Raw genomic sequence first — 57671 nt, 5'->3', positions numbered from 1 at the left:
GGAGCTCGCCGAGGTCGTCGGCGGCGACCCCGACGAGTTCGAACGCGACGTCGATGCCGCAGCCGAGGCCGCCCAGCGACTCCGCGACAAGAACGTCGGCACGGTCCTCCTGACCCTCGGCAGTGCCGGCGCGGTCCTCGTGACGGAGCACGGGAGCCACGCCGCAGCAGCACCCCGGATCGTCGCGCGCTCGACCGTCGGCGCGGGGGACTCCTCGCTCGCCGGGTACCTGCTCGCCGAGGTCGCCGGGCAGTCGCCCGAGCGGTGCCTCGCCCAGGCCGTCGCCACCGGGGCCGCCGCAGCGGCGCTCCCCGGCAGCGACGTGCCCGCCCTCGACCACACCGACCCCGCGGCCATCACCGTCCGGGCGCTGCAGCAGCACGCGGCGACCGAACTGGCCTGACCCCCACCCCGAACACTGCACGTCCTGCGCCGCGCGGCGCCTTTGCAAAGGAGCAACCCATGTCCGTCAACACGAGTCCACGCCTCATCAGCGTCCAGCTCGTCGGTCTCGACGAGGACCTCGGCGCCACCTCGAGCGACGTCATCCGCGTCCTCGCCGACCGCGTCGCCGCGACCGGTCGCGCGGCGGACGGTGCCGTGCTCGCCGAGGACGCCATCAAGCGCGAGGCGAGCGTCGGCACCGGCGTCCCCGGTGGCATCGCGATCCCGCACGCCCGGTCCGCGTCGGTGTCCGAGCCCACCCTCGCGATGAGCCGCCTCGCCCGCACGGTGTCGTTCGGCGCGCCGGACGGCGACGCCGACATCGTCTTCATGATCGCCGTGCCCGAGGGTGCGGACAAGGACCACCTCACGGTCCTCTCGACCCTCGCCCGTGCACTGATCCGCGACGACTTCACCGCCGCCCTCCGCGCCGCCTCGACCCCGCAGGAGATCGTCGACCTCGTCGATCGCGAGGTGAGCGGCGAGGTTGCCGAAGCCGGCGTCGGGAAGGCGAGCAGCGCCTCCAGTCCGACGACCGCGACCACCGCGACGGGTGCGACGGACGCGACCGACGGAGCGGGCGCGACCGCGCACCGCAAGGTCATCGTCGGCGTCACCGCCTGCCCGACCGGCATCGCGCACACCTACATGGCCGCCGACGCCCTCGTCGCCGCGGCCCAGCGGGCGGGTGCCGAGATGCACGTCGAGACCCAGGGCTCCTCGCAGGTCGAGCCCCTCGACCCCGCGCTGATCGCCCGCGCCGACGCCGTCGTGTTCGCGGTCGACGTGGACGTCCGCGACCGCGGCCGCTTCGCCGGCAAGCCCCTCGTCTCCGGCCCGGTCAAGCGCGGTGTCGACGAGCCCGACAAGATGATCGCGGAGGCGCTCCGCGCGGCCGACGACCCGAACGCCGCACGGGTCCAGGGTGGTGCCGCCGCACCCGAGACGACCACGAAGAACGAGCACTTCGGGCAGGCGCTCAAGCGCTGGCTGCTCACGGGCGTCAGCTACATGATCCCGTTCGTCGCCGGCGGCGGTCTGCTCATCGCGCTCGGCTTCCTGCTCTCCGGCTACGGCATCGCGCTCGCGCACGGTGACTCGGGTCAGAACAACGCCGTCTACACGCTGACGAACTACACGCTGCTGAACCTGCCGCCGGAGGGCCTGGCCTACTACCTCGGTGCCGCTGCGTTCCAGATCGGTGGGATCTCCCTCGGCTTCCTGGTCGCAGCACTCGCCGGGTACATCGCGTACGCCATGGCCGACCGACCCGGCATCGCTCCGGGGTTCGTCGCCGGATCCGTCGCCGTCTTCATGAACGCCGGGTTCCTCGGCGGCCTGATCGGTGGCCTCATCGCCGGCGCCGCCGCGTACTGGATCGGGCGCATCCCGACCTGGCGCTGGCTGCGTGGCCTGATGCCCGTCGTGATCATCCCGCTCTTCGCGTCGATCATCGCCTCCGGGCTCATGCTGCTCGTGCTCGGTGGACCGATCGCCTGGCTGATGACCCAGCTGACCGAGTTCCTCAACTCGCTGTCCGGCGCGTCCGCGATCCTGCTCGGCATCATCCTCGGCCTCATGATGGCGTTCGACCTCGGCGGTCCGGTCAACAAGGTGGCGTACGCGTTCGCCGTCGCCGGCCTCGGCGCCGGGTCCGCCTCGAACGTCGTGCCGTTCGAGATCATGGCCGCCGTGATGGCCGCCGGCATGGTCCCGCCGCTCGCCCTGGCGCTCGCCTCGACCGTCCTGTACCGCAAGGGGTTCACGAAGCCCGAGCGGGAGAACGGCAAGGCCGCGTGGCTGCTCGGTGCCTCGTTCATCTCGGAGGGAGCGATCCCGTTCGCGGCCGCCGACCCGCTGCGTGTCATCCCGGCGTCGATGGTCGGTGCCGCGGTCACGGGTGCGATCTCGATGGCTGCCGGTGTGACCTCGCGGGCGCCGCACGGCGGGATCTTCGTGTTCTTCGCCATCGGGGACGTCGCGATGTTCATCGTGGCGATCCTGGCGGGCACAGTCGTCTCGGCGCTCGTGCTGGTGGGGCTGAAGAAGTGGGTCCGGAAGGCACCGGCGGCGGACGCCGTCGTGTCGGAGACCGCGGGCGACCGCGTGGCCGTCGCCGTGTAGTCGACGTCACCACCTGACGGACGGGAGGCACGGTGCCAGCTGGCACCGTGCCTCCCGTCCGTTGGTGATCGCGACCACCCCGTCGAGTGAGCAGAAATCGTCGGGTCGCCCGCCTCGACGCGACGATTTCTGCTCCCTCGACGGAGGCGCGGGCGCGGCGCGGGCGCGGCGCGGCCGCTACTCCGCGATGTTCGCCGTCACCGCGTCGATGTAGGCCGCACGCTCCTCGCGCGAGTGCGGACGCCCGGGCACACCCGGACGCTGCTCCCACGGGAACGGCCCGGCCTCGTGCCGGTACTCGATCCCCATCGCCTCGAGCCGTGCCACGTGCTCGGCGAGCCGCCCGCGGAACTCGGTGACGTCGCGGGGACCCGTGACGTCGGCCGACCAGAGCGCCTCGGCGAGGGCGGCGACGCGCGGGAACAGCTGGTAGTCGAGCTTCCGGGCGGTGTCGACGTGCTCGGTCCACATGTTGCCCTGGCCGCCGATCACGTGGGCACGTTCGGCGTCCGTGAGGTCCGACGGTACCGGGTCGAACGCGAAGACGTCGTCGATGGTGAGCACGATCGACACCGGGATCGGCTCGGTCTCGAGGTCGCTCTGCCGGTAGTCGAGGTACACCTGGTCGTCCGGGGCGGAGATGACGTCGTGTCCGCGCTTGGCTGCGGTCCGGGCACCGGTCAGGCCGCGCCAGGACACCACGGTCGCGGACGGCGCGAGCGTGCCGCCCTCGAGGATCTCGTCCCAGCCGAACGCGCGCCGGCCGTGCGACTCGACGTGCGATGCGAGCTGCCCGATGATCCAGGCCTGGAGCTGCTCTTCGTCCTCGAGCCCGAGTTCGCGGATGCGCTCCTGCGTGCGGGGGTCGTGCTCCCACTGCACCTTGGGGCACTCGTCGCCGCCGACGCCGATGTACTCGGACGGGAACAGGGCGATGACCTCGTCGAGGACGTCCTTGAAGAAGTCGACGGTGCTGTCCTCGGCGTTGAGGACGTCCTCCGCGATGCCCCACTCGGTCCAGACGTCGATCGGCTTCCCGGAGACCCCGAGCTCCGGGTACGCGGCGAGGGCGGCACGGACGTGTCCGGGCGTCTCGATCTCGGGCACGACGGTGACGAACCGGTCGGCGGCGTAGGCCACGATCTCGCGGATGTCGTCCTGCGTGTAGTAGCCGCCGTGCGGCCGGCCGTCCTTGCCCGCCACCGCCAGCGAACCGTCGGGGCCGGGCACGTGCGCGCCGACCTGCGACTCCGTCCGCCACGAACCGATCTCGGTCAGGCGCGGGTACTTCCGGATCTCGATGCGCCAGCCCTGGTCCTCGGTGAGGTGGAAGTGCAGGCGGTTGAGGCGGTGGGCGGCGAGCTGGTCGATGACCCGCATGACCTCGTGCTTGGTGCGGAAGTGCCGGGCGACGTCGAGCATGACGCCGCGCCAGGCGAAGGCGGGGGCGTCCTCCACCGTGACCGCGGGGATCGTCCACGGGCCGGTGCCGACACGGCCCTTCCGGTAGACGTCGGCGGGCAGGGACTGCAGGAGCGCCTGGACGCCGTAGAAGACGCCGGCCGGGCTGCCGCCGGTGATCTCGACGCCGTCGGCGGTGACCACGAGTCGGAAGGACTCGGATCGGTCGCCGGCCGGACCGGCGGGGAGGGTGTCGTCCTCGGCCACCCGCAGTGCGATGACGTCGGCCGCCGCTCCGGTGCCGTCCGCGGCGTCGCGCACCGGCAGCCCGGTCGACCCCCGGAGCGTCTGCTGCAGGTACAGTCGGACCGACTCGGTCGCTGCGTCCGCGGCGATGCGGGTCGACGGGGTGATCGCGAAGGCGCCGGTACCGGACTCGGTGCGGCGCGGTCGTGGGATGAGCATGTCGGAGTCCACCATTCCTCAATGATCTTTCGTAATATGGAGGCTATGGCCGTGGACGAGACCGTGTCAACGCTTCCGAACAGTGTCGTCGGCAGCACTCCGGGGATGCTCAGGCTCATCAACTCGCGGGCCATCCTCGCCGAGCTCTTCCGCGACGACGGCTCGCACACCGTGACGGAGCTCAGCCGGACCGTCGGCCTCTCGCGCCCAACGGTCGAGGCCGCCCTCGCCGACCTGGTGGAGGAGGGCTGGGTCACCGAGGCCGAGGCGATCGCGACGCCGAACAAGGCCGGGCGTCGGGCGAAGCGCTTCCGTGCCGACGCGGCAGCGGGGTCGGTGCTCGGCGTCGACCTCGGCCTGCACGGCATCGTCGGGCTCCGCTCGGACCTGCGCGGCCAGCAGCTCGCCCGGGTCGAGGAGGTCTACACCGACCTCGCCTCGGCCGAGCAGGCCTGGGACAGCGTGCAGGACGTGGTCCGCCGGCTCGTCGAGGGCACGGACCCGTCCAGGCTCCTCGCCGCCACGTTCGGCGTGCCGGCCGTCGTCGACCGCTCTGGCGAGATCGACTACACGGTCGCCGTCCCGCAGTGGGTGGAGCGCCGCGTGCCCGGCCGGATCGGTGACCTGTTCCCCGACTCCGCCACGTTCTTCGACAACGACGCGAAGCTCGCGGCCACCGCCGAGGCCATGTGGGGTCGGTTCCGCGGTGTGCAGGACGGCCTGTACCTCGTGATGGGCCGCCAGATCGGTGCGGCGTTCCTGGTCGACGGGGCCCTCGCGCGCGGTGCGCGCGGTGCGGCCGGCGAGACGGGTGGCCTGGCAGTGACCGGTTGGCCCGGCGCACCGGCCCGACTGGAGGCACGGATCGCCCCCGGCAGTGACCTCGAGTCCGTCATGGTGTCGGCCGGGCGCGGGGACGCGGACGCGGTGGCCGTCGTGCGCGCGCTCGCCGAGGACGTCGCCCCCGGTGTCGTGCAGCTGATCGCGACGATCGACCCCGAGGTGGTGGTGGTCGGCGGCGAGGTCCTGCCCGCGGCAGCGGTGTTCTGCGACGCCCTCACCGAGGTCGTGACGCCGCAGCTCCGGCACCCGGTCGAGATCGTCCCCTCGACGGTCGGTCGCGACGCGGTGGCCCGTGGTGCCCTCGCGCGGTCGCTCACCCACGTCCGGACGTCGCACATGGGACTCGGCTGACGCTCAGCCCCCGCGCCGGGTCCTGACAGGGCGTTCAGGGACGATGGGTGCATGACGACTGCCCTGGCCGCGCCGGCCACGACCGTGACAGCCGCCGGCGACCCCTCCACCGACATGGGTGGACTCTCGGGGCTCGTGCTCCAGCTCATCGACGCCCTGGGGGAGTGGGGCGTCGCGCTCATGCTCTTCGTCGAGACCGTGTTCCCGCCGATCCCGTCCGAGGTGATCCTGCCCCTGGCGGGCTTCCTCGCCGGTGCCGGGCGGATGAACCTCGTGCTCGTCCTGGTCCTCGCGACCCTGGGCTCCTACCTCGGCGCCCTCGTGCTGTACTGGCTCGGTGCCGTGATCGGCTTCGAACGGACGACACGGTGGCTCGGCAGGCTGCCCCTGGTCGACGAGGACGACTTCCGCAAGGCGGCGGACTGGTTCCACCGGCACGGCAAGAGCGCGGTGTTCTTCGGCCGGTTCGTGCCGATCGTCCGCAGTCTCATCTCGCTGCCCGCCGGCGCCGACCGGATGCACCTCGGCACCTTCTCGGTCTTCACGATCATCGCCAGCGGGATCTGGAACAGCGCACTCGTGTTCCTCGGTGCGGCCTTCGGGACGCAGTACGGCAAGGTCGAGCAGTACACCGAGTGGATCGACCGGGTGCTCTACGTCGCGATCGCCGCAGTGATCGTCACGTTCGTGGTGCGTCGGATCCGTCGGGCGCGTGCGGATCGCGCCGACCGCGCGGCAGCGCCCGCTCGCGGCCGTCGTCGCGCCGAGCCCGCCGAGGACTGAGCCTCACGCCTTCGTCAACGCCGACTCCTTGTGGGCGGCGCGGTTGCCCGACTTCTCCGACTCGACGATCCAGTACGGGTCGTCGTCCGTCGGTTTGAACGTCTGGCCGTCGAACTCGAAGTCGGACACCCGCTTCTGCACGAGCTTCCCGGTGGTCTTGCCCTGCGACGTGTTCCAGTGCACGGTGTCGCCCTTCGACAGCGCCATGGTGTCCTCCTTGCGTGATCGCTCACCTTCGTGGACGTCGGACTGTACCCCGATGCATCCGCATGAACACAGGGAAGCAGGCCGATCACGATGTCATAACGTCCGCGCAGAAAGGAGGGTGGCCGCGTACCGTACTGGGTGAGTCACCTTGCTGGCAACTGCCACGGATCACCGGGCTCTCGAACGGAACGACATCAACCATGACGCTGCTGAACGGCACACGCGCGGAAACGGTCCTGTCGGGCCGCTACCGCCTCGTGAAGCTGATCGGCACCGGCGGCATGGGATCGGTCTACGAAGCGCGTGACGAGCACACCTACCGTGCCGTCGCCGTGAAGCTCTTCGCGACGCCCGAGTCGATGACCACGGCCGACCGGGTCCGCCAGGAACGCGAGATCAGGCTGCTCAGCATGCTGTCGCACCCGGGGCTCATCCCGCTCTACGACGCCGGCACCCACGACTTCGAGGACGGCCCGCACCGCTTCATCGTGATGGAGCTCATCGCCGACACGACGCTCCTGCGCCGGCTCGCCGAGGGCGCCCTGCACAACTACGAGGTGGCCGACCTCGGCGCGCAGCTCGCCGACGCGCTGGCGTACGTGCACTCGCGCGGCATCGTGCACCGTGACGTCAAGCCGGCGAACATCCTCATCAGCGACGAGGGGTCGTCCGGGTTCGCCCGCACCGTCAAGCTGACCGACTTCGGCGTCGCCCACTTCGTCGACGGTTCGCGCCTGACGAACGACGGCACGATCATCGGCACCGCCGCGTACCTCAGTCCCGAGCAGGTCGCCGGGGAGCCGATCGGCTTCGCGACGGACGTGTACTCGCTCGGCCTGGTGCTGCTCGAGGCGCTGACGGGCAAGCAGGAGTACTCCGGCACGCTCATCGAGGCCGCGCTCGCACGGCTCCGGAACGACCCCGAGATCCCCGAGGGCATCGCCCCCGAGTGGCGGGACCTGCTCGCCAAGATGACCGCGCGCGACCCCGACCGGCGCCCGACCGCGGTGGCGATCGCGAACGCGCTGCGTGGGGGATCGACGCAGATCACCGGCCCGGTGCCGCTCGGCCCGCAGCGGGTGAAGCACAAGCGGGACCACCGCCTGCACCGTGCCGCGCACCGGCACGCCAAGCGCGGGACGTTCGTCGTGGTGCGGCGTTGGCGTCGGCGGAACGTGCTCGTCGGGTCCTTCGCGGCGTTCGGTGTCCTGCTCGCGTGTGGTGCCTCCTACTTCGCGGGCATGCTGCACTGAGGTTCCGACGCCCCCCGGGTCGGCGGTCCCTGGCAGGATGGACAGCATGACCGACCAGCGCTGGATCAAGATCTGCGGCCTGTCGACGCCCGAGACCGTGGACGCCGCCATCGACGCGGGTGCCGACGCGGTCGGGTTCGTCTTCGCCGCCGGGAGCCCCCGGACCGTGACCGCCGACCTCGCGAAGCAGCTCGTCGAGCGCGTGCCGGACGGCATCGACGCCGTCGGGGTCTTCCGCGACCAGGAGATCGACGAGATCGTCGGGATCGCGTCCGAGGTCGGACTGACCACGCTCCAGCTGCACGGTGGCGAGTCCGCGACCGACTTCGCGCGCGCACGAGACGCCGGCTTCTTCACGATCCGTGCCGTCGCGGCCGAGGACTACCTGCGCGAGTCCACCGAGCAGCGCGCCTCGTACGACCACGACCTCCTGCTCCTCGACGCCGCGGTGCCGGGCAGCGGGCGGCTCATCGATGCCGCGTCGATCGACGGCAAGGTGGACGAAGCGTGGATCCTCGCCGGCGGTCTCACGCCCGCGAACGTCGTGGCGGCGATCGAGTCGCTCGACCCGGACGGCGTGGACGTGTCGAGCGGGGTGGAGTCCGAGCGCGGCGTCAAGGACGCCGCGAAGATCCGAGCGTTCGTCGAGGCGGTCCGCAGCATCCCCTGAGTGGTTCGCCGCGCCTCCAGGCCGTCGGCGCGTCAGCGCCTGTCCGTCAGCGCCTGTCCGTCAGCGCAGCGTGGGGATCAGGTCTGTGAGGAAGGCGTCGGTGTCCTCCCAGCCCTCCACCGCGTGGCAGGGCACGCCGAGCGCCTTCACCGGGTAGTCGTTGCCCTCGGGGTCGAGGCGGTCCCCGACGAACAGCATGTCGTCGAGCGTGATGCCGGTGATCTCGGCGAGCCGCTGCATGCCGTACGCCTTGTCGATGCCCTTGCGGGTGATGTCGACGCTGGTGGAGCCGCCTGAGCGGACCTCGAGGTCGGGGAGCTCGGCCTGGACGAGTCGGCGGAGGTCGTCCTTCTTCGCGCCCGTCGGGTCCCACTGCTTCTTGGCGTCCACCGGAGCGGCCTGCCCGAGTGCGGAGAACGTGATCTGGGAGCCGCGGTCCTCGAGGATGGGACCCCAGGTCTCGGACTCCCAGTAGCCGGCTGCCTTCGCCTGGGCCTCGACCGCGGCGAGGGCACGGGCCTTCTGGTCGTCGGTGAGGTCCTCGGCGTACTGCAGCGCCCAGTCGTCGCCGGCCCAGCGGTAGTACCGCGTGCCGCACGTGGGCAGGAGGTGCAGGTCGTCGAGGGTCAGCCCGTCGCGGTGGCGCAGGGGCGTGACGAGCTGCTGCTCGAACTGCTCGAAGTTGCCGCCGGAGATGACCGCGACGGGCACGACCTCGAGCAGGGAGGCGAAGGTCTCCAGCATGCGCGGGTCGAGCGCGGACTTCGAGGGGGCGAGGGTGTCGTCCAGGTCGAACGCGACGAGGCGGGGCGTGGTCATGCCCCGATCCTGCCAGAGGCCACCGGATGACATGCCGGGTGTCACACCCGGTGCGCAGCGGGGACCCGGTCGCGCGCGTAGGTGATGTCGGTGTAGCCGTGCGGGGACGGGTTGCCGTCGGCGTCGAGGTTGACGAACACGACCTCGTCGATGGTGAGGATGCTGCGGTGCGTGAAGAGGTTCCGGGCCTCGGCACGCATGGTCAGCGAGGTGCGGCCGAACCGGGTGGCGACGAGGCCGATCTCGACGATGTCGCCCTCGCTCGCGGAGGACACGAACACGATCTCGGACATGTACTTCGTCACGACCTTGCCGTTGCCGAGCTGGATGATCGCGTACACCGCGGCCTCCTCGTCGATCCAACGGAGGAGGCTGCCACCGAAGAGGGTGCCGTTCGCGTTGAGGTCCTCCGGGCGGACCCACTTGCGCGTGTAGAAGTTCATCTCGGGTGCTGCTGCGGCTGCGGGTTCCATGTCAGCACATGCTACGCGGCCGGGCTCCCGATCGGGAACCCGGCCGCGTGCACGGTGCTGCGCCGTTACTCCTTGACGAGGACGACCTCGTCGAGGGCGATCCGGGTACGCGGGGCGACCTCGCGCTCAGCGGCCTTCTCGTCGAGCTGCGACGGGTCCGCGACGGTGCCGATCGCCGTGACGGTGTACGGCAGGAAGCGCTCGGGCAGGTCGAAGGCGGCGCGGAGGCCCTCGGCGTCGATGCCCGCCATCTGGTGCACGTGCAGCCCCTCGGCGTGCGCCTGCACGGTGAGGGCCGCGAGCGACTGGCCGAGGTCGTACTGCGCGAAGGTGCGCTCGTCGCCCTCCTCCGTCACGGTCTCGAGCACGCCGACCACCAGGGCGCTGGCGCGGAACGCCCACGCGGCGTTGAAGCCGAGCAGGTTCTCGTTGATCTTCCGGAACGTCTCGGTGCCCCGGCGTCCGGCGATGAAGCGGCGCGGCTGGAAGTTCATGGCCGACGGCGCCCAGCGAGCGGCTTCGAGCACGGCGTCGAACTGCGCGTCCGAGATCGTGGCCGTCTCGTCGTAGGAGCGGGGGCTCCAGCGCTCCTCGAGGAGCGGCACGAGGGGCTGGCTGGAGTCGGTGGAACGCGTGAGCGTGCTGATGTTCGTCGAGGTCATGGTGCGTGCAACGGTATTCGATGCGCACGCATTTCCCGCCTGAACGACGTCACATGTCGTCCGGCGTGCGGCACGACCACGCGCGCGGACCGACCGGGTGCGAGGATGGGGGCGATGGGTGGCGTGTTGACCGGGTTCGCGATCATCGGCGCGATCATCGCAGCCGGGTACGTCGTCGGGCGCATCGGCCTGCTCGGACAGCACGCGCAGTTCGTGATGAGCCGGCTCGTGTTCTTCGTGCTCATGCCGTGCCTGCTGTTCCACACCATCGCGACGGCGGACATCGAGTCGTTGCTCTCCCCGATGCTCTGGGTGTCCCTCGTCAGTGCGCTCGTCGTCGCGCTCGGTGCGGCGCTCGTGTTCCGCCTGGTGCTCCGTCGGCCGCTGACGACCACCACGGTCGGCGCGCTGGCGTCGAGCTACGTCAACGCGAACAACATCGGGCTGCCGGTCGCCGTGTACGTGCTCGGCCAGGCGACCGCGGTCGTCCCGGTGATCCTGCTGCAGCTCATCGTGCTCGCCCCGATCGCGCTCACCGTGCTCGACACCGCGACCTCGTCCGGCGGCAGCTGGGGCCGGCGGATCTCCGGGCCGTTCCGGAACCCGATCATCATCGCGTCGGTCATCGGCCTCGTGTTCTCGGCGACCGGGATCGACCTGCCGACGCCCGTGCTCGAGCCGTTCTCGCTCGTCGGCGCCGCTGCGGTGCCCGTCGTGCTGCTGTCGTTCGGCATGAGCCTGCACGGTGCGACCCCGCTGCGGGACCCCGCGATCCGGACGGACGTCATCGTGGCGTCGGCGATCAAGCTCGTGGTGATGCCGGCCGTGGCGTTCGTGTTCGCCCGGTTCGTCTTCGGGCTCGGCGACCAGGACGTCTTCGTGCTCACGACCCTCGGGGCGTTGCCGGCGGCGCAGAACGTGTTCAACTACGCGCAGCGCTACGGTGCGGCGGTCCCGGTGGCCCGCGACGTCGTGCTCATCTCGACGATCGGGTCCGTGCCGGTCCTGGTGGCCGTCGCCGCGCTCCTGCACCCGTAGACGGGCGGTGGAGGCGACCCGCCGACGGCCTGGAGGCGCGTGGCGGGCCCGCACCGTGCCTCCCGTCTGCCCTTCGGTCGCGACCACCGCACATGGTGAGCAGAAGACGTCGAGTCCCGTTCGGCGACCCGACGATTCCTGCTCACGAAGCGCATCGCAGGGGCGCGTACGGTGGGCGCCACCGAACGGAAGAGGAGGTCCCCGATGGACACGATGGCGATGATGAAGAGCATGTCGATGACCGAGATGCCGATGTCGATGGACGCGGACATGATGCAGGACACGATGATGGCGATGAACGCCGCGTCGATGGCCGCGACGATGTGCTCCGCGAGCGACATGCAGATGGGCACGGACATGGCGAAGTGCGCCGCGATGTGCTCGAACACGGCGATGATGGCCGACACGGGCATGCGCATGATGATGCGTCCGATGGGCATGGACGCCGACAGCATGCGCGCGATGCTCACGGCCTGCGTCGCGATGGGCACGGCGTGCGCCGCCGAGTGCCGCAGCCACGCGGACATGGACGACTCGTGCCGCTACTGCGCGATGGCGTGCGACGAGATGGTCGCGAAGTGCGAGGCCATGATGGCCTCGATGACCGCCTGAGCCGTCAGGCGACGCGCGCGGTGGTCCTCCGACCGCCCGCGCTCAGGATCTCTGCGGCCGGGTGGTGGGCGATCGGGTCCCCGATCGACACGAGCGTGTCGGCGTCCGCCACCCGCAGCTGCGTCACGCCGCCGTCGAGGAACAGGACCACGACGTCGGCCGGGCGGACCTCGACGACGATGCCGTCGCGCCATGCCCTCGGGGTGGCGTCGGCCATGACGCGCTGGATCGGAAGGATCGTCGACGGGGTCGTGCGGGACATGGCTTCACCTGCTCTCGAAGGGGTTCGGTGCAGGAAACCTACGTCCGGGCTTCCGCCCGCTCAACGCGGGCGGACCCGGGACGTAACAGAAGCGGTTCGGCTCAGAAGATCATCGGGCGGTCGTCGTCGAGCGAGGTCTCGAGGTCCAGGTCGACCGTCACCGGCACGTGGTCGCTCGGGGCGTCGCCCTTCCGCTCGTCGCGGTGGATGCGGGCGTCCGTGACGACGTCGGAGAACGCCTGTGACCCCATCACGAAGTCGATGCGCATGCCCTCGTTGCGGGGGAAGCGCAGCTGCTTGTAGTCCCAGTACGTGTAGCCGTCCGGCACGATCGGGCGCACCACGTCCTGCAGCCCGCGCTCCTCGAACGCCCGGAAGGCGGCACGCTCCGGCTCGGTCACGTGGGTGTGTCCCTCGAAGACGCTGACGTCCCAGACGTCGGAGTCGAGCGGTGCTACGTTCCAGTCGCCCATCAGCGCCAGTGGCTGCTCCGGGTGCGCGGTGAGCCACTCGGACGTCCGGTCGGCCAGCTGCGCGAGCCAGTCGAGCTTGTACGTGTAGTGCGGGTCGCCGACCTCGCGCCCGTTCGGCACGTAGAGGCTCCACAGCCGGACACCGTCGACCGTGACGCCGAGCGCGCGGGCCTCCACCGGGAGGTCCGGTCCCTCGTGCCCCTTGAGGAACCCGGGCTGGCCGGGGAAGTCGCGGGTGACGTCCTCGAGCGGCAGGCGGCTGGCGAACGCCACCCCGTTCCACTGGTTCAGGCCGTGCGCCTCGACCTGGTACCCGGCGGCCTCGAACGCCTCGACGGGGAACTGCTCGGGCTTGCACTTGATCTCCTGCATGCCGAGGACGTCGACGTCCTCGCGCACCAGCCAGTCGACGATCCGGCCCACTCGGGTCCGGACGGAGTTCACGTTCCAGGTCGCCACGCGCATGGGATCGAACCTACCGGGGACGGCCGACCGCAGCGTGCAGCGGGGCCCGTCGGAGGGCTGCCGGGGCCCGCCGGCGGCTGCCGCGTGCCGCGTTCCGCTCTCGGGCGCGGCACGGCACGATGGTGTTCGCTGGGAATCCAGCACGCGAGCGCAGGAGGCACTGATGGCATCGACGACGAACCGCGTCGACGGGACCGCGACGACCGGCAGCACGACGACCGGCACCACGACGACGCAGGTGACCACCAAGGGCAAGACGATCATCGACGACACCGTGGTGGCGAAGGTCGCTGGCATCGCCGCACGCGACGTCCCCGGGGTCTTCGCGCTCGGCGGCAACGCGGCGCGGGCGTTCGGTGCGATCCGCGACGCCATCGGTTCCAGCGCGCTCGGCCAGGGCGTCCGCGTCGAGGTCGGCGAGACCCAGGTCGCCGTCGACCTGACGATCGTCGTCGACTACCCGACGCCGATGATGGACGTCGCGACCGCCGTGCGCGCCGCCGTCACCAGCGCGGTGACCGAGCTCGTCGGGCTCGAGGTCACCGAGGTCAACATCGCCATCAACGACGTCAACATCCCGGCCCTGAACGGGGTCGTGGACGAGACCGACGGTCGCGTCCGGTGACCGCCACCGTCGTCGGCATGGGCGTCGGCGCACTGCTCGCGATCGTCGCCGTGACGCTCGGGTTCTGGGCGTTCGTCGTCGTGGCCGTCTTCATGCTCGTCGGTGGGCTCGTGGCCCGCATCGCGACGGGCGACATCGACTTCCGTCGTCTGCTCGACGTGCTCCGCGGACGGCGGAGCTCGTCGTGAGTCCGGCCGCGGTCGCCGGGTACGACCGCATCGGGTCGGCGGCGCTCGTGCACACCGCGCAGGCGGTCGCCGCCGAGGCGCTGCGCGTGCCGTTCCGGGAGGCCCGTGCCCGGGTCGCCGACGACGGTCACGGTGCGCTCGCGGTCGAGATCACCGCCCCGCTCACCGTGCCCGTGCTGGGGAGCCACGCGACCCCTGACGAACCCGTCACCACCTCGGCGCACCGCGCCCGTGCGACGATCGCCGAGCGACTCCGGACCATCACCGGCCGACAGGTCGAACGGGTGACCGTGACGTTCTCGTCGTCGATCGTGGACACCCCCAGGAGGGTCCGATGACCCACGACCGGACGTACCGCCGCATCCTCCGCCGCGAGTCGACCGCGTCGCGTTCCGGCACCGTCGTCATCGCCGTGCTCGTGGTGCTCGTGATCGCCGCGGCCGCCGTGTTCGCCGCCGCCCTGGTGTTCCTCGGGCAGCGCGCCCTCGGCATCGACCCGCGCGACCTCGTCGACGCCGCCGCTCGTGCCCCGCGTGGCCTCGACACGACGATCGTCGTCGGTGTCGCCGCCATCGTCGCCGTCGTCGGCCTGGTCTTCCTCGCGCAGGGACTCCTGCCGCAACGTCGTCCGCGGCACACGATGTCCTCCGACCGGCTCGCCGTGGTCGTCGACGACGAGGTCCTCGCGTCTGCGGCGGCCCGCGCCGCACGGTCCGCGACCCGTCTCGGCCCGGACGCCGCCGTCGGCACCGTCGGCCGGCGCACGGTCGACGTGGTCCTGCGCCCCGCGGCCGGGGTCGACGTCCCGGCGGTCGCCGCGACGGACGCCGTGACCGAGGAGTTCCGCGCGATCGACGTCGTCCCGTCCGTGACCGCCCGGGTCCGGGTGCAGCCGACCGGACGGGTGGACGGATGAACGCCACGAACCGCGGTGTCGGCCGCACCACGCTCGTCCTGGTCGGCCTGGCGCTGCTCGCGCTCGGTGTCGGGACGATCCTGGTGCAGACGGTGCCCTGGGCTGCGTCGACCTGGCACGACTGGGCCCACGTGCTCGGCGACCTCGGTCGCGACGCCCCGCGCGAGGCCTCGGTCACCGCGTGGACGTGGGTCCTCGGCGGTGCGGTGGTCCTCGGCGTGCTCGCGCTCGTCGTGCTGACGACGCTCGGCGGCGGTCGCACCGGCACCGTGGTCGAGGACGACGGTTCCGCGGACGGGGTCGCCGGCGCCGTCCGGATCGACGCCGCCGCGGTGCAGCACGCGCTGTCCTCGGCGATCGGTGACCTGCCCGAGGTCGGCTCCCTCGCCGTCGACGTCTACCGTGTCCGCGGGCAGCGGGCGATCCGCATCCGGGTCCGCCCGCGCCGTGGAGCCTCGCCGCGCGCCATCACGACCGGGGTGGAGGGCATCGTCGAGGACCTCGACGCCCTGCTCGGCGACCGTCTGCCCGTCCTGCTCGAGATCGCTCGGGGCGGCGCGGGCTCCGGACGCACCGACCGGGTGCACTGAGGCCGCCGTGCCCCGCTCGATCGACGGACTCTCCCGCGCGCGGGGCGACGTCGCGGTGCCGCACCTGGTCACCGAGGCGGCCCGCGGTCGTCCGGTGCAGTCCGTGTGGGTCAACGAGATCGGTGGACGCACGTTCCGGATCGGGGACGACGGGCACGCCGAGGAGTACGTCAAGGTGCTCCCGCACGCGTACGCGCCGTGGATCGTCGGCGAGGCCGCCCGGCTGACCTGGGCGTCCCGCTACGCGCGGGTGCCCGAGCTGATCGACCACGGCTCCGACGACGAGGGCGCGTGGCTGCGGACCCGGGCGCTCCCGGGCTGGAGTGCGGTCGACGAGCGGTGGCACGCCGAGCCCCGGACGGCCGTGATCGCCGCCGGGGAGGGCCTCCGCGCCTTGCACGACACCCTGCCGGTCCTCGACTGCCCGTTCGAGTGGTCGACGGCGCAGCGAACCGGACGGGCCCGTGCCGCCGGCGCCGATCCCGACCTGCTCGGCCCGGAGCCGCCGACCGATCGCGTGGTGGTCTGCCACGGGGACCCGTGCACGCCGAACACCCTCATCGGCGCCGACGGGAGGTGGGCCGGCCACGTCGACCTCGACGCGCTCGGCATCGCGGACCGCTGGGCGGACCTGGGCGTCGCGACGATGGCGCTCGGGTGGAACTACGGCCCCGGGTGGGACGGGTTGTTCCACGAGGCGTACGGGCTGCCCGTCGACGAGGAGCGCACCGCCTGGTACCGGGCGCTCTGGAACCTCGACGACGACGGGGTCGAGACCGCGGGGCCTTCCGCCTAGAAGGCCACGCCCCGCGCCTGCATGAACGGGATCGGGTCGGTCGTCGCTCCGCCGAGGTGGACCTCGAAGTGCGTGTGGCACCCGGTCGAAGCGCCGGTGGAGCCGACGAGCGCGATGAGCTGTCCCGCGGAGACCCGCTGGCCCTGGGCCACCCGGTACCCGCCGTTCACGATGTGCCCGTACGCGGTCTGCACGCCACCGCCGTGGCTGATCCGGACGTAGTTGCCGTAGCCGCCGTACCAGCCGGCGTAGTCGACCGTGCCCGCCGCTGCGGCGACGATCGGCGTGTAGCAGCCGCTCGCGAGGTCCGCGCCGTCGTGCTTCGTGACGACGCCGGTGATGGGGTGCACCCGGTAGCCGTAGGGGCTGATGACGTACCCGCTCGCGGGACGGACCCAGCCGGTGCCCGAGCCGGAGCCGGGGGAGCCGCCGGCTCCGGAGCCGCTGCTGCCGGATCCGCCACCGCCGCCGCTGTTGGCTGCGGCCGCTGCTGCCGCCGCCCGTGCTGCGGCCTCGCGCGCCGCCTTCGCCTCGGCGGCCTTCCGCACCTTCTCGCCCTGTGCGAACTCGGCCTCGGTCCGGAGTCGGCCGGACGTCAGGGTGGCGAGCTGGGCGTCGAGCCGGGCCTTGTTGCTCTGCTGTTCGTCGTAGGCGCTCTGCACCTTGTCCGCCGCGGCCTGGGCAGCCTGCATGCGCCGCTCGGCCTCGGCCGCGAGTTCGTCGAGCGCCGCGGACGCACGGTCCGCCTGCGCGGTGAGGGAGCGGGCGACGGCGGCGTCGGCGGTGGCGGCGGCCTCGACCCGTTCGGCCTGCTCGGAGAGCTTGCTGAGGGCACCGAGGTTGTAGAGGAGGTCGGACGCGTCCTGTCCGCCGGTGATGACGGACGCCGTGACGTCCGCGCCGCCGGAGCGGGCCATCTGCGCGGCGAACTGGCCGGCCTGGGCAGCGCTCTGCTCGGCGATCTCGGCGTGCTCGTCCGCATCGGCGCGGAGCCGCTGTTCCTTCTCGGCGGCGTCCTGCGCGTCGCTCTGGGCCTCGAAGAACTCGGTGCCGAGCCGCTTCGCCTCGGCCTCGGCCGCCTGCACCTTGTCGGCGAGGCCGGAGATGATCCCCTTGATCGCGGTGATCTGGCTCTGCTTGGCGGATTCCTGCCCGCGGGCCGCCATCACCTCGTCCCACGAGGGGTACGTCGCCGCGCTCGCAGCCGGCGCGTCGAGCACCACCGTGCCGAGCAGACCCGCGAGTGCGAGTCCGGTGGCGGCGAGGCGGAGGCGCACGGTTGCACGCGGGGAGCGGTGGCTGGTGGGGCGAGTCACGGGCACGAGCCTATACATCCGTACAGGCGGGAACGGGTGCCGCCGCGCGGCTGTGGACAACTTCCGGGGTGATCGCTCAGAAGCCGCGCTCGCGCCGGACGGCATCGGCGCTGCCCACGACGTCGCGCTGCAGGACCGCGGCGCCCGACGTCCCGGCGTAGTCGTACACGTCGAACCCGGTGCAGTGCGTGATCGTGGCCGGGGTGCCGAGCGAGTCCTCCACCGCGGTCGTCCAGAGGTCGCGCGTGCCGATCACGACGAAGGTCGGCGCCGCGTCCCGGTAGGCCCCGAGGTCGACGAGCCACGGGTACACCTGGAACGTGTCGCGCACCTGCAGCAGCTGCACGTTCGTCGAGGCGTAGGCGGCGAGCGGCCGGACCGTCCAGAACTGCCCGACCCCGACGACGTCCCGGCCGCCGGCCCAGCGATCGAGGCAGGCGGCAGCGTCGTACCGTGCCGTCGCGACCGTGCGGGCGGTGCTCGGCGCCGTCGCGACCCCCGCGAGCAGCACCCCGGCGGCCGCCACCGCCAGGACCACCCGGACCCCGCGGCGGGGGCGGTGCACCCGGGTCGAACGGACGGCGGTGCGGGTGAGCTCGGCGACCGCGACGAGCGCCAGCAGCGGGGCCGTCACGATCGGCTCGAGGTACCGCGGCGTGTCCGAACCCGCGACGACGACCCCGACCGACACCGCCACGACCGTGACCAGGGGCAGTGCCGCCGCGACGAGCACCGTCCGCGAGGTCCGCACCCGCCAGGCCCACACCGTTCCGCCGACGGACAGCAGCACCCCCACGAAGAGCAGGAGCAGCCCGGCGTCCCCGGCGGCGGTCCCGGCTCGGTCGTCGGTGAGTGCGGCGAAGAAGCCGAGGGTCTCGCCCGCGCGCGACGGCTGCACGTACGTGGACGGGTCGAGCGACACGAACGGTCGCAGCGGGATCCGGACCAGGTAGCCGACCACCGCCCCGGCGGTCACGGTCCCGACGAGCAGCAGGACGGGGCGCCACGGCAGGCGACGGGCGAGCGCCAGCAGCACGAGCGTCACCACCACCGGCGCACCCGACCACGGCACGTACAGCGGGTTCGACGCGGTGGTGCACGCGGCGACGAGCCCGAGCACGACGAGCACCGTGACGGACGCCCGTCCCGTCCGGACCGCCCGGAGCACGAGGACCGCGGTGCCCAGCATCGCCAGCACCGCGCCGTAGTAGTAGGTCGTCGTGAGCAGCAGCGACGCGAGCTCGAGGGACGTCGCGGTCGCCGAGGACTCCGTCAGCACCAGGAGCGTCACGAACCCGAGGGCCACCGCCGACACCGCGATCCGGGCCGACCGCCGGGCAGCGGGCATGAGCTCGTTCGCGGCCGCACGCACCAGGGCGTAGACGGCGAGCAGCACGAGCAGACCGTTCAGCGCCAGGGCCTGCTGCGGGGTGGCGGTGACCACCGAGCAGAGCAGGTAGACCGGCAGCTCCGGGAAGAAGAACAGCGCGGGGGACATCGCCCACTCGAACGGCTGCCCGAGCTCCATCGAGCGCCGGACGAGCGGCAGCAGCACCGAGTCGCCGTCGTACCAGAGCAGCTCGACCCGGGCGGTGGCGATGACGTGGCGCAGGGCGATGACGGACAGGGCCAGCGCGACCAGGCCGCCCAGCGCCTCCCGGCCGGTCGCGGCGACCAGTCCGCGCCACCGCGGGCCGCTCGTCGGACGCGCCACGACCGTCGTCGTGCGCGTGTCGGGAGCCATGCCCGGAGCGTACCCAGCCGAGGCCCCCGCGGGCTGGGGGAGCGCGTCGAGGGCCCGACCGGCTACCCTTGTGGGCTGTGACCGACGCGCGCGACCAGCTCATCCAGTTCATCACGGACGAAGCGGTGTTCCACGGAGACTTCACCCTCACCAGCGGGAAGAAGGCGACGTACTACATCGACCTCCGCAAGGTGAGCCTCGACCACCGTGTCGCCCCGCTCATCGGACAGGTCATGACGGACCTCGTCGGCCAGGTGCCCGACGTCGCCGCCGTCGGCGGCCTGACCATGGGCGCCGACCCGATCGCCAGTGCCGTGCTGCACCAGGCCGCCGCCCGTGGGCTCGCCTACGACGCGTTCGTCGTCCGCAAGGAGCCGAAGGACCACGGCCGCGGCAAGCAGGTCGAAGGGCCGGACTTGCGTGGCAAGCGCGTCGTCGTGCTCGAGGACACCTCCACGACCGGCGGCTCGCCGCTCAAGGCCGCCGAGGCGCTCGAGCGCGAGGGTGCGATCATCGCCGCCGTGGCCGTCGTCGTCGACCGCGACACCGGCGCGAAGGAGAAGATCGAGGCTGCCGGGTACCCGTACTTCAGTGCGATCGGGCTGGCTGATCTGGGGCTGAGCGCGTGACCGGGGAGCGTCCGGAGGACGCGCACGAGCCTGACCAGACCGCCGGACCCACAGATGGGGACGACGGCCTGGAGGCACGGCGCGGGTCCGCCCCGGACGCTCCGTTCCACGGTCTCCGCAGTGCCGCGGACATCTTCGGCGCTCCCCGCAGCGAGGACGAGTGGCCGTCCCGCCGCGAGCGTCGCGAGGCCGAGAAGACCGCGCGGGAGACCGGTGCGCCGCTCCCCGAGCCCTTCGAGCCGCTGCCGGCGGTGCCGTCCGCCCCGGAGGCGCCGTCCGCGGACGACGACGGTGCGACCCAGGCGATCTCGATGCCGGAGCAGCTCACCGCTCCGTCGGTGAACCCGCAGGCCAGTGCCGAGCACGAGCGCGAGACCCTCGGCGAGCGGATCCCTCCCGCCGCTCCGGTCCCGCCGACCTCGACCGCGCCGCACCCCTCGTCGATCTCGCTCCCGACCGCCCAGTCCCACCGTGACCAGCGTGCCGCCGAGAACCGGGCCATCGAGTCCGAGCGCCGCCGCGTCGACCCGTTCGGTGAGGGCCGCAGCGACGTCGACTGGCTCGGCCGGGCGACCGGTTCGCAGCCGACCCCGACCGGCCCGGTCGCGCAGCAGCCGCTCGGCGTCGAGAACGTGCTGCCCGCCACCGACGAGCCGCCGAGCTTCACGGAGCTCCTCCGCATCGCCGGCACCGACGTCCAGGCGCCCGGCACCGGTGGGATCGAGCGTCCGTTCGACTGGGCGATCCGCGACGACGAGACCGGCGAGGTCCCGACGACGCTGACGACCAACGCGTTCGACACGACGGCGCTCGCGGGGCGCTCGTGGACCCTCGCGGACGAAGCCGACGACGACGTCGTGTCCGGGGAACTCGAGACGCCGGCCACCGGGACACCCGTGGTGCCGGTCGCGGCAGCGGCCGCGACCACCGCGTTCGACGCGACGCCCGTCGGCGAACCGACCGCGGCCTTCGAACCCGCGCCGGCGGACGACGAGACCGACGGGGCGGAGGGCGAGCCGCGCCTCCAGGCCGAGGCTGCCGAGCCCGCCGACGCCGCGACCACCGCGCTGCCCGTCGCCGCGACGCCCTGGTGGGCCGAACCGGAGGCGACCGTGCCCCCGACCGCCGCCCCGCCGCTCGTCGAGCCGGCCGCGGCCGAGCCGGACGCGCAGGCGTACCCGGCGCACCTGCCGCCCGCCGTCGGGCAGGACCTCGACGCCGTGATGGGCATCCGCGCCGACGCTCCGGTGGAGGACGACGAACCCGCGCCGCTGCCCGCCGCGGCACCGGACGACCTCGACCAGTCCGAGTGGGACGGCCGCGAGACCAGCGACACGAGTGCGATCAAGGACCTGTTCGGCACCGAGGCCGTCGGCCAGCTCGGTGGCACCGGGTACGACCCCACCGACAACAGCACGCGGATGATGCCCGCGGTCGGGGGTGCTCCGGCGCACGCCCCTGCTCCGGGTCGGACGCCCGTCGCGCCCGCCGCTCCGGCTGCTGCTGCCGGCGGTGGTGGTGACCGGGACAACTTCATCAACGAGGGCTTCGCGAAGCTCCGGAACGAGGGGCAGCGCGGCAAGCGACTGCTCATCTGGGGCTCGATCGCGCTCATCGTCGTGCTGCTCGTCGCGGTGTTCGCCCTGACGCGCTGGATCCTCGGCAACACCATCGAGGACCACACCCCGGCACCGACGTCGACCGCGTCCGCGGCGGCTTCGGCACCTGCGTCGTCGGCGGCCGCTGCCCCGACGCCTGCGCCCTCGTCGGACACGCTGCAGACGCTGCAGTTCGCGACGACCCCTGCGGCTCCCGGTGAGCACAGCTGGACCGAACTGGCCGGCGGGGAGTGCCTGTCGCCGTTCACGAACGCGTGGGCGCAGACCTTCACGGTCGTGGACTGCTCGTCGGCGCACATCGCCCAACTGACCGCGCGCCTGCCCGTGTCGGCGAACCAGTGGCCGGGGCCGGAGGCGCTCGCGGCGCAGGCTGCGGAGCAGTGCCAGACGTCGGCGGCGCTGGACACCTCGGCCGCTGCTGCCTACGGGGACGTCCAGGTGCAGGGCTCCTACGCGCCGGACCAAGCGACGTGGGACCAGGGGGACACGTTCATCTCGTGCTTCGTGACGCGGTCGTCGGGTGCGGCGCTGACCGGGTCGGTCGCGCCGGGGGCGTAGTCCCGAACCTCGGGCGCCGACTCCGGGTGTGCGCGCGGGTCCGATCCCGAACCTCGGGCGCCGACTCCGAACGACAGATCCGATGTCGTACGACCTCGGATCCGTCGTTCCGAGTCGGGTCGTCGCCCGGACCACCCGAGTCAGGCCGCAGCGGGGACCTTCGACGACACGTCGGACAGGGTGCGCAGCTCCTCGGCGCTGAGCTGCAGTTCCGCGGAGGCGAGCAGCGCCGGGAGCTGCTCGGTGTTCCGTGCGCTCGCGATCGGCGCGACGACGTCCGGCTGCGCCTGCAGCCACGCCAGGGCGACGCTCGCCAGTTCGGTGTCGTGCGCGTCCGCGATCGTCGCGAGGGCGTCCACCACGGCGAGACCCTGGTCGGTGAAGTACCCGGAGACCTGCCCCTCGCGGTCCTTGCCGGCGAAGTCGTCCTTCGTGCGGTACTTCCCGGTGAGGAAGCCGGCGGCGAGCGAGAAGTACGGCACCACGCCGAGGCCCTCGGCAGCGGCGAGCGGAGCGATGTCGGACTCGTAGGGCTCACGGGTGACGAGGTTGTAGTGCGGCTGGATCGCGACCGGCAGCGCGAGGCCGTTGTCCTTCGCGATGCGGATCCACTCCCCGGCGCGGGCGCGGGAGTAGTTCGAGATCGCCGTGTACCGGACGAGGCCCTCCTGCACGAGCTGGTCGAAGGCGCGGACGGTCTCCTCGAGCGGAGTCGACTCGTCGTCGAAGTGCGCGTAGTAGAGGTCGATCCGGTCGGTGCCGAGGCGCTCGAGGCTCGCGCGGGCTGCGGCGGCGACGTTCGCGGCGCCGAGGCCGGAGAACTGCGGGTGCTGCGAGACCTTCGTGGCGATGACGACGTCGTCGCGCTTGCCGGACTTCGCGAACCACGAGCCGATGACCCGCTCGGACTCACCGCCCTCGTTGCCGGGGGCCCAGGCGGAGTAGACGTCCGCGGTGTCGACGAAGTCTCCGCCCGCAGCCGTGTACGCGTCGAGCACCTGGTGGGAGGTCTGCTCGTCGGCGGTCCAGCCGAAGACGTTGCCGCCGAGGGCGAGGGGGAACACGGTGAGGTCGCTGGTTCCGATGCGGGGCATGGGGGTCCTTTCGTGTGGGTTCGAGCGGTCCGTCCACGCTATGCCTCGACCCTTGGCGCGCTGTCTCCGGACGTCACGCAGCACGGTGCGCTTCCATGGACCCATGTCCGTGCTCACCGACGCCCTCGCCGACCCGCGCTCCTCCGTCCGGCTCCGTGCCGTCATGGACGCCGGGACCCACCCGGACCCCGCGGACCTCGACGTGCTCGTCGAGCAGTGCGCGGTGGAGCCGGACTTCTTCGTCCGCGACATGCTCACGTGGGCGCTCATCCGGCAGCCCGCCGACGAGGTGGTCCGCCGGGTGCTCCCCGAGCTCGAGCGACCGGTGTCGCAGGCCCGGAGCCAGGCGCTGCACACCCTGTCGAAGATCGGCGACCCGAGCGTCTGGCCCTCGGTCCGTCCGCTGCTCCGTGACCCGGACGTCGAGGTCCTGCGGGCTGCCTGGCGCACCGCCGCCGCGATCGTGCCGGAGGCCGAGTCCGGTGCGCTCGCACGGACGCTCGCCGCGCACCTCGGCCAGGGGGACCGCGAGACCCGCCTGAGCCTCAGTCGCGCGATCGTCGCGCTGGGCGAGGACACGGTACGCCCCGTCCTCGACGACGCGGGCAGCAGCTCGGACGCCGAGGTCCGTGCGCACGTCGCCGAGATCGACCGCCTGCTCCACGACCCGGACGCCGCGAGCGCGCTCGCGGTCGAGCGTGCCCGCCGCGAGGTCGCGCTCGGCCGCACGCGCTCCGCGAAGGGGTAGGCACCGCACCCTCGACGCCGCCCGCACGGCGTCGCCCCGCGCCGCCCGCGCCTCGTCGAGGGAGCAGGAATCGTCGAGTTGCCGGACGTGACCCGACGATTTCTGCTCACCGGATGCGGTGGGCGCGACCCGACGACTGCCTGGAGGCGCGTGGCGGGCCCGCCCCGCGCCTCCAGGCAGGTACGGGGCGGGTCGGGGAACACCGGGATTCGGGATGCCGAACAGGCCCGATCGGCTTGCACATGCGGATCGGAGCGCGCCAAGGTGGGTGTCGAAGGGGAGTAGCTCCCAACGCGTGCATCGACACACTGGCCATCACGACGATCGGCCCGGTGCACGTGGCCCTCGAGGCGAGCGAGACCTTCGGCCGTTCCGCCATGGCCGAAGCCGCTCGTGTGTGTGCTGCGTCATGGCTCGACCACTCGGACTCGAGGACCACCATGACCAACACCCTTTCCCCTGCGGCCGCACCCGCCGTCGCCCCGCCCCGGATGGGCGCCAGCGCCTGGGGTCGCATCGCGATCTGCATCGCCATCGCCCTGCCCGCCGTCGTCTTCCGCATCGGCGGGTTCGCCCCGAACGCCCTCGTCGACCTGCTCGTCTTCGGCGGGGCCGTCGTCGCCGCGTCGTTCCTGCTCGCCTGGGCCGCCGAGGCCGCGCAGAAGGACATCGCCGGTGCCCTCGCGATCGCGATCCTCGCGCTCATCGCCGTGCTGCCCGAGTACGCCGTCGACCTGTACTACGCGTTCCGCTCCGGGTACGACCCCGCGTACGAGCAGTTCGCCGCCGCCAACATGACCGGCTCGAACCGGCTGCTGCTCGGGTTCGGGTGGCCGCTCGTCGTGATCATCTCGCTGCTCGTGGCGCGGCGGTTCGTGAAGACGGGTTCGCTCCCGGCCTCGGCGACCCGCGTGCTCGAGCTCGAACGCTCGTCGAGGCTCGACATCGGGTTCCTGGCGCTCCTGGCCCTCGTCGCGTTCCTCATCCCGCTGATGGGGTCCATCCCGATGTGGTTCGGGTTCGCGCTGCTCGCGGCGTTCGTCTGGTACCTCTGGCGCGCCTCGAAGGTGACCGACGACGACGACGAGGAAGAGCTCGTCGGCATGGCGGGCAACATCGCCTCGATGCCGCAGCGGGCACGGCGCTGGACGATCGTCGCGCTGTTCGTCGTGGCCGCCGCGGTGATCCTGTCCTCGGCGGAGCCGTTCGCCGACGCCCTCGTGGACTCCGGCAGCGCCCTCGGCATCGACAGCTACTTCCTCGTGCAGTGGCTCGCGCCGCTCGCCACCGAGGCGCCCGAGTTCATCGTCGCCGCACTCTTCGCGCTGCGCGGCATGGGCGGCGCGGCGATCGGGACGCTCATCGCCTCGAAGGTCAACCAGTGGTCGCTGCTCGTCGGGTCGCTGCCGATCGCGCACGTCCTCGGCGGCGGGACCACGGGCGGGCTCCCGCTGGACTCCCGGCAGGTCGAGGAGTTCATGCTGACCGCGTCGCAGACCGTGCTCGGCGTGGCGATCATCATCGCGCTGCGGTTCCACCGGTGGTCGGCGATCGCGCTCGCGGCGTTGTTCGCGGTGCAGTTCTTCGTGACGGACACGAACGGGCGGTGGGTGCTCAGCATCGTGCACCTCGTGGCGGCGCTCGTGGTGTTCTGGATCAACCGCCGCGACATTCTGCCGACGATCACGGCGCCGTTCCGCCGGCCGTCGTCCCCCGCGTTCCGCGACTGACGCGCGCGGCCCGGCTGGGCGGGCCGGCGTCGGCGCGGGGTCGGCCAGGGCGGGGTCGGCCCGGGGCCGGCCTCGAGGTCGCGTTTCCTGCCGGGCCGCCGGGGTTCGGGCGGCACTTCGTGCGACCTCGGCGGACGTGAGCGGTGGGTCGTGCGACCTCGCGGCGGGCGGCCGGGCTGGGTGGGTTCGGCCTGCGGTCGGCCTCGAGGTCGCGTTTTCTGCCGGGTCGCCGGGGTTCGGGCGGCACTTCGTGCGACCTCGGCGGACGTGAGCGGCGGGTCGTGCGACCTCGCGGCGGCGGGCGGGCGCGGACGCCGTGCGGGCGCGGGCGCCGCGGGCGTCAGTCGGCGTCGGGGGCGAGCCAGATCGCGGACGCCGCCGCTGCCGGCAGGTCGACGAGGGACTCCTCGCCCGACGGGCCCCGGCGCGACACCGCGATCACGCCCGCGTAGTCCCGCACCTGCTCCACGCGCAGGTGCGTGCCGAGCCCGACCCCGAGCTCGTCGAAGTACCGCAGCAACGAGGGGTCGTCGTCGGACACCCGGTCGACGGTGCCGCACGCCCCGGGCTCGATCGCGCCGAGCAGTGTGCCGGGGGAGTCCGGCACGGAGCCGTCGGCGCGGGGGATCGGATCGCCGTGCGGGTCGTGCGTCGGGTGCCCGAGGTCGGCGTCCACCCGGTCGAGGAACGTCTCCGACACCGCGTGCTCGAGTGACTCAGCCTCGGTGTGGACCTCGTCCCACGAGTACCCGAGCCGCTGCACGAGGAACGTCTCGATCAGCCGGTGCCGCCGGACCATCGCCACGGCGACCTGCTGCCCGAGCGGGGTGAGCACGACGCCGTAGTAGGGGGTGTGCTCGATGAGGCCGTCACGGTCGAGCTTCCGGAGGTTGCCCGACACCGTCGACGCCGAGACCTTGAGCGTCGCAGCGATGTCCCGCGTCGCGAGGCCGGGGCCGCCGCGCTCGCTCGCCTTCCAGACGAGCTTGACGTAGTCCTCCGCCATCGTGGACAGGGAGGGCAGGCGCATGCCCCAATGGTACAAACAGCGGGTGACCACAGCAGCCCCCGCCCGTCGCCGCCGTTGGCCGGTCCCGCCGTCGTTGCTGGTCGGCCTCGCGCCGCTGGTGGTGTTCGCCGCGATCAGCGCCTGGCGCGCCCGCCCGAGTGACGACTACCCGACGCTCGGACAGACGGTCGACAGCGTCGTCCGGTCGCTCGTGGTCCCGGAGGGCATCGCCGCCGTCGCCCTCTGCCTCGTCGTGACGGGACTCGGCTGGTGGCGGATCGCGACGGTCGACCCGACCCGCACGAGTCTCGGGTGGACCTGGCTCGCTCCCGCCCTCATCGCCGTGGTGTGCCTGGTGCGGTTACCCCTGGTCGAGTGGTCCGCGCTCCCGGGGCACTACTTCCTGCTGCTGGCAGTGGGCGTGCTGTTCGTCGGGGTGTTCGAGGAGCTGATGACCCGCGGCGTGCTGCTCGTGGGGCTGCGCCGTCGGCTGCCCGAGTTCGGCGTGTGGATGCTGTCGTGCGTGCTGTTCGGCCTGCTGCACCTGCTCAACGCCCTCGCCGGTGCCGGCCTCGGTGCGACGCTCGTCCAGGTCGTCTTCGCGGCGTCCTTCGGCTCGACCCTGTACGTCGCCCGGCGGCTGACCGGGAACCTGCTCCTGCCGGTGCTGCTGCACGCGTTCTGGGACTTCGGGTCCATCGGACTGTCGGCGACGACCGACGTGCACGACCCGTCGAAGCTCGCGCTCGTCGGTGTGGTCGGTCTGTTCTCGTTCGCGGTGCTCGCGTTCGGGATCGTCGCCGGCGGGGTGATCGCGTGGCGGGACGACCGGCCGCGCCGCCTGCGGCGCCGGTGGCGGACGGTACCGCCCATGGCGGCGTACGCGGTGCTGGGGGACGAGCCGCGCCTCCAGTCCGTCACATGGTGACCACGGGCGGACTGGAGGCACGGGGCTGCGAGTGCGCACAGGCTGCGGTCCGGTTCACCTCGGCTTGGTGAACCGTTCCCCACTCGGCAACCGCCCGTCCCTAGCGTTCGGCGCATGCACAGATCAGCACTCCGCGGGGTGACCGTCGCCGCTGTCGCGACCGCCCTCGTCGTCGGCTCGCCCCTCGTCGCCACCGCGGCGGGGTACCCGAGCGACACCGCCAAGCCCGACCTCGTCTCCCTGCTGAGCGGGTACGACCAGTACTGGAAGTCGAGCGGGACCAACGACCTGCACGGCACCGTCCTCGACGCCGGGACACTCGCGAAGAACGACGAGCTGACCTCGTGGATCAACCAGCACGCCACGAAGGCGCAGCAGCTGAAGGCGCTGCAGGACTCCGAGTACCAGAACGCCACGAGCACCGCCTACGACCAGTCGATGACCGTGTCGCAGGGCCTCGGTCCGGCGCTCGAGAAGATCTACGTCGAGGGACGGAACTCCGGGAAGCTGCCGCTGACCTCGGCGCTTGTGAACTCGTCGAACGGCACGAGCGGCGCCTACGTCAGCACGGGTGACGCGAAGGCGCACTACAGCTACCCGAGGCCGTACCTGCCGGCGACGACGACCGCCACGCTGCCCGCGACCGACGACCAGACCGGTTGCGCGCCGACGAAGGTGAACGCGTCGTCGCTCACCGCGAACCGCACCGGCAAGGCGTACGCGTCGGCGGACGGGACGCTCGACATCACCCGCGTGCCGGTCGCCACCGACACCACGCACGAGTTCTCCCCGAACGACGTCGTCCTCGACCCCGGCTACGGCACCGTCGGCATCTGCACGGGCGGCTCGTACCCGAGCGGCCACACCACCACGGCGTACCAGGCGGGCATCACCCTCGCGACGCTCGTCCCCGAGCTGGCGCCGGAGCTCCTCGCCCGTGCCTCCGAGGCCGGCAACGACCGCATCGTCCTCGGCGTGCACTACCCGCTCGACATCATGGGCGGGCGCATCGACGGTGAGGCAGCGCTCGCCGCCCGCTGGTCGGACACCCAGTACCGCGCCGACGTCCTCGAGCCCGCGCGGAAGGAACTCGTCTCGTACCTCGAGCAGCAGTGCGGTGACACCCTCGCGAACTGCATCGCCCACGCGAAGGCGTACTCGGACGACCCGTACGGCGGCGCCGCGATCCCCGGCGGCACCGCCCAGGTCGTCACTGACCGTGCGTCCGCGGCAAAGGTGTACCGCGAGCGGATGACCTACGGCTTCGCGGCGACCGGCACCACCGGGCTGGCCCCCTCGGTGCCGACCGGTGCGTCGAACCTGCTCCTCACGGCGTTCCCGACCCTCACCGACGCGCAGCGCACCGCGGTGCTCGCGCAGACCGAGATCGCGTCCGGCTTCCCGCTCGACCAGTCCGGGACGGCCGCGGGCTCGTGGGAGCGCCTCGACCTCGCCGCCGCGACGAGCGCCACGGTCGCGGTCTCCGCCGACGGCACCGCGAAGGTCCTCGCCACCGGCGGCACCGCACGCGTCGTGACCGGTGTGCTGACGGCGCCGAAGGGGACCTCGGTGGCTGCCGGCGGTTCGCTCGCCCTCGCCGGCACCGGCTTCACCGCGGGTGCGTCGCTGCGGGTCGTGCTGCACTCCGACCCGGTCACGGTGGGCACGCTCACCGTCGCCGCGGACGGCACGGTGTCCGGCAGCGTGACGATCCCGGCGGGCACCGCCACGGGAGCGCACACGATCGACGTGGTCGACGCCTCGGGTGCCTCGGCGCTCGTCGCACCGCTCGCGATCACGGTGACCCCGGCCGCTGCCGGAACGGGCACCGGTGGCGGCACCGGGACCGCGGTCGTCGACCCGGGCACTGGTGTCCACCTGCCGGTCGTCTCCGGCTGAACCGGGCTGGCCCGGGTTGGTCCGGGCTGGTCCGGGCTGATCCGGGTTGGTCCGGGCTGATCCACCCCACCCCGACCGGTCGGCGCCCGCGCGCCGACCGGTCTCCCTTCCAGGAGTCCCCATGCGCAAGCGCACCCTCTGGGCCGGCGTGGCCGTCGCCGGCGCGGTCGTCCTCGCCGGAGCCGTCGTGGTCCCGCTGGTCGTCGGTCCACCATCGGCCGTCTCGGCGGCACCCGGCCCGACCGCGCCGCACGCGACGACCTCCGCGTCGCCGGTACCCGCCGTGCCGCACCTCGACGCCGCGGCGCTCGACGCGCTGCCGGAGGCACAGTACTCGGCCGTCATCGGCGGGCTGATGCCCTTCGACCGGACGGTCACCTCGGACACCGTGTTCCGGCTCCGGGCGGACGCGCCCCTGTTCGGCGCCGACCGGGCCACACCCGTCGCCCGGTTCGCCGCCTCGGACTTCCTCCGGCAGCCCACCACGGTCGTCGGTCTCGAGCGCGAGGGGGACTGGGAGCGCGTCCTCACCCCGGCGCGGCAGCAGTTGCCCTCGGCCGCCGGGGGATCAGCCGCGGCGCAGACCTCGGCGTGGGTGCCGGTGGCGTCGCTCCGGAAGGTGTCGACGCCGACCTCCCGCGTCGTCATCTCGACGGAGGACCAGACCGTGTCGATCGTCTCCGCGGACGGTGCGGCCGTGCAGCGGTTCCACGCCGGCGTCGGCACGGCGGACACCCCGACGCCGACCGGGGTCACCGGCTACCTGGAGCAACGGTACGTGGACCCGGCGCAGGGCACCGGCGACCACCCGATCCAGCTGACCTCCCTGCACTCGAGCGCCGCCGACGAACCGTACGGCGGACACGACGGCGGGCTCATCGGCCTGCACTGGAACGCGACGACCTCGGGCGCGGTGTCGCACGGGTGCGTGCGGCTCGACGCCGAGGCGGTGGCGGCGGTGGACGCCCTGCCGCTCGGGACCCTCGTGACGGTCGAGTAGCGGGCCCTGGCCGGTGCCGCCGGCGGGCACGTGGCCGCGACCCGGTCCCACCGGCAGGCTCCGCGCCCCGCTGCGGACATCGCACCCCGGTGTGCGCGGGCGCGATGTCCGGAACGGGGCGCGACGCCGCCGCGGCCCCGACGCCGCAGCGGCCCCGACGCCGCGGACGGAACGGCACCGTCAGCCGGTCGTCCCACCGATGAGCGCCGGGGGCTCGGTCGAGTCCGAGGGGTTGATCTTTGTCACGGCCTGCGCCCGGATCTGGTCGACCCCGGCCGTATCGAAGGTCAGCAGGCCGACCCAGTCCTGTCCGGCGTCGACCCAGCGACCGTCCTGCTGCTCGTCGACGATGACGTGGTCGTCCGGGGTGCCGGCGAAGGCCGTCGCGTCGACGGTGACCCAACGCCGCTCGGTGCACGCGATCCGCCAGACGACCGTCCCCGCGGCGTGGTCGGCGGCGAGTGCTTCCGCCGTGCAGCCAGGAGCCCCGGGATCACGGTGCGAGGTCGAGTCGGCCGCCGCCGCGGTGACCGCGGACGCAGGAGTGTTCGTGAGGCCGACGAGCGCGGCTGCCGCCAGGATGCCGATGGTGGTCCGGATGGTCATCGTTGTCTCCGATCTGTTGGTGGGTGGGATGGTCACTGGTGCCCGAGCGCGGCGTCCACGAACGCTGTCGTGTCCTCGAGCGCGGCCGCGATCGTGTCGGCGTGCGAGACACCGGGCAGCGACCGGAAGCGGACGGGTTCCCCGGCCTCGACGAGGTCTGCTGCCCACGCAGCGGTCACCGCGTAGGGGACGTCGACGTCGGCCGTTCCGTGCGCGAGCAGTACAGGTCGGTCGAAGCCGGATTCCGGCATGGCGAGGTACGACCTGACGGCCGTCACGAGCGAGGGGTCCGAGGCGAGCGGCTGCTCGAAGAACGAACCGAGGGGGACGTCCTCGAGCGACGCGCTGAGTTCGGCGAGGCACTGTTCGCGGCCGAGTCGGAGCGCCTCGCGGCCGGTCTCACCGAGGACGGCGTCGAGCTGTGGCGCGACGAGGCGGATGCCGTTGAGCATGTACGTGACGTAGGCCGTGACGTGCGGGTCGACCGGCTCGGCGGGGTTGCCCGGGCCGAGCGGCAGGATGCTCTCGGCGATCCGCGCGGGTGTGCCGGTGCCGACCGTGCCGCGGAACGCCAGGTCAGGGCCCCCGAACGACGTGGCCCACCGACCGGCCGCGACCGCCGCTCCCGCTCCCTGGGAGTGACCGACCGAGACCCACGCGGAGGCCAGGTCGTCGTCCGGTGTCGGCGTCCGATCGGTGGTGTTGTGCGCGGCCGTCACCATGTCGACGACGTTGTGGGCCACCGAAGCTGCGTCGAGGTACGCGTGCTCTCCGGCGGTGCCCAGGCCGGCGTAGTCGCTCGCGGCGATCGCGTACCCTCGACCGAGCCAGTGCTCGAGGTACGCCACGTCGCGGTCCCGGTCGTAGGGGCCGCTGACCGACGGAGCGCAGGCGTCCGCGATGCCCTGCGTCCCGTGTGCCCAGGAGACCACCGGCCAACCGCCCGGTGGCGGCGAGCCCTCCGGGGTGTACACGAGGCCGCTGCTGAGTGCCGCGCGACCGTGGACGTCGGAGGTCAGGTACTCGATGCGCGTCGACGTCGCGGCGTTCGCCGGCACCCAGTCCGCTGCGAGCGGTACGGCGGACACGACGGCACCGCGCGGAATGCCGTCGTCGGCAGTCGGGGCGGTGGCACCCAGGCCGTGCGCGCTTGCCGGGGCGGCGGTCGCGAGCACGAGGGCTGTGGGGAGCGCGAAGGAGATGAAGGTCTTCGTTGACATGGTTGCAGTGAACCGGTAAAAAACTCAACATGTCAAGCATCACATTGGAGTGGTGCGGAGGAGGGAACGATGCGACAGACGACGAACAGGACCTTCGGGATGACCACGGCGAGCCTCGCAACGGCACTGGTGATCACCGCAACGGTCGGGATCGCGCCGGCGAGCGCCGCAACGGCGGAGGGCGGCCAGTGGGCGGTCCTCGGCGATTCCTACACGGCGGGTTTCTTCGCCGGGGAGCAGCTCGAGCCGGAGGACGGCTGCATGCGGACGAGTGGGTCCTACCCGGTCCTCGCGCACCGAGCGGCACGGCCCGACTTGGAGCTGGTCAACGTGTCGTGCGTCGCCGCCGAGACCAGCAACGTCTGGGACCCGCAGACGCCAGCCGGCGGTGGCGAGGCCGTCGCGCCGCAGATCGAGGCGCTCTCCGACCGGACGGAGGTGGTCACGATCGGCCTCGGCGGCAACTCGATGGGATTCGGCGAACTGCTCGAACGGTGCCTCGTCCTCGGGATCGGAGCCGTCGAGAAGCCCGGTGCGCCGTGCACCAGCGCCTACGGGGCGGACGTCGGCTCCGGGTCCATCGGGTCCGACCTGGAGGCCCGGCTCGCCGCGGTGGGCGAGGAGTACGGACGCATGCTCGCCGACGTCCGGCGGGCTGCTCCGAACGCTCAGGTCGTCGTGGTCGGGTACCCGCAGCTCGCCCCGGCGGACCCGCAGACCTGCACGTGGAAGTCCTCGACGCAGTTCTCGTTCACCACCCGCGCAGACCTGCCGTTCTTCCGGCTCGTCGAGGAACGGCTCAACACCTTGCAGTCAGCGCTCGCCGTGGTGCACGGCGCCGAGTACGTCGACCTCGCGTCCGCCAACGAGGGTGAGGACGTCTGTGCCGACCCGGCGACACGGTGGATCGAGGGCCTCCAGGGGGCTGACGGATCGAACACGCTGGTGCACCCGAACGAGCGTGGACACGCAGCGGCAGCCGAGCTCGTGGCGGCCGCGGTGCGCGACTGAGCCGTGCACCCGCGGGCGCGGTGCCCCCGCTCCCGCGGGTGCGGCCACGTGCGCCGGAACGCGATCGTGCCGACGCGCCTCAGGGCTTGCGGCCGACGGCGAAGACCCGGCGGAACGGGTACACCGTGCCGTGGGTGCTCGCCGGGTACGCCTCGCGCAGGGCGGCGGCGTAGCGAGCCTCGTACGCCGCCGTCAGTTCGCCGGACGGGTCAGCGGCATCGAGCGCCTGCAGCGCCGGACGGAGCCCGGTCCCGCGCACCCAGGCCAAGACCGGGTCCTCGCCGGGCAGGAGCTGCGCGTACGTGGTCTCCCACGCGCGTGCCTCGAACCCGCCGTCGAGCATGATGCCGAGGTAGCCCGCGGGGTCGAGCACCGGGTCCGCGCGGAGCACCCCGTCGAGCGCGGAGGCCCACGGGCCGTCGGCGGCGACGGACCGCATGAGCGCGTGCGACGGCGACCCGAAGTTGCCCGGCACCTGCATCGCGAACCACGACCCTGACGGCATCGCGTCGAGCCACCGGGGCAGCACGGACGCGTGCGACGGCACCCACTGCAGCGCCGCGTTCGTCACGACGACGTCGTCCGTGGGGCCAGGCGTCCAGTCCTCGATCGAGCCCAGCTCGAACGACAACCCCGCGCCGCCCGGTGCCGACGCGAGCATCTCCGCCGAGCTGTCGATCCCGACCACCGACGCGGAGGGCCACCGCGCTGCCAACGTGGCGGTGAGGGTCCCGGGACCGCAGCCGAGGTCGACGACGCGACGTGGAGCCTCCAGGCCGACCTGGGCGACCAGATCGTGGAACGGACGCGACCGCTCGTCGCTGAAGGCCGCGTAGCGGGCCGGGTCCCACTGCACGACTACATCTCGACTTCGATGGGCTCCGTGCGGACGAGTTCGTGCACGCCGGAGATGACCTCGCTCGGGCGGAACGGGTAGCGGTCGATCTCGGCCTGGTCGCTGATGCCGGTCATCACGAGGACGGTGTGGAGCCCGGCCTCGATGCCGGCCTGGACGTCGGTGTCCATCCGGTCGCCGATCATGCCGGTGTTCTCGGAGTGCGCGCCGATCCGGTTCATCGCCGAGCGGAACATCATCGGGTTCGGCTTGCCGACCACGTACGGCTGCTTGCCGGTGGCCTTCTCGATCATCGCGGCGATCGCTCCCGTCGCGGGCAGCACGCCCTCGGCGCTCGGGCCGGTCGCGTCCGGGTTGGTGACGATGAAGCGAGCACCATCGCGGATGAGGCGGACGGCCTTGGTGATCGCCTCGAACGAGTAGTTCCGGGTCTCGCCGACGACGACGTAGTCGGGTGCGGTCTCGGTCATGATGAAGCCGGCCTCGTGCAGCGCCGTGGTCATGCCCGCTTCGCCGATCACGAACGCGGAGCCGCCCGGCATCTGGGACTTGCAGAAGTCCGCCGTGGCGAGTGCGCTCGTCCAGATACGGTCCTCGGGCACGTCGATGCCGGACCACCGGAGGCGGGCGCTGAGGTCGCGCGGGGTGAAGATCGAGTTGTTCGTCAGGACGAGGAACTCCGTGCCCTCGTCGAGCCACTGCTGGATCAGCTCGGGCGCCCCGGGGAGCGCCTGGTTCTCGTGCACGAGCACGCCGTCCATGTCGGTCAGCCAGCACTCGACCTCGTCGCGGGTTGCCATGGTCCTCACCCTACTGGGCGGCGGTGACGGCCCGGCTCGGCGCTGGCCATGAGAAGGCCGGGAGGCACGGATCGGCTCTTGCGCGCCGGTCACGGACCCGAGATGGTCGAGACACCGAACGCCGGTCGGCTTTGCCCTAGGCTTTTCGGGACACGTACTGAAACAAGGAGATCCACCGTGCTCGTCGAACCCGGAACCCCGACCGTCACACCCCGGCCCGCTGCGGCGCCGGAGCAGGCCGAGGTGACCCCGCGACGACGCCGTGGCCGTCCCAACGTGCTCAGCCGCGAGCAGGTGATCGACGCCGCCACCGCCATCGCGAACGAGGACGGCCTCGACCGGCTGTCGTTCCGTGCGCTCGGTGTCCGGCTCGGCGTCGCACCGATGACCGTGCACCGGACCATCGGCGGCCTCGACGACCTGCACGCCGAACTCGTGCGGCGCACCGTCGACGAGTTCACCGCGACGTTCGTGTGGCCGGACGAGTGGCACGCCGTGGTGCGGGTCTTCGCGACGACGTTCCGCGACCTCATGCTGACGCACCCCCTCGTGCTCGAGTCGCACAGCCGCCGGGGCGCCCTGGTGTCGACCGAGTCCGACGCCGTCGTGGCGAAGGTCGTCGGTGCGCTCCGGTCCGCCGGCCTGTCCGACGCCGAGGCGATGTACGCGTTCTTCGTCGTGTACGACTTCGTGGTCGGGCACACCGGTGTGCAGGTGGGCCGGGGCTCGGCCGAGGCCGGGCGTCCGGAGCGGCACGCGCTCGTGGGGGAGCTCCTCGGCGAGCACTCGTACGACGCCCGGTTCGCGCTGGGTCTCGACGTGCTCATCGCGGGGATCGAGTCCCGCGTCCGCTGACGGGTCGTGCCAGCCGGTCGTGCCGACCCTCGCACGGTGCGACGGTGCGCGTGGCGGGCGCGCCGTACGCTGGGGACGTGACCCAGCGCCTCCCGACCGATCCCGGTGACGCGCCGGAGCCGCAGCCCACGCACGAGGCGACCACCCACGGGGTGGGGCCGCACCCCGAGCCGTGGCCGGACGACCCGAGGCTCGACCCGGAGTTGCTGGCGAACGGGGACACCCGCAACGTCGTCGACCGGTTCCGGTACTGGTCGATGGACGCGATCGTCGCCGAGCTCGACACGCACCGGCACGCGTTCGACGTGGCGATCGAGAACTGGCAGCACGACCTCAACATCGGGTCGATCGTCCGGAGTGCCAACGCGTTCCTCGCGGGGACGGTGCACATCATCGGGCGCCGACGGTGGAACAAGCGCGGTGCGATGGTCACCGACCGGTACCAGCACGTGCGGTACCACCCCGACGTGTCGTCGTTCCTCGAGGCGATGCGTGCGGAGGGTCGCCCGGTGATCGCGATCGACAACACCCCCGGGGCGTCACGCATCGAGACGGCGCCGATCCCGGAGCGGTGCGTGTTCCTGTTCGGGCAGGAGGGGCCCGGGCTCACGGACGAGGCCGTCGCCGGAGCGGACGGGCACCTCGAGATCACGCAGTTCGGGTCGACGCGGAGCATCAACGCCTCGGCTGCCGCGGCGATCGTGATGCACAGCTGGGTCGTCCAGCACGCCGAGCTGCCCTGACCCGTCGGCGGCGCGCCCGGGCTGTCCCCCGAACGGGGTGAACCGCAGGGTGAAAAACACTCGTTTGGACAACGCCTGTCCACAACACGACAGATGATCGACAGGACGACCTGTGAGGCGGTCGTCACATCCCTGATCCCACCCGGCAGCGTGGACCCGACCACTCCCAAGGGTCTGTTCGTCGTGCCCGGAAGGTCACTGCTTGCTGCTCGCACCCCGTCCCCGCCACCGCGCGGAGACCATCGCTCGTCCCCGTTGGTTCCGTGGGATCGCGATGGCGCTCGCCGTGCTCATCCCCACCGCCGGCGTCGCGCTCGGCACCGAGGGGGTCGCCCAGGCCGCCGTCGTGCAGTGGGGCACCGGCTCGGACCAGTCGCCGAACTACCAGGCGACCGTCAACGGCGACTTCACGATGACGGGCAACGGCGTGCTCGCCTGCACCGGCTCGGCGCTCACCGCGACGAACACCAGCGGCAGCTGCACGGACCTGCACGCGAACAACCCCGGCACGGGCGTCACCACGTCGTACAACGACTACTTCAAGATGGTGAACTCGAACACCGCCTCCGGCTTCACCACGAACTCGTCGACCGGGGCGCTGACGATCCCGGCCGGCGCCACGGTCGCGAAGGCCTACCTCGACTGGAGCGCCAACACGGGCGTGTTCACCGGCGCGGGCAACGTGACCTGCTCGGGCAACTCGGCGAACGGCTCACAGTGGTACGCCACCCGGCCGGACGCCGCCGCCGGCTACCGGACCCAGGGCGTCCAGTTCAAGGTCGGCTCCGGCGCGATCCAGACCGTCGCCCCGCAGGCCCTGCTCGAGGACCCGTCGTCCCAGGCGAGTGCCCTGTACTACTCGGCCTCCGCCGACGTCACGAGTGCGTTCGCGAACGCCACCACCGGGTCGGCGCTGAACATCAGCGCCGGCAACATCTGGGCCGCGGTCGGCGCCGGCTGCTACGCGGGCTGGTCGCTCACGGTCGTCTACGACTACGGCAAGTACATCCCGGGCAACGCCGCGAGCGCACCGCACCGGGTCATCTACTACCAGGGCCACGTGCGCGAGGCCGCGTCGGACAGCCCGCTCACCGTCAACTTCACCGGGTTCTCGGCACTGCAGGCCGGTGTGAAGTTCGGCTACACGCTGTACGAGGGCGACCGGGGCATCACCGGCGACTACATGCGGTACACCCCGCAGGGCGGCAGTCCCACCGAGGTGCTCAACACGAAGAACGCCTCCGGCAACATCGGCGTCGGGCAGGCGGACGGCTCGGTGCGGTACACGCAGACGAGCGACACGTCGACGTTCACGAACCAGAGCGTCGACGTGCACACCCAGACCCTGAGCGGCGTCGACAAGGGCGACACGTCGATGACGCTCACGGTCGGCACGAGCGGTGACTCCTACCTGCTGCAGAACGCCGTGCTGTCCGTGCCGACGGCGGCGCTCAGCGTGGTGAAGACCCTGGACGGCTCCGCGAACGACCAGTACCGGACCGCGACCGAGAACACGGCGTTCACGATCACCGTGACGAACAACGGTTCGGTGTCGCTGTCGAACATCCAGCTGACGTTCCCGGACACGGAGACCTGCACGCCGTCGACGACGATCGCCGGGCCACTGGCCTCCGGAGCGACCGCCACCGTCCGGTGCACTGGTCCGCCGCCCACCGCGGCGTCCACCACGAGCTCGGTGACCGCGACCGGCCAGGTCACCAGCGACCCGACGATCACCGTCACCGACACCAACGCGACGAACACGTACCTGTCGTCGCTCGCACTGACGAAGACCTCCGCCCTCGCCTCCGGTGCGACCGGCAAGGCGGGCGACACCGTGAACTACACGTTCACCGCCACGAACAACGGCACCTCCCCGCTCACCGGCGTCGCGATCACCGACCCGCTGTCCGGGCTCTCCGCACTCACCTACGGCACCTGGCCGTCCGGCACGAGCGGCACGCTCCAGCCCGGCCAGGCCGTCACGGCCACCGCGACCTACACGCTGACGCAGACCGACGTCGACGCCGGGTCCGTCGCGAACACCGCCACCGTCACCGGCACCGACCCGGACGGCGGCCCGAAGCCCAGCGCGACCGCGTCCCGCACCCAGCCGCTGACGGCCGCGAACGCCCTCACCCTGACGAAGGCCGGCGCCCTGGCCTCCGGCAGCACCGGCCGGGTCGGCGACACCGTGAACTGGACCTTCCGCCTGACGAACTCCGGCGCGCAGACCATCACCGGGGCCGCGATCACCGACCAGCTCGCTGGCGTCTCGGCCATCACCTACGGCACCTGGCCGTCGGGCACCACCGGTCGGCTCGCCCCCGGCCAGACCGTCACCGCGACCGCCACCTCGACGCTCACCCAGGCGCAGGTCGACGCCGGCACGCTGACGAACACCGCCACCGCCGCCGGACGGAGCGCCACCGGCAGCACCGTCACGGCGCCCACCGCCACGGCCACCGTCGCGGTCCCCGCCGCCAACGCGCTCGTCCTGACGAAGAGCGGCGCCGTCGCCGCCGGGTCCACGGGCAAGGCCGGCGACACCGTGAACTGGTCGTTCACCCTGCGCAACACCGGCAACCAGACCGTGACCACCGCGTCGATCACCGACCGGCTCACCGGTGTCTCCGCGCTGACCTACGGCACCTGGCCGTCCGGCACGAGCGGCACGCTCGCGCCGGGGCAGGCCGTGACCGCCACCGCGACCTACGCCCTCACCCAGACCGACGTCGACGCGGGCAGCGTCGTGAACACCGCCGGAGCCGCAGCACGGGGCGCCACCGGCGGCACCGTCACCGCGCCGGACGCGACGGCGACCGTGGCGGTGACCGATGCCTCCAGTCTGACCGTCGTCAAGGAGGGGAGCCTGGCGTCCGGCGCGACCGGGCGGGCCGGGGACACCGTCAACTGGACCTTCACCGTCACGAACGCGGGCAACCGCACCCTCACCGGCGTGACCATCGCCGACCCGCTCGCCGGGATCTCAGCGATCACGTACGGCAGCTGGGCCTCCGGCACGACCGGCAAGCTCGCGCCGGGCCAGTCCGTCACCGCGACCGCCACCTCGACGCTCACGCAGGCGCAGGTGAACGCCGGGTCGATCACGAACACGGCGACCGCGAACGGCACGAACCCGTCCGGTACCGCCGTGACGAGCGGGCAGACCTCGAAGACCGTCAACATCGCGGCCGCGCAGAAGATCGCGCTGACGAAGACCGGCGCGCTCGCGACCGGTGCCACCGGCAAGGTCGGCGACACCGTGAACTGGCAGTTCAGCGCCACGAACACCGGCAACACCACGCTGTACGGCGTCGCGATCGCCGACGGGCTGAGCGGGATCTCCGCGCTGACGTACAGCTGGCCGGGGACCACCGGGCAGCTCGACCCGAACCAGACCGTCACCGCGACGGCGACGTACACCCTCACCCAGGCCGACGTCGACGCCGGCAGCGTGGTGAACACGGCGACCGGTGCGGGCAACACCCGTGCCGACGGCTCCGGCCAGCCCGCGTCGTCGACGGCCTCCGCCACCGTCGCGGTGTCCCGCGCACCCGGCATCGCGATCGCCAAGACCGGCGCGCTGGCGTCCGGGGCGACCGGTGCCGTCGGGGACACCGTGAACTACACGTTCACGGTCCGGAACTCCGGCAACACCACCCTCACCGGCGTGACCGTCGCCGACCCGCTCACCGGGCTGTCGACGATCACGTACGCGTGGCCGGGCACCGCCGGGCGGCTCACCCCCGGCCAGAGCGCCTCGGGGACGGCGACCTACAAGCTGACCCAGAAGGACGTCGACGCCGGGTTCGTCCAGAACACCGCGACGGCGACCGGCACCGCGCCGAACGGCAGCACCGCGACGAACGCCGCCACCGCGCGGACGACCGTGCCCGCGACGCCGGGGATCGCCGTGTCGAAGACCGGCGCACTCGCGTCGGGAGCGACCGGTCGTGCCGGTGACACCGTGAACTACACCTTCACGGCGCGCAACACCGGCAACCAGACCCTCACCGCCGTGAGCATCGGCGACGCGCTCGCCGGCGTCTCCACGCCGGCGTACGGCACGTGGCCGTCCGGCACCGCGGGCACCCTCGCCCCGGGCCAGACCGTCACGGCCACCGCGACCTACACGCTGACCCAGGCCGACGTCGACGCCGGCAGCGTGGTGAACACGGCGCGCGCCACCGCGACGACGCCCGCGCAGGGGTCCGTCTCGGCGACCAGTCCGAACACCCTGCCCGTGCCGTCGTCCGGCGCCCTGACGTTCACGAAGACGGGTGCCGTGGCGGGGTCGGGTTCACCGGCGGCCGGCGGCACCGTGAACTGGACGTTCAGCGCCCGGAACACCGGCAACGTCACGCTCACGGGCGTCGCGATCACCGACCAGCTCGCCGGCCTGTCGGCGATCACGTACTCGTGGCCGGGGACGACGGGCCGCCTGGCACCGGGGCAGACCGTCACGGCCACCGCGACCTCGACGCTGACCCAGGCGCAGGTGGACGCCGGGACCGTCCGGAACACCGCGACCATCGCGGGGACCACGCCGGGCAACACCGTCGTGTCGCAGGCGACCGCGGCGTCGGTGTCCGTGGACCGGACCGTCGCGATCAGCGTCGCGAAGTCCGGTGCACTCGACGCCGGGTCGACGGGCACCGCGGGCGACCGCACCACCTGGACCCTGCGCATCACGAACACCGGGACGACCACCCTGACCGCGGTCGGGGCCACGGACTCGCTCGCCGGGCTGTCCGGGCTGACGTACTCGTGGCCGGGAGCCGCCGGCACACTGGCCCCGGGGCAGACCGCCACCGCGACGGCGACCGGCACCGTGTCCCAGACCGACCTCGACGCCGGGTCGGTGACGAACACCGCGACGGCGACCGGTTCCGGGCCGTCTGGTACCTCGACCGCCACGGCGCAGGGCTCCGGCACGATCCCGCTCACCGGGTCGCCGGCGCTCGGGTTCACCAAGTCGGTCGCGACGGGCACCGGGTACACCGGCCGCGCGGGCGACACGCTGGACTACACGTTCCGCGCCACGAACTCCGGCAACCAGACCCTGACCGGCGTCACGATCACCGACCCGCACGCGGGGCTCGGGACGCTGACGTACACGTGGCCCGGTGCCGCCGGACGACTCGCACCGGGGCAGTCCGTCACGGCGACCGCCTCGTACACGGTGACCCAGGCCGACGTCGACGCCGGCACCGTGGCGAACCGTGCGACCGTGTCCGGTACCACGCCGCAGGGGACCGCTGTGTCCACCCCCGCGACCGCCACGCAGACGATCGCGCCGGCGCCGGGCATCGCGGTGTCGAAGAGCGCCGTCGTCGGTGGGACCGGAGCCGCGGGTGACACCGTCACGTACCGCTTCGACGTCGCGAACACCGGCACCACCACGCTCACGGGCGTCGGCGTGAGCGACCAGCTCGCCGGCCTGTCCGGGATCACGTTCGGCACGTGGCCGTCCGGCACCACCGGCACCCTCGCGCCGGGCCAGACCGTCCGCGGGACGGCGACCTACGCCGTCACCCAGTCGGACATCGACGCGGGCAGCATCGTGAACACCGCGACGTCGACGGCCACGACCCCCACCGGCGGCACCGTCCGGGCGACCGGCGCGGCCACGGTCACCCCGGCCTCCGGCGCACCGGCGATCTCGCTCGCGAAGACCGAACGTCTCGCCACGAGCGCCACCGGCATCGCGGGCGACACCGTCCGGCTCGGGTACACGATCACGAACAGCGGCAACCAGACCCTGACGAACGTGACGCTCACCGACGAGCAGTCCGGGCACTCCGCGTTCACCTACGGGACCTGGCCGTCCGGCACCGCGGGGACCCTCGGCGTCGGGCAGTCCGTCACCGTCACCGCGACCTACACGCTCACCCAGGCCGACGTCGACGGCGGCACCGTCTCGAGCGACGCCGCCACGACCGGCGTCTCGCCTGGTGGCACCACCGTCCGGGCGACCGACACCGGCTCGGTGAGCACGAAGCGCACCCCGGCGGTGTCCCTCACCGAGACCGGGTCCGTCACGAGCGGTTCCGGCGGCGTCGGCTCCGTCGTCACGTGGACGTACCAGGCGAAGAACACCGGCACCGTCACGCTGACGATCCCCGAGGTCGTGCACGCCCTCGGCGGCACGGTGACGTACGCGTGGCCGAACGCGCCGAACACCCTCGCACCCGGCCAGACCGTCACCGCGACCACCACCTCCACCGTCACCCAGGCCGACGTCGACGCCGGCGCCCTGGTCGACACCTCCTCGGTCACCGGCACCGCACCGACCGGTACCGACCCGGCCACCGTGTCCGCCACCGCGGCCGCGACCGTCCCCACCTCGAGCGCGGCACCGGGGCTCGCCGTCACGAAGGCCGAGACCTTCGACGCCGACGGCTCGAAGACCCGTGCAGCGACCGCGGGCGACCAGGTCGACATGCGCTACGTCGTCACGAACACCGGCAACGTGACCCTCACCGTCGTCGGCGTGCAGGACGCCCAGCGCGGGATCTCGAGCGTCGTCTTCGCCGACGGTGACACCACCATCACCCTCGCGCCCGGCCGTTCCGCGACCGCCACCGCGACGTACACGCTCAGCCAGTCCGACGTCGACGCCGGCGGCATCCGCTCCGCGGCGACCGCGTTCGGCACCACCCCGGCCGGCACCCGCGTCACCGCGACCGCCACCGACGGCGTCACGATCACGCCGACCCCGGCCGTGACACTGACGAAGACCGCCCGCTACGGCCAGTCCGCCGACGGCGCCGTGCAGAGCGGCCGGGTCGGCGACACCGTCGTGTTCTCGTTCCTCGCGACGAACACCGGCTCCGTCACCCTGAGCGGCCTCGCCCTGCGCGACCAGCTCATCGGCCTCGGCACCTCGACCCCGGTCGCCGACGCGGCGGCCGCCGGGCAGCTCCGCGACCTCGAGTGGTCCGGCGGCACGGCCGGCTCCCTCGCCCCCGGTGAACGACTCCGCGCCACCGCGCGGTACACCGTGACGCAGGCCGACGTCGACGCCGGCGCGATCACGAACACGGCGACGGTCACCGGCACCACGCCCGCCGGCGCCACCACGAGCCGCGACGCGACCGTCACGATCGCCACCGACGCCGACAACACCGCGGCGATCGGCATCGTCAAGGACGCGTCCGTCCGGGACACCGGCAGCGCGCCCAAGCCGGGTGACCCGGTGGACCTCCGGTACACGGTCACGAACACGGGCGACTTCACCCTGACCGGTGTGGGCGTCACCGATGCCGGCGCAGGCGCCGTCACGTACGGCACCTGGCCGTCCGGGACCACCGGCACGCTCACCCCGGGCCAGACCGTCACCGCCACCGCCGTGCACGCCCTGACCCAGGCGGACATCGACGCCGGGTACGTCACCAGCCCGGCGACGACCCGCGGCGCCCCGTCCAACGGCGGTGCGGTCGTCACGGCGACGAGCTACCGAACGGTCCCCGTCACGCAGGTGAACACCTTCGACTTCACGAAGTCCGGCGTGCCCACGGGCAGCAGCGCGGGCGTCGGCGACGACCTCCGGTTCACCCTCACCGCGCGGAACACCGGCAACACCACCCTCGACCTGCTGCAGATGACCGACCAGCTGCAGGGCGTCGGTGTGCTGTCGTACACGTGGCCGGACCCGTCCCGCCCCGGCGTCGTCGCGCCCGGCGAGATCGCCACCGCCACGGCGGCGTACACGATCAGCCAGGCGGACGTGGACTCCGGCAGCGTCGTGAACACCGCGAACGCCGTCGCCAGCCCGCCGGCCGGAGCCGCGATCACGAAGACCGCCACGAGCACCACCGCGGTCGATGCGAGCGCCCCGACGATCACGCTCGACAAGACCGAGGCCGTCGCCGACGGGTCCGCCGGGGTCGCCGGCGACACCGTGCGGTTCGGGTACACGATCACGAACACCGGCACGACGACACTGACGGGCGTCGGACTGACCGACGAGCAGCAGGGGCTGTCCGGCATCACGTTCGGCGCCTGGCCCTCGGGCACCACCGGCACGCTCGCCCCAGGGCAGTCGGTCACCGCGACCGCGAGCTACCGGCTCACCCAGGCGGACGTCGACCGTGCCGCGGCGGACACCGACGACCACGTCGCGCTGTCCAGCGGCGCCACCACCACCGCGACCGACCGACGGAGCGGTGCGGCGGTCTCGGCGACCGACGACGGCCGCGTCGTGCTCGACCCGACCTCGGCCGTGTCGACGCGCAAGACGGCCGCGGTCGTCGGCGCCGGTGACATCGGTGCGGTGCGGGTCGGCGACGTCGTCCGGTACACCGTCACCGCGACGAACACCGGGCAGACCACCCTCACAAGCGTGACGGTCGACGACCCGCTCGCCGGGCTCGGCACCCCCACCACGACGTGGCCGAACACCACCGCGGGCACGCTGTCGCCCGGCCAGGCGGTCGTCGTCACGGCGGACCGCACGGTCACGCAGGACGACGTGGACGCCGGGTCGATCGCGAACACCGCGACCACGACCGGCACCACCCCCGCTGGCACGACCGTGTCCGGTTCGGGGACACGCACCGTCGTCACGACGACCGGTGCACCGGGCATCGGGATCCAGAAGACCGAGACGAACCGGGGCGACGGCGCCGCGGGCGACACCGTCGACCTGACGTTCACGGTCACGAACACCGGCGACGTCACGCTCACCGGCGTCGGGGTCACCGACTCGCAGCAGGGTGTCTCGGCGGTCCGCTTCGACGCCTGGCCCGGTGGCACGGCCGGACGCCTCGCGCCGGGGCAGTCCGTCGTCGCCCACGCCACGTACACGCTCACGCAGCAGGACGTCGACCGCGGCAGCATCGCGAGCACGGCGACGACCACCGGCACCCCGCCCCGCGGCGCCGACGTCGCCGCGTCCGACGACGGCGGCGTGACCGTCGCGACGCGCGGCGCCCTGTCGATCGACAAGACGGGCAGCCTCGGCGGCTCGACCGGGGCCGTCGGCGACACCGTCCGCTACACGTTCCGCGTCGCCAACACCGGCAACGTCACCGTCACCGGGGTCGCCGTCTCCGACGTCCTCGCCGGGGTGTCCGACGTCGAGGTCGCCGACTGGCCGGCCGCCGCCGGACGCCTGGCCCCCGGGCAGGCCGTCACCGGCACGGCGACGTACCGCGTCACCCAGGCCGACGTCGACGCCGGCAGCGTGCTGAACGACGCCACCGTCACCGGCAGCACGCCCACGGGTGACTCCGTCACGGCGTCCGACGCCGCGACCGTCGCGCTCGCCACGGCCGTCCCCGGCATCCGGCTCGACAAGACCGAGCAGCTCGGCGCCGGTGCGACCGGCGTCGCGGGCGACACCGTGCGGTTCGGGTACACGATCACGAACACCGGCACGGCGACGCTGTCCGCCGTCGAGCTCGCGGACGCACAGGCGGGGCTGTCGGACATCGCTTTCGGCACCTGGCCGACCGCCGTCGGCACCCTGGCCCCGGGACAGTCCGTGACAGCCACTGCGTCCTACACGCTGACCCAGGCGGACGTGGACCGCGGCAGCGTCGCGAGCACCGCGACCACCACGGGCACCGGTCCGACCGGCAACCGCGTCGGCGACACCGCGCAGGGCTCGGTCGCGCTGACCGCAGCGGCCGGCGTCGGCGTCACCAAGCGCGCCGCGTACGTCGACGGCGGCACGGGGCGCGTCGGCGACACCGTCCACTACACCTTCACCGTCACGAACACCGGCCAGGTCACCCTCGGCTCGGCGCGCGTCACGGACCGCCTCACCGGACTCGGCACCATCACGGTGGCGGCCGGCCCGAACGGCGACGGCTCGCTCGCACCGGGACAGTCCCTCACCGCGACGGCCGGGTACACGGTCACGCAGGCCGACGTCGACGCCGGCGCGATCGTCAACCAGGCGACCGTCGCGGCGACACCGGCCCGAGGTGCGGACGTCACGGCGTCCGACAGCGCCACGATCAGGACGGACGACGGTGCGCCGGCCATCGCCCTGACGAAGACCGAGCAGCTCGCCGCGACCGGTACGCCCGCCGTCGGGGACACGGTCCGGCTCGGCTACACGATCACGAACACCGGGAACCAGACGCTCCGGAGTGTCGTGGTCGCGGACGCCCAGACCGGCGCGAGCGCCGTCACGTACGGCACGTGGCCGGGCACCGCGGGCACGCTCGCTCCGGGACAGTCCGTCACGGCCACCGCGACGTACGCGCTCACCCAGGCGGACCTCGACGCGGGTCGCGTCGCCAGTGCCGCCACCGCCACCGGCACGGCACCGACGGGAGGCACGGTGCGCGACACCGACACCGCCGGCGTCGACCTCGCTCAGGCTCCGGAGCTCACCCTGCTCAAGCAGGGTCGGCTCGCGCCCGGTGCGACCGGGTCCGCGGGCGAGGGCATCCGCTACACCTTCACCGCCACGAACACCGGCAACGTGACCGTCACGCTGCTCGACCTGATCGACCGCATGCCCGGCCTCAGCGACCCGACCGTCGACGAGTGGCCGGGAGCGGTCGGCGTGCTCGCCCCGGGGCAGACCGTCACCGCCTCGGCGACGTACACGATCACGCAGTCGGACGTCGACGCCGGCGCGGTCACCAACACCGCGACCGTCGTGGGGCGTGCGCCCGACGGCTCCGACGTGACCGGGACCGACGGCACCACCGTCGAGACCGCCGCGTCCGGCCCGCGCATCGGCGTGGTCAAGACCGCGACGCTCGCGAGCGGCTCCACGGGTGTTGCCGGCGACCGCGTCGAGTACACCTACGCGATCACGAACACCGGCAACGTCACGCTGACCGGCGTCACCGCCCGCGACGACCAGACCGACGTGTCCACCGTCGTGTACGGGACCTGGCCGGGCACCACCGGGCGCCTGGCACCGGGGGAGACCGTCACCGCGACGGCATCCCACGTGCTCACCCAGGCCGAGGTCGACCGTGGCACCCTGACGAGCACCGTCACGGCCACGGGGAACGCCCCCGGCGGCACGGGTGTCAGCGACGCCGACACCCGCTCGGTGACCATCGCCCCGTCGCCCTCGATCACGCTGTCGAAGACCGCCGCGTACACCGACGGCGGCACCGGACGGGTCGGCGACACCGTGCGCTACTCGTTCCGCGCGCAGAACACCGGCACCGTCACCCTCACCGGGATCACGGCGTCCGACCGGCTCGCCGGGCTCTCCGCGATCGACGCCGACTGGCCGGGCACCGCGGGCACGCTCGCCCCGGGGGCCGTCGTGACCGCGACGGCGACGTACACGGTCACCCAGGCCGACGTCGACGCCGGCAGCATCGTCAACCAGGCGACCGTCGTCGGCAACCCGCCGACCGGAGCGCCGGTGACCGCGACCGACGGCGCGACGATCCGCACGGCGGACCCGTCCGACGCGATCGCGCTCGTGAAGGACGAGCGCGTGACCTCGGGCACGGGCGTCGCGGGCGACACCGTCACGCTGACGTTCACCGTCTCGAACCCCGGGAACCGCACGCTCACCGGCGTCACGCTCGACGACGACCAGGCGCGCCTCGGCACCGTCACCTACGGCACCTGGCCCGGTACGGTCGGCACGCTCGCGCCCGGGCAGTCCGTCACTGCGACCGCCACGTACACGCTCACACAGGCGGACGTCGACCGGGGCTCGATCGCGAGCACCGCCACGACGACGGCGACCGTCCCGTCGGGCGAGGTCGTCACCGCCACGGCGGACGGCGGCGTGGACACCGTCCGCACCGGCTCGTGGACGTTCGACAAGACCGGCGTGCTGGCCGACGGCGCACAGGGCGACCTGGGCGACCGCATCGACTGGACGTACCGGGTGACGAACACCGGCACCGTCACGCTCACCGACGTCGCGGTCGCGGACGCCCTGCCCGGGGTCTCCGCACCCGTCGTCGGGACGTGGCCGAACGGCACCGCCGGGAAGCTCCTGCCCGGGCAGTCGGTGACCGCGACGGCACGCTCGACCGTCGCGCAGTCGGACGTCGACGCCGGCAGTGTCGTGAACACCGCGACCGCCGACGCCACCGTGCCGACCGGTGTGACCGACCCCGGACCGCAGCGGGACAGTGCGACGGTCGCGCTGCGTGCCTCGACCCAGCAGATCGCCGTCACGAAGACCGCGAGCCTGACCGACGGCGCGACCGGGAAGGCCGGTGACACGGTCGACTTCGGGTACGTCGTGACGAACACCGGCACGTCGACCATCCGCGGTGTGACACTCGCCGACGCGCAGACCGGCACGTCCGCAGTCACGATCGCCTGGCCGGGGACCACCGGGGTGCTCGCGCCCGGGGAGTCCGCACGCGCCTCCGCGACCTACGTGCTCACGCAGGCCGACGTCGACGAGGGAACCCAGGCCTCCCGGGTCACCGCGACCGGCACCGCACCCGGTGGCGCGACCGTCGACGCTGCCGACACCGCGACCGTCACCATCCCGGCGCGACCGGCCCTGCAGCTCACCGAGCAGGGTGCGCTCGCACCCGGCGCGACCGGCGCCGTCGGCGACACCGTGCAGTGGACGTACACCGTGACGAACTCCGGCACCGTGTCCCTCGACCAGGCCGCGATCGCCCAGCAGCTGGCAGGCTCCGGCGACGTGGTGTTCGGCACCTGGCCGGGCGCCCCCGGCGTGCTCGCCCCCGGGCAGACGGTCACCGCGACGGCGACCTCGACGATCACCCAGGCGCAGTTCGACGCTGGCCGCGTCACCAACCCGGCCACCGCGTCCGGTACCGCTCCGGACGGCGCCGTCGTCACCGCCGACGCCACCGCGACGGTCGAGACCGGTCCCGCCGACACCCGCATCGGGATCACGAAGACCGCTGCGCTGCCGGACGGCGACACCGCGCCGCGGGCCGGCGACGTCGTGACGTTCACCTACCGGGTGACGAACAGCGGCACGTCGACGCTCTTCGGCGTCACGGTCACCGACGCGCAGGACGGCGTGGGCACCGTGTCGTACGACTGGCCCGGGACCGCGGGCGTGCTCGCACCGGGCCAGGTCGTCACCGCGACCGCGACGTACACGCTCACCCAGGTGGACGTCGACCGCGGGAGCCTCGGCAGCACCGCGACCACGACGGGCACCCCGCCGAACGGCCCCGACGTCACCGCCGACGCGGACGCGACGCTCGTGCTGCCCGGCGCCCCGGCGCTCACCGTCACCAAGGACGGCGTGCTCGCCGACGGTGCGGCCGGTTCCGTCGGGGACACCGTCGACTACCGCGTGACGATCCGGAACACCGGCACCACCACCCTGCGCGACGTCGCCGCGAGCGACCCGCTGCCGGGGCTCGGCGCGCTGACGTTCCCCGACGCGTTCGACGGCACGCTCGCCCCCGGGGCCGACGTCGTCGCCACCGCGGCGTACACGGTCACGCAGGACGACGTCGACGCCGGCAGCGTCGTGAACACCGCGACGGCGACCGCCAACCCGCCGACGGGCGGGCCGGTCTCGGCCGAGGGCAGCGCCACCGTGACGCTCGCCGCGGCCGACGCGGGCATCGACATCGTGAAGACCCAGCGCCTCGCCGACGGTGCCACGGGACGCGCGGGCGACCAGGTCGCCTTCACGTTCACGATCACCAACACCGGTGCCACGACGCTCCGCGGGGTCACCGTCGCCGACGGGCAGCCCGGCCTCGGCGCGATCTCGGTCGACTGGCCCGCCGGGTCCGGAGTCCTCCGGCCCGGGCAGACCGCCACGGCGACGGCGACCTACACGCTGACCCAGCAGGACGTCGACCGTGGTTCGGTCTCGAGCACGGCGACCACGACCGGCACGAGCCCGACCGGGGCGACCGTGCGGGCCTCGGACGACGGCTCGACGACCGTCACCGGGACCCCCGGTCTCACCGTCACGAAGTCCGGCGCACCCGCGTCCGGCACGACCGCGGGCCGCGGCACCGAGCTCCGCTGGACGATCGACGTCCGGAACAGCGGCACCGTCACGCTCACCGGGGTCGCGGTGACCGACGACCTCGCCGGCTTCCGGACCACCGACACGGCGTGGCCGGGCGCTTCGGGCACCCTGGCGCCGGGCGAGACCGCGCGGGTCACGGGCACGAGCACCGTCGGCCAGGCGGATGTCGACGCCGGCGGGGTCGTGAACACCGCGCGGGCGACCGGCACGGCACCGGACGGTGTCGTGGTGGACGGCGGCGGCGCAGCGACGGTCCCGACGGACACCGCGTCGACCGGCATCTCGATCGTGAAGACCGCGTCCCTGGCACCGGGAGCGACCGGCGCCGCGGGCGACACCGTCCAGTACCACTACGTCGTCACGAACGGCGGCGACACCACCCTCCGGGGCGTCACCGTGCGTGACGCCGGGGCCGGTGTCTCCGCGATGGCCTACGCCTGGCCGGGTGAACCGGGCGTGCTCCTCCCCGGGGAGACCGTCGAGGTCGACGCGACCGTCGTGGTCACCCAGGCCGACGTGGACGCCGGATCGCTGTCCTCGCCGGCGACGGTCGTCGGCACCGCACCGGGTGGCACCACCGTCACCGACACCTCGGAGGCCGGGGTCTCCCTGCCGAACGCACCGCACCTGACGCTCGACAAGCGCGGGGTGCTCGCGGCCGGGGCGACCGGCGCCGTCGGGGACCGCGTGGACTACACGTTCACCGTGACGAACGACGGCTCCACGCCGATCACCGACGTGACCCTCGACGACGGGCTCGCCGGACTCACCGACGTCAGCTGGACCTGGCCGGGCACCCCAGGCGCGCTCGCCCCGGGTGAGCAGGCGACCGGCACGGCGAGCTACCGCATCACCCAGGCGGACGTCGACGCCGGCGGCGTGGTCAACACCGCGACCGTGGGCGGCACCGCACCGGGCGGCACCGACGTCACGAGCGGAGCGTCCTCGGCCACCGCGCCGGTCGCGGGCCGTGGCTCGCTCACGATCGACAAGACCGTGCAGTACGCCGCCGGGACCGACGGGGCCGTGGGACAGCAGCTGCAGTACGGCTTCACGCTCGTCAACACCGGCACCGTCACCCTGCGCGGCGTGCACGTCGACGACCGGCTCGCCGGGCTCTCCGACGTCGTCTACGGGCAGTGGCCCGGCGCCGCGGGCGTCCTCGCCCCCGGCCAGCGGGTGACGGCGACCGCCACCTACGTGGTCGGTCAGGCCGACGGCGCTTCCGGTAGCGTCGAGAACAGCGCGACGGCGATCGGGACGCCGCAGCCCGGGACCCTGCCCGGAGACGGACCGATCACCTCAGTGCCCGACACCGTCCGGATCGCGGTCCACCCGGCCGCGGGGCTCCCTGCCCTCGCGTTCACCGGGTCCGACCCCGTGCCGGCAATCGCCGTGGCCGCACTCCTCGTGGCGCTCGGCATCGCAACGGCGGCCATCGGGAGCCGCCGTCGCACCAGGAAGGAACACCGATGACCCTGCGCCCCACGCGCTCCCTGTCCGTCCGGATCCTGGCGCTCGCCGGGGTCGCCGCGCTCGGGGTCGGCCTCGCCGGCTGCTCGGGTGGTGACGGCCCCGACGGGAAGGCCTCGGCGTCGTCCTCCGCGGCGGCCACCGAGCGCCCGGCGATCACCGACGTGCAGACCCCCGCCGGTGGGTCCGGCGACTTCGTCGGCGCGAAGTCGGACGTGCAGGTCTCCTCGTGCAAGCGCTCCGGCTCGTCGTGGGCCGTCGCGGGGACGGTCAAGAACCCCGAGAAGACCGGTCAGGGCTACCGCATCTACGTCTCCCTGCTCAAGGGAGCGTCGGACACCCGCGCCGTGAAGGAGGTCGACGTCGCCTCCGTCGACCCCGGCGCGTCGACGGACTGGGACACCACGATCGACACGTCGGAGAGCGGGCTCTCCTGCGTGCTGCGCGTGGAGCGCTTCGCGGCCTGACGGCCCCGCTCGCCGGTGGTGCCCCTCCCTCGTTCCCACGCGACCGCCCAGGTGGGCGGTGTCCGGCGCGCCACCCCGCCGCTCCACCGCGCGCGGCTCGCGTCGACCATCGAGCGGGCCGTGCACGCCGGCCGGGTGGTCGTCGTCGCGGGGCCACCGCGGTCGGGTGTGTCGACGCTCGTCACGGACTGGGCGGACCGGACGGCCCTGCTGGTCGACCACACCGTGACCGCGCCGGGCCGGCTCCGGCAGGTGGTCGACGACGACCCGGCCGGGAGGCACGTCCTCCTCGTCGACGACGCCCACCTCCTCGGGGTGGCCGGCACCAGGGCGCTGCTCGCGTCCGCCGCGGAGCGACCGGTCGTCCTCGCCGGACGGGCGGGCCCCGCGCTCGACGCCGTCGCGGCCGAGGGGCACGTCACCGTCGTCGGCGCCGGAGACCTCGCGTTCGACGCCGCCGAGACGGCCGCCCTGCTCGGCCGGGCGGTCGGCGTGGTGGTCGCCCCCGCGTTCGTCGCCCGCACCACCGCCGACGTCGGCGGGCTCACGGGCGTCCTCGCCGCGGCGGCCACCGCCCTCGCGGCCGAGGACCGTCCACCCGTGGACCTCGCCACCCGGTTCGACCGGGCAACGACGACGGCGACCCGGGCCTGGGTCGGCCAGACCGTGCAGGAGCCGTGGTTGCGGAGCTTCGGGGAGCGCGCTGCCGTGGTGCCGTCCGCCCCGGCCGAGTTCCTCGCCGAGCTCGGTGGGGACAGCGGGACCGACCTCGCGGCCGTGCACCGAGCCGCCGCCGACGCCGGGCTCGGACGACTCGACGGCGACGGGTTCGCCTGGTACGACGGCATCGCCCGGGCGCTCCGGGCATCGGGTGCCGCGACGGACGCCGACCGTCACCGCGAGGTCGTGCGTCGGGCCGCCGCGTGGGCGATCACCCACGACGACACCGTCACCGCCATCGACGCCGCCGTCCAGCTCGACGACCTCGACCTGCTCTCCGACGTCCTGACCACCGCGTGGACCCGGATCACCGGCCCCGGAGCCCCGGCGATAGCCCGGCTCCTCGACCCGATCCGGCCGAAGCGGGCCGCACGGCACCCGGTCGTCCTCGCCGCGATCGCCCGCTCCGAGTCGGCCGCCGACCGGCACCACGCCCGGGCCTCCCGCGTGAACGCCGCCGTCATCCCCGCCGTCGCCGCGGTCCTGCCCACCGCGCCGTCCGCGGACGCCGTGTTCCTCGCCGCGATCGACGCCCAGGCCCGCCGGATCGTCGGCGACGACGTGGGCGCCGTGGCGGCGGCGACCACGGCTCGGATCCGGCTCGACGCGCTCGACGCGACGGCCGCCGACCGACTCGCACCGCGCCTCCCGTTCGTCCTGCAGCAGATCGCGGCCACCGAACTGGCGGCCGGCGACGGCGAGGGGGCACTCGCCACCCTCGCCCGGATCGAACCCGTCGAGGGCGCCGACGGCGACCTGCAGCGTGCCGCAGCCGAGGGACTGACCGCGCTCGTGCACGCCCTCGGCGGCGAGGTCGACGTGGCACGGCGGCTGCTCGACGGCGGCCGACCGCTCGACGTACCGACGGGGGCGCTCGCGACCGCGCTCGTCGCGCTCGAGGCGGGCGACCCGGACGACGTGCAGCAGATCCTCCGCCGGGTCGACCCGCTGTTCGGTGCGTTCGAGCACTGGCCGATCGTCCTCGCGGTGCGCGCCCGCGCCAGCACCGTCGCCGGACGCGTCCCGCCCGAGGACCAGCTCACCGCGCACGATGCCGGGGTGCAGCGCTACCGGCAACGCAGCACCGCCGGCGGCGTCGGCGCGCGGATGCTCGCGCTCGCACGGGTGCGGCTCCAGCTCGCCGCCGGACAGCTCTCGCAGGCCGAGCGGGGACTCGAGGCGCTCGGTGCCGTGCAGGTCTGGAACGCGGCCGAGCACATGGGACTCGCGCTGGCCCGGTCCGAACCGGAGCGCGCACTGGCGATCGTCAACGCCGTCGCCGTGCACGGGGTCTACCAGGCCCGCACCACCGCGCTGCTCGTGCTGCTGCGGGCCGTGGCGCTGCGACGGACGGGCGACGTGCTCGCCGCGGTCGCGGCCTTCCGGGAGGCGATGGACCTGTTCGACCGGCACGGCCTCCGTGGAGAGCTGCTCACGCCGCCGCGGGACGACGTCCGACAGCTCGTCGACGCGTCGGGGGACGAACGGGCGCAGACGCTGTGGGCATCGCTGAGCGGGCTGCGGTCGGTGTTCCCGGGTCCGGACGTCGGGGTCGTGCTGTCCGAGCGGGAGTCGGTCGTGCTCGGGCTGCTCGGGGAGCCGTTGAGCGTGCCGGGGATCGCGTCGGAGCTGCACGTGTCGGTGAACACCGTGAAGACGCAGGTGCGGAGCGTGTACCGGAAGCTCGGGGTGTCGACGCGACGCGAGGCGGTCGAGCAGGGGCGGTCGCTCGGGTTGTCCGGCGCGTAGGGCGGCGCGGGGCGGCGCCTCGGGCGCGCGCGGGGTCAGCGTGCGGCGGTCGTCCGCCGTGCCACCAGCCGGGGTTCGACGAGCACCTCGGTCGCCGCCAGCGTCGGGTCGGCGATGCGGGCGAGCAGCCGCTCGCCGGCGCCCCGGCCGATCTCGACGCTGCGGTCGTCGATGCTCGTCAGACCGACGTACCGCGTCGCCGCGAGCGGTGTGTCGTCGTAGCCGATGACCGAGACGTCCTCGGGGACGCGGAGCCCGCGCTCCGCGAGCTCCGACAACGCGCCGAGCGCCATCACGTCGTTCGCCGCGAACACCGCCGTGACCTCGGGGTGCTCGTCGAGCAGCTGCCCCAGCGCTCGCGACCCCGCTCCTTCGGTGGGTTCTCCGGGGAGGACGACCGTCGCGACCTCGGCTCGGCGGTCGACACCGGCCGTGAAGCCCGTGCGCCGTTCGTCGGACGCGGCCGACGACGCGCCGATGAACCCGAGGTGCGTGTGGCCGAGCGTGAGCAGGTGCTCCGCAGCCATCGCCCCGCCGGCACGGTCGTCGTTCGCCACCGTGTCCGCGCGGGGGATCGAGACGCGGCCGCCGGCGATGACGAGCGGTGTGGAGGCCGGGATCGCCAGGTCCGTGTCGGGTTCGCCGGCGATCACGAGTCCCTCCACGCGCATCGACAGGAAGCCCTCGACGGGAGAGGCGTCGAGCCCGGTGTTGAGGAACCGGTCGGCGACGACGAGACGGTGCCCCTGGTCCTGCAGCGCCTCGCGCAGGCCGGTCAGCAGGTCGACGAACCACTGGTTCCGGAAGTCGTCGAGCACCACGCCGATCGTCCGGGAGCGCGTACCGGCGAGCGACACCGCGGCGGTGCTCGGGCGGTAGTCGAGCTCCTGGATCGCCTTGAGCACCGCTTCGCGCCGCTGCTGGCTCACCCGCGGGGAGCGCTGCAGCACGAGCGAGACGAGGGACTTCGAGACCCCGGCGCGCGCGGCGACGTCGTAGATGGTCGCGGGTTTGCCGGCTCCCATGATCTGCATCGACCTCCGTGGCTCTCACGTCGATCGTATCGGTGGCTGGTCGGGCGCGGCGTGCGCGGGCCGGGTGCGCGGTCCGGGTGCGCGGTCGGGTGCGCCGCCGGGTGCGCCGTCGAGTGAGCAGGAATCGTCGAGTCCGGCGCGTAGACCCGACGATTTCTGCTCAGTCGACGACGGCTTCTGTCCTCCACACGGGAGGCGCGGGGTGCGTTGTGCACGGATCGGCCCGATCGTGCGCGGCCAGCGTCGCGATCGGGCGAGGGTGTGGGGCATGCAGCCGAGGGCACTTCCACGAGAACTCTGGAACCGGGCATTCGACATCCGGGCAGCCGAACGCGCCGGGGTGTCGCCGGAGCGCCTGCGGCGCCGAGACCTCGTCAGGCCCACGCGCTCCCTCCGCTGGCACCGGTCACGACCGCCGGAGGGGATCGATCGCGTCCGGGCGTTCCGCCCGCTGCTGCTCCCGGGGCAGTTCATCAGCCACACGACCGCGGCGGTGCTCTGGGAGCTCCCGGTGCCGGCCGCGCACCGGGACGGCCCGGTCCACGTCACGAGCCGACTCCCGGCCGCCCAACCCCGTCGGACAGGAGTGGTCGGGCACCGTGTCGAGGCGTCCCGAGCGGCCGTCCGTGGCCGGTGGGGCCTGCCGGCGAGCACGCCGGCGACGACGTGGATCGAGTGCGGGTCGATGCTCTCCGTCGATGACCTGGTCGTGCTCGGCGACGCGATCGTCTCAACGGGACGGTGCCGGACGACGGTCGACGACCTCCGGGTGGCGCTCGAGCAGCGGGGACGGTGTCGGGGTGCGCGCCGTCTCCGTGCCGCGCTGGCGCTCGTCCGCCGCGGGGCGGGCTCGCCGCAGGAGACGAGGGCACGGCTGGCCATCGTCCGCGCCGGACTCCCCGAACCCGATCTGCAGGTCGAGATCCGCGACGGGCACGATCGGTTCATCGCTCGGGTGGACATGGCCTTCCCGCGGCACCGGGTCGTGGTCGAGTACGAGGGAGACCACCACCGAACGGACCCGCACCAGTGGGCGACCGACATCCGACGGCACCGGGAGGTCGGCCGTCGGGGATGGGTCGTGCTGCGGTGGACGAAGTCGGACCTGGACGACCACCTCGTCCAGACGCTCGCGCAGCTGCGGGAGGTCCTCCGGGAGCGCGCGTAACGTCCGCCGCATGGCGACGCTCCTCATCACCGGTGCTGCGGGCCGGATCGGGTCGGCACTGCGCCCCCGACTGCTCTCGGCCGGTCACGACCTGGTCCTGTTCGACGAACACGAGCCGGCGGCCGCGGTGTCCGCCAGTGAGCGGCTGGTCATCGGCTCGGTCGGCGATCCCGACGCCCTCGATGACGCGTTGGTCGGTGTCGACACCGTCGTGCACCTCGCTGGGATCCCGACCGAGGATGACTGGGACGCCCTGGTGACGGCGAACCTGACCGGCACCAAGAACGTCCTCGAGCGGGCTG

General features: G+C 73.0%; 45 protein-coding genes (2 of these 45 running past the window's edge). 29 read left to right on the top strand and 16 right to left on the bottom strand.

Translation table 11 applies throughout. The features are described 5' to 3' along the window. Positions 1-403, top strand: partial view of a 1-phosphofructokinase family hexose kinase gene (locus FS532_RS15735; RefSeq protein ID WP_144756401.1) — the end only. Its footprint begins 626 nt before the window's first position; only the last 403 of its 1029 coding nucleotides appear in the window; the start codon falls outside the window, past its left edge; its stop codon occupies positions 401-403. Positions 404-462: 59 nt separating this feature from the next. Next, positions 463-2568, top strand: a complete 2106-nt coding sequence (locus FS532_RS15730; protein WP_144756399.1) for a PTS fructose transporter subunit IIABC — start codon at positions 463-465, stop codon at positions 2566-2568. Between the two features lie 177 nt (positions 2569-2745). On the opposite strand, the gene FS532_RS15725 is transcribed toward FS532_RS15730, so the two are convergent. Further along, positions 2746-4449, bottom strand: coding sequence for a beta-N-acetylhexosaminidase (locus FS532_RS15725; protein WP_144756397.1), 1704 nt, complete (start codon positions 4447-4449; stop codon positions 2746-2748). A 48-nt stretch (positions 4450-4497) separates the two neighbouring features. On the opposite strand from FS532_RS15725, the gene FS532_RS15720 reads away from it, so the two are divergent. Together FS532_RS15720 and FS532_RS15715 are read left to right on the top strand one after the other, a co-directional pair. Further along, positions 4498-5628: an ROK family transcriptional regulator gene (locus tag FS532_RS15720; RefSeq protein WP_186322085.1), complete on the top strand. Its 1131-nt coding sequence runs from the start codon at positions 4498-4500 to the stop codon at positions 5626-5628. A gap of 51 nt (positions 5629-5679) precedes the next feature. Further along, complete coding sequence (locus FS532_RS15715) at positions 5680-6411, top strand: DedA family protein (RefSeq protein ID WP_186322084.1); 732 nt, start codon at positions 5680-5682, stop codon at positions 6409-6411. Positions 6412-6414: 3 nt separating this feature from the next. On the opposite strand, the gene FS532_RS15710 is transcribed toward FS532_RS15715, so the two are convergent. Then, positions 6415-6618: a DUF2945 domain-containing protein gene (locus FS532_RS15710; RefSeq protein WP_144756393.1), complete on the bottom strand. Its 204-nt coding sequence runs from the start codon at positions 6616-6618 to the stop codon at positions 6415-6417. Positions 6619-6818: 200 nt separating this feature from the next. On the opposite strand from FS532_RS15710, the gene FS532_RS15705 reads away from it, so the two are divergent. After that, the gene (locus tag FS532_RS15705; protein WP_186322083.1) at positions 6819-7871 is read left to right on the top strand and encodes a serine/threonine-protein kinase; all 1053 of its coding nucleotides are present in this window, start codon (positions 6819-6821) and stop codon (positions 7869-7871) included. Between the two features lie 46 nt (positions 7872-7917). Beyond that, on the top strand, positions 7918-8541 hold the full coding sequence (locus FS532_RS15700; RefSeq protein WP_144756389.1) for a phosphoribosylanthranilate isomerase: 624 nt from the start codon (positions 7918-7920) through the stop codon (positions 8539-8541). Between the two features lie 60 nt (positions 8542-8601). On the opposite strand, the gene FS532_RS15695 is transcribed toward FS532_RS15700, so the two are convergent. The 3 genes from FS532_RS15695 to FS532_RS15685 form a co-directional block, all read right to left on the bottom strand. Further along, a complete protein-coding gene (locus FS532_RS15695; protein ID WP_144756387.1) occupies positions 8602-9360 on the bottom strand; it encodes an HAD-IIB family hydrolase in 759 nt (252 codons plus the stop codon). A 41-nt stretch (positions 9361-9401) separates the two neighbouring features. Beyond that, positions 9402-9833: an acyl-CoA thioesterase gene (locus tag FS532_RS15690; protein WP_144756385.1), complete on the bottom strand. Its 432-nt coding sequence runs from the start codon at positions 9831-9833 to the stop codon at positions 9402-9404. Positions 9834-9898: 65 nt separating this feature from the next. Beyond that, complete coding sequence (locus tag FS532_RS15685) at positions 9899-10495, bottom strand: nitroreductase family protein (protein WP_144756383.1); 597 nt, start codon at positions 10493-10495, stop codon at positions 9899-9901. 114 nt (positions 10496-10609) lie between these two features. On the opposite strand from FS532_RS15685, the gene FS532_RS15680 reads away from it, so the two are divergent. Together FS532_RS15680 and FS532_RS15675 are read left to right on the top strand one after the other, a co-directional pair. Continuing rightward, a complete protein-coding gene (locus FS532_RS15680; protein ID WP_144756381.1) occupies positions 10610-11533 on the top strand; it encodes an AEC family transporter in 924 nt (307 codons plus the stop codon). A 204-nt stretch (positions 11534-11737) separates the two neighbouring features. Further along, the gene (locus tag FS532_RS15675) at positions 11738-12145 is read left to right on the top strand and encodes an aldehyde dehydrogenase (protein ID WP_144756379.1); all 408 of its coding nucleotides are present in this window, start codon (positions 11738-11740) and stop codon (positions 12143-12145) included. A 4-nt stretch (positions 12146-12149) separates the two neighbouring features. Here the strand turns inward: FS532_RS15675 and FS532_RS15670 are convergent, their stop codons facing one another. Next, entirely contained in the window at positions 12150-12407 is a 258-nt protein-coding gene (locus FS532_RS15670) for a nuclease (RefSeq protein ID WP_144756377.1), read from the bottom strand. 101 nt (positions 12408-12508) lie between these two features. Beyond that, complete coding sequence (locus FS532_RS15665; RefSeq protein ID WP_079238070.1) at positions 12509-13345, bottom strand: exodeoxyribonuclease III; 837 nt, start codon at positions 13343-13345, stop codon at positions 12509-12511. 163 nt (positions 13346-13508) lie between these two features. On the opposite strand from FS532_RS15665, the gene FS532_RS15660 reads away from it, so the two are divergent. From FS532_RS15660 to FS532_RS15635, 6 genes are read left to right on the top strand one after another with little or no spacing between them, the layout of a single operon-like run. Continuing rightward, positions 13509-13970, top strand: a complete 462-nt coding sequence (locus tag FS532_RS15660; protein WP_144756375.1) for an Asp23/Gls24 family envelope stress response protein — start codon at positions 13509-13511, stop codon at positions 13968-13970. After that, positions 13967-14158 carry a DUF2273 domain-containing protein gene (locus tag FS532_RS15655; protein ID WP_144756373.1) on the top strand — a complete coding sequence of 64 codons (192 nt, stop codon included), beginning with the start codon at positions 13967-13969 and terminating at the stop codon, positions 14156-14158. Before FS532_RS15660 ends, FS532_RS15655 begins: the two co-directional genes overlap by 4 nt. Beyond that, on the top strand, positions 14155-14496 hold the full coding sequence (locus FS532_RS15650) for a hypothetical protein (RefSeq protein WP_144756371.1): 342 nt from the start codon (positions 14155-14157) through the stop codon (positions 14494-14496). Before FS532_RS15655 ends, FS532_RS15650 begins: the two co-directional genes overlap by 4 nt. After that, positions 14493-15074 carry a hypothetical protein gene (locus tag FS532_RS15645; protein ID WP_144756368.1) on the top strand — a complete coding sequence of 194 codons (582 nt, stop codon included), beginning with the start codon at positions 14493-14495 and terminating at the stop codon, positions 15072-15074. The genes FS532_RS15650 and FS532_RS15645 overlap by 4 nt, the downstream gene beginning before the upstream one ends. Further along, positions 15071-15664: a hypothetical protein gene (locus FS532_RS15640; RefSeq protein WP_144756366.1), complete on the top strand. Its 594-nt coding sequence runs from the start codon at positions 15071-15073 to the stop codon at positions 15662-15664. Before FS532_RS15645 ends, FS532_RS15640 begins: the two co-directional genes overlap by 4 nt. A 7-nt stretch (positions 15665-15671) precedes the next feature. After that, a complete protein-coding gene (locus FS532_RS15635) occupies positions 15672-16460 on the top strand; it encodes an aminoglycoside 3'-phosphotransferase (RefSeq protein WP_260852767.1) in 789 nt (262 codons plus the stop codon). On the opposite strand, the gene FS532_RS15630 is transcribed toward FS532_RS15635, so the two are convergent. Beyond that, the gene (locus FS532_RS15630) at positions 16457-17776 is read right to left on the bottom strand and encodes a M23 family metallopeptidase (protein ID WP_144756364.1); all 1320 of its coding nucleotides are present in this window, start codon (positions 17774-17776) and stop codon (positions 16457-16459) included. The genes FS532_RS15635 and FS532_RS15630 overlap by 4 nt on opposite strands. Positions 17777-17852: 76 nt before the next feature. After that, complete coding sequence (locus FS532_RS15625; RefSeq protein ID WP_144756362.1) at positions 17853-19520, bottom strand: hypothetical protein; 1668 nt, start codon at positions 19518-19520, stop codon at positions 17853-17855. A 77-nt stretch (positions 19521-19597) separates the two neighbouring features. Between FS532_RS15625 and pyrE the strand changes: the two genes are divergently transcribed. Beyond that, positions 19598-20149: an orotate phosphoribosyltransferase gene (gene pyrE, locus FS532_RS15620; RefSeq protein ID WP_144756360.1), complete on the top strand. Its 552-nt coding sequence runs from the start codon at positions 19598-19600 to the stop codon at positions 20147-20149. Further along, complete coding sequence (locus FS532_RS18760) at positions 20146-22326, top strand: hypothetical protein (protein WP_186322082.1); 2181 nt, start codon at positions 20146-20148, stop codon at positions 22324-22326. Before pyrE ends, FS532_RS18760 begins: the two co-directional genes overlap by 4 nt. Before the next feature lie 140 nt (positions 22327-22466). Here FS532_RS18760 and FS532_RS15610 read toward each other — a convergent pair whose 3' ends face one another. Then, positions 22467-23420: an aldo/keto reductase gene (locus FS532_RS15610; protein WP_144756358.1), complete on the bottom strand. Its 954-nt coding sequence runs from the start codon at positions 23418-23420 to the stop codon at positions 22467-22469. 103 nt (positions 23421-23523) lie between these two features. Between FS532_RS15610 and FS532_RS15605 the strand changes: the two genes are divergently transcribed. Both FS532_RS15605 and FS532_RS15600 read left to right on the top strand, forming a co-directional pair. Then, positions 23524-24168, top strand: a complete 645-nt coding sequence (locus FS532_RS15605) for a HEAT repeat domain-containing protein (RefSeq protein ID WP_144756356.1) — start codon at positions 23524-23526, stop codon at positions 24166-24168. A 440-nt stretch (positions 24169-24608) separates the two neighbouring features. Continuing rightward, positions 24609-25898: a sodium/calcium exchanger protein gene (locus FS532_RS15600; RefSeq protein ID WP_260852766.1), complete on the top strand. Its 1290-nt coding sequence runs from the start codon at positions 24609-24611 to the stop codon at positions 25896-25898. Positions 25899-26238: 340 nt separating this feature from the next. On the opposite strand, the gene FS532_RS15595 is transcribed toward FS532_RS15600, so the two are convergent. Beyond that, positions 26239-26928 carry a metal-dependent transcriptional regulator gene (locus tag FS532_RS15595; RefSeq protein ID WP_144756354.1) on the bottom strand — a complete coding sequence of 230 codons (690 nt, stop codon included), beginning with the start codon at positions 26926-26928 and terminating at the stop codon, positions 26239-26241. A gap of 22 nt (positions 26929-26950) precedes the next feature. Between FS532_RS15595 and FS532_RS15590 the strand changes: the two genes are divergently transcribed. The 3 genes from FS532_RS15590 (at position 26951) to FS532_RS15580 (ending at position 30734) form a co-directional block, all read left to right on the top strand. Then, positions 26951-27835 (top strand): CPBP family intramembrane glutamic endopeptidase, encoded by an 885-nt coding sequence (locus FS532_RS15590; protein WP_186322081.1) that lies wholly within the window; start codon positions 26951-26953, stop codon positions 27833-27835. Positions 27836-27949: 114 nt separating this feature from the next. Then, positions 27950-29734, top strand: coding sequence for a phosphatase PAP2 family protein (locus tag FS532_RS15585; protein WP_144756350.1), 1785 nt, complete (start codon positions 27950-27952; stop codon positions 29732-29734). Positions 29735-29855: 121 nt separating this feature from the next. Continuing rightward, on the top strand, positions 29856-30734 hold the full coding sequence (locus FS532_RS15580; protein ID WP_144756348.1) for a L,D-transpeptidase: 879 nt from the start codon (positions 29856-29858) through the stop codon (positions 30732-30734). Between the two features lie 180 nt (positions 30735-30914). On the opposite strand, the gene FS532_RS15575 is transcribed toward FS532_RS15580, so the two are convergent. Next, positions 30915-31340 (bottom strand): hypothetical protein, encoded by a 426-nt coding sequence (locus FS532_RS15575; protein WP_144756346.1) that lies wholly within the window; start codon positions 31338-31340, stop codon positions 30915-30917. Between the two features lie 32 nt (positions 31341-31372). Continuing rightward, the gene (locus tag FS532_RS15570) at positions 31373-32560 is read right to left on the bottom strand and encodes a prolyl oligopeptidase family serine peptidase (protein WP_144756344.1); all 1188 of its coding nucleotides are present in this window, start codon (positions 32558-32560) and stop codon (positions 31373-31375) included. A gap of 69 nt (positions 32561-32629) precedes the next feature. On the opposite strand from FS532_RS15570, the gene FS532_RS15565 reads away from it, so the two are divergent. Further along, a complete protein-coding gene (locus FS532_RS15565; protein WP_144756342.1) occupies positions 32630-33571 on the top strand; it encodes an SGNH/GDSL hydrolase family protein in 942 nt (313 codons plus the stop codon). Positions 33572-33650: 79 nt separating this feature from the next. On the opposite strand, the gene FS532_RS15560 is transcribed toward FS532_RS15565, so the two are convergent. Next, positions 33651-34427, bottom strand: coding sequence for a trans-aconitate 2-methyltransferase (locus tag FS532_RS15560; RefSeq protein WP_144756340.1), 777 nt, complete (start codon positions 34425-34427; stop codon positions 33651-33653). Positions 34428-34429: 2 nt separating this feature from the next. After that, positions 34430-35227, bottom strand: a complete 798-nt coding sequence (locus FS532_RS15555; RefSeq protein ID WP_144756338.1) for an HAD-IIA family hydrolase — start codon at positions 35225-35227, stop codon at positions 34430-34432. Positions 35228-35404: 177 nt separating this feature from the next. Here FS532_RS15555 and FS532_RS15550 point away from each other — a divergent pair, with 177 nt between their 5' ends. The 5 genes from FS532_RS15550 (at position 35405) to FS532_RS15530 (ending at position 55167) form a co-directional block, all read left to right on the top strand. Then, positions 35405-36082 (top strand): TetR/AcrR family transcriptional regulator, encoded by a 678-nt coding sequence (locus FS532_RS15550; protein ID WP_186322080.1) that lies wholly within the window; start codon positions 35405-35407, stop codon positions 36080-36082. 77 nt (positions 36083-36159) lie between these two features. After that, positions 36160-36825 carry a TrmH family RNA methyltransferase gene (locus FS532_RS15545; protein WP_144756334.1) on the top strand — a complete coding sequence of 222 codons (666 nt, stop codon included), beginning with the start codon at positions 36160-36162 and terminating at the stop codon, positions 36823-36825. 202 nt (positions 36826-37027) lie between these two features. Further along, a complete protein-coding gene (locus FS532_RS15540; RefSeq protein ID WP_144756332.1) occupies positions 37028-52234 on the top strand; it encodes a DUF7507 domain-containing protein in 15207 nt (5068 codons plus the stop codon). Then, a complete protein-coding gene (locus FS532_RS15535) occupies positions 52231-52698 on the top strand; it encodes a hypothetical protein (RefSeq protein WP_144756330.1) in 468 nt (155 codons plus the stop codon). The genes FS532_RS15540 and FS532_RS15535 overlap by 4 nt, the downstream gene beginning before the upstream one ends. Positions 52699-52716: 18 nt before the next feature. Beyond that, a complete protein-coding gene (locus FS532_RS15530) occupies positions 52717-55167 on the top strand; it encodes a helix-turn-helix transcriptional regulator (RefSeq protein ID WP_144756328.1) in 2451 nt (816 codons plus the stop codon). Positions 55168-55202: 35 nt separating this feature from the next. Here the strand turns inward: FS532_RS15530 and FS532_RS15525 are convergent, their stop codons facing one another. Next, the gene (locus FS532_RS15525; protein ID WP_260852765.1) at positions 55203-56201 is read right to left on the bottom strand and encodes a LacI family DNA-binding transcriptional regulator; all 999 of its coding nucleotides are present in this window, start codon (positions 56199-56201) and stop codon (positions 55203-55205) included. Positions 56202-56469: 268 nt separating this feature from the next. Between FS532_RS15525 and FS532_RS15520 the strand changes: the two genes are divergently transcribed. Beyond that, on the top strand, positions 56470-57369 hold the full coding sequence (locus FS532_RS15520; protein ID WP_186322079.1) for an endonuclease domain-containing protein: 900 nt from the start codon (positions 56470-56472) through the stop codon (positions 57367-57369). A 10-nt stretch (positions 57370-57379) separates the two neighbouring features. Continuing rightward, on the top strand, positions 57380-57671 hold the 5' portion of the coding sequence (locus FS532_RS15515) for an NAD-dependent epimerase/dehydratase family protein (RefSeq protein WP_144756322.1). 515 nt of this gene lie beyond the right edge of the window; the window shows 292 of its 807 coding nt (coding positions 1-292); its start codon is at positions 57380-57382; the stop codon falls past the right edge of the window.

Source organism: Curtobacterium pusillum (assembly GCF_007673235.1).
Lineage (GTDB): Bacteria > Actinomycetota > Actinomycetes > Actinomycetales > Microbacteriaceae > Curtobacterium > Curtobacterium pusillum_C.
Note: the sequence above shows the minus strand (reverse complement) of the source record. Positions and strands in the feature narration are given on the sequence as shown.

What these genes read in the sequence shown, in the direction of transcription:
- FS532_RS15730 (WP_144756399.1), top strand. Translation starts at nt 463, where the DNA reads ATGTCCGTCAACACGAGTCCACGCCTCATCAGCGTCCAGCTCGTCGGT.
- FS532_RS15725 (WP_144756397.1), bottom strand. Translation starts at nt 4,449, where the DNA reads ATGGTGGACTCCGACATGCTCATCCCACGACCGCGCCGCACCGAGTCC.
- FS532_RS15715 (WP_186322084.1), top strand. Translation starts at nt 5,680, where the DNA reads ATGACGACTGCCCTGGCCGCGCCGGCCACGACCGTGACAGCCGCCGGC.
- FS532_RS15710 (WP_144756393.1), bottom strand. Translation starts at nt 6,618, where the DNA reads ATGGCGCTGTCGAAGGGCGACACCGTGCACTGGAACACGTCGCAGGGC.
- FS532_RS15705 (WP_186322083.1), top strand. Translation starts at nt 6,819, where the DNA reads ATGACGCTGCTGAACGGCACACGCGCGGAAACGGTCCTGTCGGGCCGC.
- FS532_RS15700 (WP_144756389.1), top strand. Translation starts at nt 7,918, where the DNA reads ATGACCGACCAGCGCTGGATCAAGATCTGCGGCCTGTCGACGCCCGAG.
- FS532_RS15695 (WP_144756387.1), bottom strand. Translation starts at nt 9,360, where the DNA reads ATGACCACGCCCCGCCTCGTCGCGTTCGACCTGGACGACACCCTCGCC.
- FS532_RS15690 (WP_144756385.1), bottom strand. Translation starts at nt 9,833, where the DNA reads ATGGAACCCGCAGCCGCAGCAGCACCCGAGATGAACTTCTACACGCGC.
- FS532_RS15685 (WP_144756383.1), bottom strand. Translation starts at nt 10,495, where the DNA reads ATGACCTCGACGAACATCAGCACGCTCACGCGTTCCACCGACTCCAGC.
- FS532_RS15680 (WP_144756381.1), top strand. Translation starts at nt 10,610, where the DNA reads ATGGGTGGCGTGTTGACCGGGTTCGCGATCATCGGCGCGATCATCGCA.
- FS532_RS15675 (WP_144756379.1), top strand. Translation starts at nt 11,738, where the DNA reads ATGGACACGATGGCGATGATGAAGAGCATGTCGATGACCGAGATGCCG.
- FS532_RS15670 (WP_144756377.1), bottom strand. Translation starts at nt 12,407, where the DNA reads ATGTCCCGCACGACCCCGTCGACGATCCTTCCGATCCAGCGCGTCATG.
- FS532_RS15665 (WP_079238070.1), bottom strand. Translation starts at nt 13,345, where the DNA reads ATGCGCGTGGCGACCTGGAACGTGAACTCCGTCCGGACCCGAGTGGGC.
- FS532_RS15660 (WP_144756375.1), top strand. Translation starts at nt 13,509, where the DNA reads ATGGCATCGACGACGAACCGCGTCGACGGGACCGCGACGACCGGCAGC.
- FS532_RS15645 (WP_144756368.1), top strand. Translation starts at nt 14,493, where the DNA reads ATGACCCACGACCGGACGTACCGCCGCATCCTCCGCCGCGAGTCGACC.
- FS532_RS15640 (WP_144756366.1), top strand. Translation starts at nt 15,071, where the DNA reads ATGAACGCCACGAACCGCGGTGTCGGCCGCACCACGCTCGTCCTGGTC.
- FS532_RS15625 (WP_144756362.1), bottom strand. Translation starts at nt 19,520, where the DNA reads ATGGCTCCCGACACGCGCACGACGACGGTCGTGGCGCGTCCGACGAGC.
- FS532_RS15610 (WP_144756358.1), bottom strand. Translation starts at nt 23,420, where the DNA reads ATGCCCCGCATCGGAACCAGCGACCTCACCGTGTTCCCCCTCGCCCTC.
- FS532_RS15605 (WP_144756356.1), top strand. Translation starts at nt 23,524, where the DNA reads ATGTCCGTGCTCACCGACGCCCTCGCCGACCCGCGCTCCTCCGTCCGG.
- FS532_RS15600 (WP_260852766.1), top strand. Translation starts at nt 24,609, where the DNA reads ATGACCAACACCCTTTCCCCTGCGGCCGCACCCGCCGTCGCCCCGCCC.
- FS532_RS15595 (WP_144756354.1), bottom strand. Translation starts at nt 26,928, where the DNA reads ATGCGCCTGCCCTCCCTGTCCACGATGGCGGAGGACTACGTCAAGCTC.
- FS532_RS15585 (WP_144756350.1), top strand. Translation starts at nt 27,950, where the DNA reads ATGCACAGATCAGCACTCCGCGGGGTGACCGTCGCCGCTGTCGCGACC.
- FS532_RS15580 (WP_144756348.1), top strand. Translation starts at nt 29,856, where the DNA reads ATGCGCAAGCGCACCCTCTGGGCCGGCGTGGCCGTCGCCGGCGCGGTC.
- FS532_RS15575 (WP_144756346.1), bottom strand. Translation starts at nt 31,340, where the DNA reads ATGACCATCCGGACCACCATCGGCATCCTGGCGGCAGCCGCGCTCGTC.
- FS532_RS15570 (WP_144756344.1), bottom strand. Translation starts at nt 32,560, where the DNA reads ATGTCAACGAAGACCTTCATCTCCTTCGCGCTCCCCACAGCCCTCGTG.
- FS532_RS15565 (WP_144756342.1), top strand. Translation starts at nt 32,630, where the DNA reads ATGCGACAGACGACGAACAGGACCTTCGGGATGACCACGGCGAGCCTC.
- FS532_RS15555 (WP_144756338.1), bottom strand. Translation starts at nt 35,227, where the DNA reads ATGGCAACCCGCGACGAGGTCGAGTGCTGGCTGACCGACATGGACGGC.
- FS532_RS15535 (WP_144756330.1), top strand. Translation starts at nt 52,231, where the DNA reads ATGACCCTGCGCCCCACGCGCTCCCTGTCCGTCCGGATCCTGGCGCTC.
- FS532_RS15525 (WP_260852765.1), bottom strand. Translation starts at nt 56,201, where the DNA reads ATGCAGATCATGGGAGCCGGCAAACCCGCGACCATCTACGACGTCGCC.
- FS532_RS15520 (WP_186322079.1), top strand. Translation starts at nt 56,470, where the DNA reads ATGCAGCCGAGGGCACTTCCACGAGAACTCTGGAACCGGGCATTCGAC.